Below are 56274 nucleotides of genomic sequence, written 5' to 3'. Positions count from 1 at the left end.
CATACGCACCAGCGCATTGTCCTTCACGAGATAGTGATGGAACAGCGCCGCTGCGGCATGCAGCCCAATCAGCCAATAGCCGAAGGCTGCCAGCGTCTTGTGCCAGCCGATAATCATCCGCGCCTGTGGCCGGTCGGCGACTTCGGCAAAGGGCATCGGCAGGCCAAACAGAAACCACTCTTTACCACCCAGATAGCGGGAATAAACGCCCAGCACCGGCAGCGTCAGCAGCAGCAGATAAATCAGGCTGTGCACCAGATGGGCCGCGCCGGTTTGCCATTTAGCCGGTTTCGGGTTGATGGCAGGGCTGGTGTGGCGCCAGCGCAGCAACAGACGGGCGATCATCAATACAAATACTGTCACGCCACAGCTGAAGTGGGTCACCACCAGCACGTACCACAGCGGGGTGCCTGGCACGCTAAAGCCTCTCAGCTCAATCGTCGTACAGGTTACGACCAACAGGATCGCCACCAGCCAGTGCAGGCGGATCTGCATCGGCATATAAGAGTTCTGCACCGGGTTGCCTTTGGATGTTAAATCACAGTGCTGATGAGAGTAACCAAATGTTACAAGAGAGGAAAGCGCCGGATGTGAATATCATCCGGCGCTTGGTGTTACTCAGTCGACTTTGGCTTTGGCGAAGTCACTGCCGTTAACGTCAACCACATAGCCACTGACGTTGCTGCGGGTGGCGTAGAACACCTTGCCGTTAGCCAATGGCAGCAGTGGCACCTGTTTGGCAAAGATCACCTGCGCCTGCTGGTAAAGCTTGGCGCGTTCGGCCGGGGCACTGACCAAAATTGCCTGATGGATCAGTTTGTCATAGCTGCTGTCGCACCAGCGGGACACGTTGGCACCGGTCTGTACGCCGGCGCAGTTGAGCAGCGTGGCGAAGTTGTCCGGGTCGCCGTTATCCGACATCCAGCCATACAGCGCGCTTTGCTGTTCCCCTTTACGCAGCCCGGCCAGGTACTGGCCCCATTCCCAGGTGACGATTTTGGCCTTCACGCCCACTTTCGCCCAATCGCTCTGGATCATCTCGGCGATGCGCCGTGAGTTAGGGTTGTAAGGTCGCGCCACCGGCATTGACCAGATGTCGGTCTCAAAGCCTTTTTCCAGCCCGGCCTGCTTGAGCAGTTCACGCGCTTTCTCCGGGTTGTAAGCGTATTCCGGCAGCTTGTCGTTGTAGCCCAGCATGCCCGGCGGCAGGATCGAGTTGGCCGTGGTGCCACTTTCCTTGAACACCGCCGCGACGATGGCCTTTTTATCCACCGCATAGCTCAGTGCCTGACGCACCAGCACATTATCAAACGGCTTCTTCTGGGTATTGAACGCCAGATAGCCGACGTTTAGGCCATTGATATCGTGCAGTTGCAGGTTTTTGTCGCTCTTGATGGCGTCAAACTGCTCGGCCAGCGGGGCAGGGATGATCTGGCACTCGTTGGTTTTCAGCTTGGCCAGCCGGGTTTGCGGGTTCGGCGTGATGGAGAAGATAAGGTGCTTGCTGGCCACCTCGCCCTGCCAGTAATGCGGGTTGGCGATGTAGCGGATCAGTGAATCCTGTTTGTACTGTTGCAGCGCGAATGGACCGGTACCGATCGGCCAGTTATCGACGTTCTCCGGCGTGCCTTTTTTCAGCATGGCATCAGCATATTCGGCAGAAAGGATCGAAGCGAAGTCCATGGTCCAGTCCGCCAGGAACGCGGCGTTAGGCTGGCTGAGGGTAAAGCGCACGTGGTCGTTATCGACCGCTTCCACTTTGGTGATCAGCTTGTCCAGCCCGGTATCGGTAAAGTACTCGTAGTTGCCGCCGGACACCTTGTGATACGGATTATTGGCATCTTTTTGACGCATCACGGTGAACACCACGTCCTCGGCGTTAAAGTCACGCGTTGGGGTGAAGTACTTGTTGCTGTTGAATTTCACGCCCTTGCGCAGCGTAAAAGTGTAGGTCTTGCCGTCCGGGCTGATGGTCCACTCGGTCGCCAGTGAGGGAGCAGGGGTTTTATCGCTTTCACGCAGCGTCAACAGGCGGTTATACAGCACCTGCGAGGTGGCGATAAAGGTGGTGCCGGAGCTGGAAAGCTGCGGGTTGAAAGACTCCGGTGAGGCCACGGTGCAGTAGACCAGGGTATCGCTGGCGGCCAGGGCATTGCCCGCCGTCAACAGGCCGGTTCCCGCCAATAACAGACCCACAGTGCTTGGTTTTAAACGCATAAAATGGATGGCTCCCTCAGGTTGAATGAGGACACTGCCGCCGCTGTGGCATTCAGGCAGCCCTCAGTTTAAATATAAGTGATTGATAGAGGATATGGGAACTGGTGCTTGATGCTTGATCGAGTCGTCAGGTTAACACCGCCGTCAGTTTAGCCAGGGAAATTGTATGCTTAGGTAAATAACCCCGGTTTTTCGGCTGTCTGACAAAAATGTTATCAGCGGGTCATTTTGGGGTCAGTAACCCCCATTTAGAATCACCTCACCAGGCAGAATCGGGTCTGGTCAATCCAACGAGGTGGTTATTATGAAAGCAACTAAATATGTTATGGCGGCTTTACTCCTGGCTGTGGCTTCAACCAGCAGCTTTGCGGCCAGCAGCGTCAGCTCTGAGCAGGGGCTGACCAAAATCGGTGTGGTATCCGCCAGCGGCGCGCTGACACTCTCCGGTCTGGAGAACAAATTAGCGAAAAAAGCCGACGAAGCCGGGGCCAGTTCCTACCGCATTATTGCTGCCAGCGGGGGCAACAAACTGCACGGCGTGGCGGTGATTTACCAATAATGGTCGCGACATTGCGTTCAATCGGGGCGGTACTCGCCACTACCGCCCCAGTCACCCCGGTTTTAAGCTATTTTCCATCCCCTTAACGGCGTTATTGCTGCCACGCTCCTCTTCTTGTTCGTTCCTCCCTTGCGGTATGAGCAGGTTATTCTATATTCATGAAAATGATAATAAGTGTTATTATCATTTTCATTTGTAACTGAATCGAAACATCTTCAGTGCGCTGCGGTGGCCGTTTGAATAGGCGATGCCGTCCAGTCACTACGTGCGCCAGGGGGGCAAGCACGCCAACCACAATAAGAAGGATCACGCCGGGCTGCCGCGAGCTGGCCGTCCAGCCGTGTCCGGCATTCACCCCGTTTTGGCCGCTATCAGATGCACTTTGCGGCGGCGGGGTTTTAGCTTCCGTTGTTTCAACATTTGTTTATGGCTTATCAAAGGTAGGTAACATGTCGGGAACTGTTTTGGCTACTGAATGGCTGCCGCTAACACCGGCGCAGTTAGACTTCTGGGAAGAATTTACTCTGCACCCTGAGCAGCCGTTTTCCACCGTCGCCCACGTCACTGAATTACGCGGCGCAGTGGACGAGGCGGCGCTGTCTCGTGCAATTACGCTCACCATGGCGGAAACGCAGGCGTTTGCCCTGCGCTTTGGTGCCGACGCGGAGGCGCACCCACCGCTCCAGCGTTACGATCCCCAGTGGGTGCCCGAGTTGCATCGTATTGATCTGCAAGCACAGGCCGATCCTTATCAGGCCGCGATGCGGCTGATGCAGGCGGATGTCGAACAGCCGATGGACTTGTGCAGTCAACCGGTGGCGGCAGTGTGGTTACTCAAACTGGGGCCAGCGCGCTTTATCTGGTACCTGCGCGCTCACCATATTGTGATTGATGGGTTCGGGATGGCGCTGGTTGAACACCGCTGCGCCACGCTATACGCGCACTTTCTTGGCAGCGGCACGGCGGGGCAGGCGCTGGGCTCCTTCAGCGCTTTCCAGCATCATGAATTGGCCTATGCCGCCTCTGAACGCTGCTCAAAGGATCGGCATTTTTGGCAGCGCTATCTGCCGCCGTCGCAGACCTTGCCGACGGTGCGCAAGGGCGGTCGGCAATACGGCGTGAAATGCCTGAGCACCAGCACCGCACTGCCGGAAGAGATCTCGCAGCGGCTGCGTGAGCTGTCGGAGCGTAGCGGTATCGGCTGGCCCGATCTGCTGTTGGCGCTGTCCGCCGCCTGGTTGTTCTTTACCTTACCGCCGTTGCCGCATGATAAAGGCGATACGCGCACCCTATGGATGCCGGTGATGAACCGCCGCAGTAGCCAGGCGACCAATACCCCGGCGCTGGCGGTGAATACCTTGCCGTTTTTGGTATCACTGCGCGGGGAGGAGACGCTGGGGCGTTTTCTGTCTGAGATGGCACAAACACTGCGCGAGCTGCGCAGCCATGCCGCTTATCGGCTGCGGCAGATAGCCGCCGATCGTGGTGTGACGCCCGCGTCTCGTTTATTTATCTCCCCGTTTATTAACGTCCAGCCGTTTGATCCGGCCGGTTTCAGCGGTTGCACCAGCACGCGTCGGGTACTGGCCGGTGGTTCTGGCGACGGCGCAAATCTGACCTTTCGTGGCCGCACCGATGCCGGTGATCTGTATCTGGACATTGATATTTACGTGCAGCAGTTCCCCACGGCAGGGGTTGCCGACTACGGCAATGCCTTGCAGGAATTTTTACTGCGTGCGTTGCGGGAAGAGGCGTTGGAAACGGCGGTCGGTGAACTGATGGCGATCCGGTAGGGGGCGAACATGTTCGCCCCGATTAATAACCGTTAACGCGCCAGCAGCGCTGCAACCTCCCGGGCATTTTTACAGGGGATCAGCAGCGTGGGCGGCAGACGGGTGCCGAAGGCGTCGTTGAGCTGTGCAGCCACCTGTCGAATGTGCGGCAGTTTCAACCCCATGCTGATAAAGGCAGTTTCTTCCCCCCACTCCGGGCGCGGCGTAGTGCCGATCGCCTGCCAATAGATAGCCAAAATCTTGCCGCTGTTGGCCGGTGGTGCGCTTGGCAACGGCGCTGCACAGGCGTTGAGTCCCGGCGCTGCCCGATCGGCGCTGAAGGCTGCACGAATGCGGTGGCGGTCTGTCTTGCCATTGCCCGAAAGCGGCAGCGCTTCGGCGTGGATAAAGCGCGTCGGGATATGGGTACAAGGCAAGTAGCCGGTTGAGAAGGCGCGGATCGCCGCCAGCGACAGCGGTTTACCGTCGTGGGTGAGGTACATCGCCCCCAGCGTGGCCTCGGCGTTATCACCACCGGGGTAATCCACCACCACGATATCGAGGATCGCCTCGTGTCCTCGCAGTACATCTTCAATCTCCGGCAGCGAAACGCGCACACCACGGATTTTCACGTAGCCGTTCACCCGGCTGGCGAACAGAATGTTGCCGTCCGGACGATAGTAACCCTGGTCGCCGGTACGGAAGGCGCGCAGCGGTTGCCCGTCGGGGCCGTCCAGCGTGACGAAATCATGCTGTTTTAAATCGCCGTCTTCCAGATAACCCAATGCCAGATTCACCCCCGCAGTGTGGATGCGGCCAACCACGCCGACCGGGCAGTGGCTGCCGTCGTCATGGCAAATAAAGTATTGGTTGGCCGGCAGTGGCTGACCATAGGGCACGGTTCCGGTGTCCTGCGGCGCAATCGGGTGCCAGATACTCCAGATGGTGGTTTCGGTTGGGCCGCCGAGCGAGAACAGGCTGATATCCGGGCGCAGGCGGCGTAGTTGCTGCACCGTGGCCGGTTTGATGTAGTCGCCGCCCTGAGCCACCAGCCGCAGTGAGCGCAGGCTGTCGTCGGTTTTGCAGGTGAGCAGCATCTCCAGAATGGCGGGAACCGAACACCACAGGCTGACGCGATGGCGCTCCACCAACTGGTTCCAGCTGATGGCGTCTTTTTCCTGATGCGCTGCCGGTAACACCAGTGTCGCACCGGCGCTGAGTGAGCCGAACAGATCAAACATCGACATGTCATGGTGCGGTGGGGTGACCGAGATCATCACGTCATCGGCGGTGACTGCCCAGCGTTGCAGAGTCTGGCCGATAACGTTAGCGGTGGCGCGGTTGTTGAGTACCACGCATTTTGGCTTGCCGGTGGTACCGGAGGTATACAGGTAATAGCTGGCCTCGGTGCTGGCGCTGCGCTCGGTCAGCGTCTGGCTGTCCGGGAGTGCCGCATTGTCCGCCGTCGGGGCGAGCAGTTCCGCAGGCGTGACCCCGTGCGGCGTATCCAGCTCGCCGTGATGCACCACCAGATCCGGCCGACAGTTGGTCAGCAGATAAGCGGTGCGCTCCGGCGGCGAGTTGATGTCGATCGGTACCCAGATAACGCCCAGCAGCGCACAGGCTAAGGAGATAGTGACATGTTCCGGGCTACGCGCCAGATACAGCGCCAGCACCCTGCCGGGCCCCAGACCGCGCTGTTGCAGATTGGCCATTACCGCGCCGACCTGTTGACCAAGCTGCGGATAAGTCAGGCTCTGCTGATCGCAGATTAACGCCGGTCGTGGCTGTGGATTGTTAAACAAGCGCTCAGCCAGTTGCGTCAGGTACGGATAGGCGGTAAATGCCGCCTCGCTGTGGTTATGCCGGTAGTGCTGGTAATCGATAAATTGTGCCGGAGCAATTTCCAACTCACCCTCTTGGCACATTAGCGTCACCCGGCGTTGCAGCGCGTCCAGCATCGCCTGTACCTGTTCGCCGTCCAGCGCCTGCTCGGCGTAGTCAACGCACAGCAGCAGATTTTTGTCGGCATCCTGCGTCAGCCGAATATCTATCGCCACCTGCGGCGTCTGGGTCACGCCGTCATGGTAATGCACCGGCGCGTTAGCTGGCAGCGTCTCCCAGCCCAGGCAGTTGGTGAGGATCACCGGCAGCGCAGGGGATCCCTGGCTGTGGTTTAGTAGCTGTCGTGCCAGGTCAACGCCGGAAAATTTCAGGTGATCGAGCGCGCCCAACACATCGTCTTGCAGCGCCTGCGCACGGCTGACAAAGGTGCCGCCCAGGCGGCTATAGCGCACCGCCACAAAGGTGGAGGCGTTACTGAGTGAGCCATCCGCCGCCGGAAATGCCACGGGTACGCCGACGCACAGTTCGCCGTCGGTGGTCCATTGCGCCAGCGTATCGAGGATCAACGCCGAAAGGCTGCTGTTGCGCAGCAGGGCATGGGCAGAGCCCAGGCGTGAAAATTGTTTCAGCACTTCGCGCGGCAGGGTCAGGTTGGCGCGACGGTAGCGCGAAGATTTGATGTTGGCCAGCGGAGTGATCCATGGCAAGGCCGACGGGGTGGTGATGTCCTGTAGCTTGGCCTGCCAATAGGCGGCATCGGCCTGGCGTTGTTCCGCCGTGGCGGCGACCGGTGGGCCTGACGGGGCAATTGGCGGCAGTGGGGCATCGTCAAACAGCCGGGCGATCACGGTGGAGATGCCCTGACCGTCGAGGATCAGCGCGTCGAAGCTGGTGAAAATCACGGTGTCGTAGTTATTGCCTGTTGCATCCGGCGTTACAGGTAACTGAATGGCGGCAATGCGCCACAGCGGCTGCGCGGGATCGTGGCGCTGGTGCGAATACTGTTCTCGCAGGATCGTCAGACGTTGTTGCGCGGCCTGAGGAGCGAGTGTCCGCAGATCGTGCCGATCCAGATTCAAAGTGGCTTCTGATCGTACCCGCTGAGTAAAACGCTGGGGATCGATGCAGGTGCGAAGCGCCGCGTAATGTTGCACCAGTTCGCTCAGTCGGGCTTCCAGCCGGGCCAAATCCAGCTTCAGACCGTGATATTCGCGAAAGTCGTGCATTGCCACGCCGCCGAGCGGCCATTGTTCGCTGCGGCCGAGCAGATAAGCCTGCTGCAGCGCGGTTAATGGTGTCTCCATGGTATTTCCCTATTGTCGCTAACCAACGAAAAAGAAAGCAGGGCGCATGAGGTTATACGCGCCCGGAACCGATATCAGGCTTTGGGGGCCAGCACCTTCAGCAACATTTGCACCGCCTCTTCGGCGTTGGGTGCTCGCTCGCAGATCAGGGCGGCAAGGGCGGCCGGGGTAGGGTGGGTCGCCACGTCTGCCGGGGCCAGCGCCACCGGCAGATATTTGTTAACCACCGCCAGCAAGGCCAGCAGACCGGCTTGCGGCAGTTGCAGGGCGTTAATGTCATCGTCGTCGCCGAGCCGGGCATCCGGTGCGACACGCGCCAGCAGCCGGTGCAGTAATTGACGCACCGGTATTTGGCGGGCCAGCGCGGCTGCAGAGCATTGTTCCAGCCACTGCGCCAGCGGCTGCCTGAAGCTGTCCGGCCGATTGGCGGCCCGTTTCAGCAAGGCGCCGTAGGTGGCGAACAACTGTGGCAGCAGCCGATCCGGAAAGGCGTCCAGGCGCACGTCCCAGTTGATCAAAATGCCGCCGTTGGCGTGTGCCACCTGAGCATCCAGCGCCACCTGTGGCCCCTGGGAGATCACCCATTCCAGCGGGCCAAAGGTATGGGTGACGTTGTCGGAGAACAGCGCCTTGCCGTGAATACCGAAACCGGCGGTAAACACCACCGGTGAAGGCTGCATGCTGCCCTGCAGGCGCGACAGATCGCGCATCACGCTGACGCCAGGGTAGTCGGCATGGGCAATCAACTCCGCCAGTTGCGCCATCAGGCGTTGGCAGAAGGCAGCCAGGTTTTCAGCCGGATCCAGCTCCACGCCGAGCAGCACCAAATTGGAGAAATCGCCAATGATATTGCCGACGTTCTCCTCGGCCCGATGGAATAACGGCACGTTCAGCCGAAAGCGCGACAGGTTCCAGCCGTGGCCGACGGTGACGGCGAACAGCGCTAAAAACAACGATGAAAGCGTGATGCGGTGCGCTTTGGCCGCATCTTCCAGTGCTTTGGTTTCTTTGGCGTTCAGTTGCAGCGCCAGCCGATCGCTACGGCAGCGGTCCGGCGTTCGCAACAGGTGCGGGGCGGGTGGCAATTGAGCCAGGCGTTCCCGCCACCAACCCTGAGCGTGGGTGCGGCGTGCCTGCAGCGTCGTATCGGCATGCTGCCGGTCGAGATAGTCAAAGTAGGCCACGCCGTTGTCGTTGGGAGCGGCAGGGCACTGATGATAAAAGCGCGCCAAATCTTCCATTAGCACGCGGAAACCCATGGCATCTCCGGCGATCATGTCCAGATCGACATGCAACCGGCTGTGGCCACCCGGCAACAGGCTGAGGCTGATATCACAGGGGATACCCTGTTCCAGCGGCAACTTTTGGCTGCTTTTTGCCAGACGTTTTTCGGCAAGCCGGTGGGTGACATCGGCAGTATTCGCCTGGCTAAAATCGTCCAGCTGCAGGCGATGCTGCGGGCCGCTGGGGGCAATGGTCTGCTGGCCATCGGCGGTGATCTGCAGGCGCAGCATCGGGTGATGCTGGTAAAGAGTGGCAACGGCCTGTCTCAGTCGTTCGACGTCCAGGTCGCAGCAGTTAAATTCCGCATACAGGTGGGCGGACACGCCCCCCAGCGGCGCTTCGGATTGCCGGCCCACCCAGTAGGCGGCCTGCATCGTGGTCAACGCTTTCATTGGGTTTCCATCAGTATTGAGAGACTGTAAGAATATATTGCAATGTTAATGGGAATGAAAATTATTACTATTTTTATTTGTTGATATAAGCCGCGGGAGTCATGAGGTTAATCGCGGTATTTCCTCAGGGCGAGAAAATAGTAATATTGATATAGTTATGTTTTATATTTATTTTAAATGAAATCATTGGCTTTTTTGCTGATTTTAAAATTTCGCTTTACTGCTTTCCCTGCTGATTGTTTTTTAACGCATTCATTTGCTTAAGTGATAATGATTTGCATTAAAATATGTAAAATATTATCATTATTAACATTTCTTTACGTTTCCAGACAAAAAAACCGCTTCCGCCCGCTGTATCTCGGGGGTGGGGCAGTTGTCTGCGGCAGGGATATGCATAGCAAGGTCAGGAAGGCCGCAATGCCATTGTCAGTGTGAGAATCAGCGTCGTTACCTATGTGAAAACAATTAAATTTTTGTGCATCTGGGATGAAAGGAGAATACATCTATGAGCAAGCATTCAGCGGCTCAAAGGCATAAAATCGTAGGAAACAAGGAAAAAGCAGGCTTACAGGCCATTGGGGCATTTTCCTCACTCTTTCTGGGTCTTTGTTCTTTGTCGGTGGGCAGCGTTAACGCCGCCGTCGTGGACGAGAAGGTTCAGGAAGCCGCCGACAGCAAACGTAACGATAATTGGCAGGACTCGGAGAGCCTGTTGGTTACCGGCGAAAAAATTAAACGCAGCATTTTTGATACCGGCTCCAGCGTGCAAGTGTTCGACAGTGAACGTATTGCATCCATGCCCAATGCATTGCAGATCCCTGATTTGCTACGTATGACCACCAACGTGGTGGATTTGGGCATTGGCAACAATTTGCCCACTGTGCGCGGTATCGATGGCTCCGGTCCTAACACCGGTGCCAATGCCTTCCTCAGCGGCACCCGTCCGCGCCTCAATCTGTCACTGGATGGCCGCTCGCTAACCTATAACGAGCAAGCCTACGGCCCTCAGTCGCTGTGGGATCTGGATCGTGTTGAAGTGTTCCTCGGCCCACAGAGCTATATCCAGGGGCGTAACGCCATTGCCGGTGCCATCGTGATGACCAGTAAGGATCCTACTTTCGACTGGGAAAGCGCCTTTAAGGGCGGGGTTGGCAATCAGCATTCTTCGCAGTTGTCCGCCATGGCCTCCGGCCCATTGGTGGAGGATCAGTTGGCGTTCCGCGTCAGCGTTGATCGTCAGCGTCGCCGCAGCGATGCCGACCTGCCTGCTTATGAACCGGTGGGCGATCCGCGCGAGGTAGAAGCTACCACCGCCCGCGCCAAGCTGTTGTTCAACCCGGCAGGTATGCGCGAACTGACCACCAAGCTGACCTTTAACCATTTTGGCAGCACCTCACCGCAAAACGAGAGCCTCAACCCACTGGTTCACCCTACTAACCCACGCCACGATCCCCGTCGCGCGGTGTTTAAAAGCAACAACAACAGCGGTGTTTGGGATATCGCCTGGGAACAGTCCGACAGCCTGACGCTGGAAAACCGGGTGATCTACACCGACTTTAATATCAACCGTCCTACTGCTTACAACATTCAATATGCTGAAGTTAACGGTAAAGAGGTGCATGTGGAGCCGGTGGCACGCTTTGGCGGGCCGGATAGCCGTCTGCATGGGTTGGCGGGGTTGCGCTATTTCCACGCCAAGCAGGATGAATTCGTCAATATTTTCGGTGGTTCCAGTTTCAAGGATAAAACCGATACTAATTCAGCCTTTGCCGAACTGACCTTTGCCATCACGCCAAAAGTTGATCTTACCGCTGCCAGCCGCCTGGAGCACGAACATCGCCGCCGTACCGGCGGTAGCAACACCGCGCGTATCGACTTCGACGAGACCTACGACGTGTTCCTGCCGAAGCTCGATCTGGCCTGGAAACCGACGGATACCCAGACCTACGGTGCCAAGGTGGCGCGCGGCTATAACGCCGGCGGCGCAGGCATCACTATCGGCACGCCGGTGGTCAACTACACCTATGGCTCCGAGTATGTCTGGAACTATGAGCTGTATTCCCGTCATCACTTGAAAGATGCCAACGTCATCCTGACCAGCAACGTTTTCTATAACGACTACAAGGATATGCAACTGCCTTATTCTTTGGGCGAGAACTCGAGTGTGATACGCAATGCCGACAAGGTGGAAACCTACGGTGCGGAAATGGGTGCTACCTGGCAGCCGCGCTGGGACTTCGAGCTGTTCACCAACGTTGGCCTGTTGAAGACCAAGATCAAGAAGTTCTCGGGTAGCGGCGTAGAAGGGCATGAGTTGGCGCGCGCACCGGCCTATACGGCCAACATGGGTGCCAAGTACCAGTTGATGGCCGGGCTGGAATTGAGCGGCAACGTGGCGTTCTCAGACTCTTACTACTCACAGTACGACAACGACTCACGCGGGCATATCGGTTCCTACTGGTCGGCAAATACTCAGTTGGCGTACACCTTCGCCTATGGCCGCGCCACTCTGTATGCACAGAACCTGTTTGATTCGGAACGTCGCGTGATGGTGACCGGCAATGATGTGTATACGGCGTCTCAACAGCGTCCGCGTATGATCGGTGCGGCACTTGAACTGACCTTCTGATGCGTTAGCAGCCAGTCTGCACCAGGGGCGTATCAACGCCCCTTCTTATCATCAGCGTTCCCCGATGTTCCGGCGTGGCCGGGCACAAGGAGATAGAGCAGTGAGCGGTTATTTTGACAATATTCTTAGCGATGACGAGGCCCAGCGTCTGGATCTGGCGTTTGAGACGCTGGGCGCGCGGGCAGCAGAGGCCTCTCAGCCATTAAGCGAAGCGGAAGAACTGGCGTGGTTTATGCACCAGCAGCGGGGTGATGGTGGCAGCCAGCAGGCGATGGCCTGGCGATTAGGCGGTGAGCCGGATATCGGCCGGTTGGTCAGTGCACTGGAAGCTCTGACGCGGCTGATGCCAGAGCTGGACGTGCGTTATGACTTTGATGACGAGCAGGGTCTATGCAAGCTGCGCGGTAACGCGACGCTAAACCCAGTGAGCATTCAGGCCGTGGCAGACGAACGACAGGCGGTTAGCCGTGTGTTGCAGGCGCAGGCCACGCCTCTCGAGTTGGCACGTGAAGCGCCGCTACGTTTTCTGCTGTTCACCGGTGCCAGTGCGGTGCTGGGCGTGGTGGCACACGATATTTTGGCTCCAACGCTCTCCTGTCGGCAATTATTGACCACGCTGTCGGCGCTGTATAACGGAATTGAGCCAACGCAGAGCTTTGCCACGATCCCTGCGGTGGCCCCGCAGCCGGAAGCGGCCGATCTGGTGCTGCCGTGGCCACGCCAGGCGACGGCTCTGCGGGATTACCAGACATCCGTCCCCCAGGATGCGCTTCTGGCACAGGCCGGGGTGCGTATAGCGACCCGCGTAGCGCGCAAAATCTTGCCGGTCGCAGACAACCCGGCGACGCTGCTGGCGGCGATTGCCGTGCGCTTTGGTCGCTTTATCTCAGCCCAGTCCGGCGGGCTGCCGGTGCAACTGAGTGTGCCGCAGGACGACGCGCAGCAGGCGAGTGGTCTGGATGCCTGGATGAGCACGGCACGATTGAAACGTCTGACCCTGCAGCCTACGGATCCTGAGGCGGAAAGCCGACTACTGGCACAGCAAACGGCAGAGGTGGTCAATCCTCAGTGGGCCCAACTGCTGGTGACCTGGCTGGCGGACCCGTCGGTGGCGCTGCAACTTGACGTTGTCAGTGCCGAACGGTTATTGCTGCCACCGCTACACACGCCTTTTGAATTGGTGCTGGCGTTGAGCCTGCCGGATCCGGATTCGGTGGTGTTGGAACTGGTGGCCGATCCCCGCTTAACCCCACATGCAGCCCCTTTCCTGCTGGAGCAGTTTGTCGCTTTCCTCGCCGGAAGGACGATAACCCCGGCGCTGCTTGCCGCTGCTGAACACCCCTCAACGCTGGCCGAGGGCGTTTTGGCCGTTGAGGACACGCAGGAAGAAAATGCCGAGATCGCCCAACTGATCCTGGCGGAATTCCGCGATGCGCTGGTCGCACCGGAGATGACCGCCGATGAAGATTTCTTCGACCGTGGCGGACACTCGCTGGTGGCCACCCGCGTCATCGGTCGTTTGCTCAGCCTGCATCGCATCGAACTCAACATTAACGATCTGTTCAGTCACGCCACCGCCCGAGGATTGTCGGCTTACGCCAAACGTCAGGCAGTGGCGCTACCGGTCGCGCAGGAACTCGCCACGCAACAACAGGGCGAAGCCGTCCAGGCGCCGTTGTCGCTGGCGCAGCATTCCCTGTGGAAAGTTTACGAGGCGTTTGGTCACGACGAGATCTTCAACCTGCCCTTTGCCATCAGCTTCCTCGATCCGGTAGACGAAACGGTACTGCGTCAGGCGTTTATCGACGTGATGACGCGCCACAGCGTATTGCGCTCGCTGTTTATCCAACGTCAGGGAGAGGTGTATCAACAGGTGGTGCCGGCCGCTGAGCTGCTGGACTACGCCTGGTTCTCTTTCTCCGATGACACACCGGCCGGTAACGCCAGCGAGTTGCTGGCCAGGGCGGGGGATCACCGCTTTGACCTGACTGCCGAACTGCCGTTGCGCGCCACCTTCTTGCGTGATGCGGCAACCGGTCAGCAATTGCTTTCGCTGTTGTTCCATCATGTGGTGATCGACGAGTGGTCGCTGAACCTGATGATGGACGAACTGGGCATGGCTTACCGTGACCGCATGGCGGGGCAGCTGCCGCAGTGGAGCAGTGAAGTACCGCAGTTTTATACCTTTGCCCGACAGCAGCAGGCGGGCGGCGTCGTCCAGCAGCACCTGGATTATTGGCTTGATAACCTGCGCGATGCGCCGGTCGGACAGCCATTGTTCCAGCAGGAACCCTCGCACCATCCTGCGGTACCGGCTGAGGCCGACGTTAACGGTGGCTGGCTGGAGTTCGACGTCGACCCGGCGGTGGCCGATGGGCTGTACGCGCAGGCCAGAAAGAACAACGCCTCACTGTTCAACGTGGTCTACGCCGGTATTACCACGGCTCTGCGCCTGCTCGGTGGCCCGGCGGATCTGCTGGTGGGCACCTCTACCTCAGGCCGTAACGACGCCGAGTTCTTCGACACCATCGGCTACTTTACTACCGTGGTGGTGCACCGGGTGCGCTTTGGCGAACAGCTGACGGTGGCGGGGCTGATCGACCAGGTTAAAAACACCATTAACGGTTCGATGCCCTACACCGATATTCCCATCGATCTGGTGGAGGAAGGGTTGTTTGGTGTAGATGCCGATCGCAAGAACCACATGTTCGAAGTGTTCATTCAGATCCACAGCCGCATCAAGCTGAACGGCGCATTCACCCTGCAGGACGGCAGCACGGTGGCCTACCGTCAGGTGGAGCCGGAGAAAACCGAATCCTTGCTCGGCCTGCAGTTTGAAGTGATGGAAGAAAACCTCGATGGCGTGAAATCCCTGCGCGTGATGATGACCTACCGCACCGATCACTACACCGCGCAACAGGCGGGGCTGATCGCCGGCACCATTGAGCAGGTGTTTTCGCATTTTTCTCAGCAGGCAGGTGGGGAGATGCGGCTTGCAGCCCTGCCACCGGCACCGCAGCAATGACGTTGTTCACCCTAACTGACTTTATTACTTTCATGGAGATAAACGGATGTCTGGAACACCAGGAACACCTCGCGCTTTATTGTCACTGTTGATCGCCACGTCGTTGGTGGTAGCGGGTGCGGCACAGGCCCGTGATAGCGGGATCAAGCCAGAGGATATCAAGCGTCAGCCGTTGTCGTCGGCGGTGGTGGAGATGGCCTATAGCCCAAGCCAGCAGTCGCTGTTTGTCAGCGCACCGGACTGGAAGGAAGAGGCGAAATCTCGCGTGCTGCGTCTGGATCCGGCCACGCTGGCGGTGCAGGCGGAAATCCCTCTGCAGGTAAAAGGTTTTGGCGTGGCGCTGGATGACGCCGGTCATCGCTTGTATCTGACGCAGGGCTTCAACGGCTCGGTCGGCGTGGTGGATACCGCCACCAACCGTGCTCTGGACAGCATTCCCGTGACCGAAAAATCGATGCTGGCAAAGACCTACAAAGATGCCGGCATCAGCGGAAAGCGGCTGGAGTTCCTGCTCGAGGAGCTTAAGCGCTTCAAGATCACCGAGGATTATCAGTACCGCATCCGCGAGGCAAAATATGATGCGCAGACCGGCCGCCTGTTCCTGCCGGGACTGGGGTTCGGGGTCGACAGCGTGCTGTTTGTGGTGGACACCAAAACCAAAAAACTGGAGAAAACCATCCCCGGTTTCGGTTACAACGCGGTGGGGATCACTATCGATGAAAAAGGGCGGCGGGTCTTCGTCTCCAACATGCAGGGGCAGTTGATCACCCTGAATGCCGATACGCTGGCGATCGCCTCTACCCAGGAGATCCAGGCGGATCAGTTGCTGAACCTGGTGTATGACGGCAAGAACAACCGCTTGTTAGGCGTGGATCAGGGGATCGATCGCGATAACTACCGTAACACTCATTTGGGGCATGACTACGCGAAGCGCAGCAGTGGCCATCGGGTGTTTGCACTGGATGCGGACAGCGGCAAGGTGTTGGCCAGCGAATTGACCGACGAAGTGCCGATCGGCCTGCTGCTGGACGATCGTAACCAGCGGATCTACGTCGCTAACCGTAAAGGGATCCGTGTCGATCACGGTGCAGGGACCTTGACGGTGTTTGATGCGAAGACCCTCAAACGCCAGCAAAAGGTAGAGCTGCCACCGCACCCTAACAGCCTGGCGCTGGACACCCGCAACAACGTGCTGTTCGTGACGGTGAAAAATGACGGTGCCAGCACCAAGGCCGGTAAACCGGAAAGCGTCGTGCGCATTCAACTGCCAAAAAACTAGTTTTACCCTGCTGCGTCAGTGAACGCTGACGCAGCGTATTCCCTTATTTAATAGTGATTAGCGGAGCGGCTCTCTGGCGTTTGCTTATTCTGTTGTTTTAAAAGGGCGGGTTAATATCCCGCCCTGAGCATTTCATCGCGTAATAAATCGATAATGGCCGGCTCTATATGGGGGAACTTGCGTTTAATTTCTGCGATGGCTTCTGCCACGGAAGGGGCGGCAAAGGTCCCGGAGAATGGCAGCAGGGGAAGGCTGGCATCGCTGTCCGGGAATTCACCGCTGATGGTGCCGGTGATCATGTCCGCTCTCTTTTGCGCGGTGAAGTCGTATTCGCCAATATTCTTATTAATCGATGTCATTTTAACCTCGGTATCGGATTTCCTGGTGCCGCTACGCACCGGTCAACGCCTTCCTTTAAGCATAGTCCCTGAGTCGCTGAGCACCACCGACTCTCAGCCCGACACCTTTGATATGGGTCAATCCCACATAAACATAAGGTAATAAAGCCTGGCCTTGAACCGATAATTTGATTATAAACAACGGCGTTAGGGACAATGTTCTCATCTGAATTGGAGTATTTAAGTTGGCTAAAGTGAATCGACTGTTTGCCGGTGCGTTACTGGCGTTATTGCTTCCTGCTGTCGCTGCGGCGGCGGATTACCGCGCGGGTGAACAATATACCCGCCTGGATAAGCCGGTGGCCTCTGCCCCTGCGGTGATGGAGTTTTTCTCCTTCTATTGCGGCCCCTGCTATCAGTTTGCCGATACCTACCATGTGGGCAGCACCGTCAGCCAGGCATTGCCTGCGGGCACCAAACTGACCAAATACCACGTTGGCCTGATGGGCAAACTGGGTAATGAGCTGACCGAAGCCTGGTCGGTGGCGATGGTGATGGGCATTGAGGACAAAATTGAAGGCTTGCTGTTCGACGAGCTGCAAAAGAAGCGCGCCATCAACAGTGAACAAGATATCCAGCGGGTGTTTGCCGCTGCCGGTGTGGATGCTGCTACCTATGAAAATGCGCGCCACAGCCTGCTGGTGAAGGGCATGATTGCCAAACAGAATGAGGCAGTGAAGGCGCTGGACGTGCGTGCAACGCCATCGTTTTATGTCTCCGGCAAGTACAAAATCGACAATGCCGGTATGGCGAGCCAAAGCGTTGACGGTTACGCCAAAGAGTACGCCGCCGTGGTTCGCTATTTATTGGATACTCAGCCCTAAGCGTTATTTTCCGGCTGGCAGATCCAGTGCGTGACGCAGTTCATCGCGCGCCTGCTGGTATTGCTGCTGGAAATCTTGCTGCTGCGAGAGCTGTTGGCTGATCACGCTGCCGGAGATTCGGCCCATCTCAATATCTGACGGGTAGTGAATACCGGCGACTACGCGGTTATCACCGTATTGCCAGGCGCGCGCCATGATCTCGGCGCGCTTTTCCGGCACCATATTAGCCAGCGTAATGCCCATTAGCGTGCCCAGCGTGGTATGGCCGGAGGGCCAGGAGCCGGAAGTGGAGCGTTTCACGATCGGTTCTATACGGCTATCCAGCATGTGTGGGCGTGGACGCTTCCAAAAGTCTTTGGCAGGGTCGACCACGGCGGCTTCGGTGGCGACAATGCGCTCAAAGAAGGCGCTCAGCACCGGCAGGGCCTGAGCATTGAATTTCGGCCCCATCACGTTGCTGTACACCCAAACATTCTCTTCTGCATCCGCCTTGGCCTGAGTGGCCATTTCCGTTGTCCGTTTCTGCTGCATATCCACCACTTCCTGCAATTCCCGTTTGGTTTGTACCGAGTCATTGGCCGGTGGCGGTGGCAGGATCTTGGTCAGATCAACCTGCTTGGCGGTGGTGAAGGGCTGTGCTTCTTCGGCAGCGTAAGCGCTGAACGCAGGCAGGGCGGCAGCCGTGAACAAGCACAGTGCCAGCGCAGATTTTTGTAATATTTTCATTAGGAATACCCATGGTGTGAAGTTGGTTGTCATCAAACTGGGCTCTATATTTGGTGCGTAATGTGATGGTTACATGACGGATGCGTGTCTATTTGATGACGTGGGTTCTGTTGCCGGCGCAATCTGTGATCCCAGCGCCAAATCCCGTCCCCGACATTGCTTGTATGTTACCGGGTTGTTATGTTGATTTTCTGTTCGACGCCGTTCGCGTTTCATCGCTGATGTTTTGAGGGGTAAGCCATGGCAATTTCCGTACAGGTCAGGGAGGTCGGCTTCGAGGAATGGCTGGCGAAAATCAATTCCGCCTGTGGCCGGTTTTGCGCCAAGACGCTGGGGCCTGGCTTTAGCGGCGCGATGCAGGAGTTCCGCGCCCACGCGTTGCGTCTGAGCGTGGTTGATGCTGCCCAGACCCGGCTGTACCGTACCCAACAGGAGATTGCCCGTAGCGACGGCTCGCACTTTTTCACGGTGTTTCAACTGCGTGGCAGCTCATTGATGGAGCAGGGCGATCGGCAGGCGGTATTGTCCGCCGGTGACGTCACGCTGATTGACGCCTCACGCACCAGCAGCTTTACCTTCCAACAGAATTCCCGCCAAATCTCATTACTGATGCCGCGCAGCTATCTCGAGCAGTCTGCGTCCGAAGTACAGTACGCCCGGCGGCTCGATGCGCAAAGCAGCGTGGTGCGCCTTAGTCGGCAACTGGTGTTGGGTTGCATGCAGGACTCGCAGATGAGCGCTCCGGAAAGTGAAGCGATACTGAACGCGGTGGCGACGCTGTTGCGTCCGGCGCTGGTCGAGCGCGTGGTTGAGGAAGACCGTCATCCGCGCAGCTTTAATCGAACGCTGGCGTTTATCGATACGCATATTCAGTCGCCGCAGTTGCGGCCGGAGTGGATTGCCGGCGAGCTTGGCGTTTCGGTACGCAGTTTGTATCGGATGTTTGCTCGTCAGGGACTGGTGGTGGCGCAATATATCAAGCACCGCCGTCTGGATTTGTGCGCGCAGGCATTACGCAGCGCACCGGAGCGACAGAAACTGGCCACTATCGGCTATGACTGGGGCTTTAGCGATCACAGCCACTTTTCCACCGCCTTCAAAAGCCGTTTTGGCGTTTCGCCGAGCGAATACCGTAAACAGCATCAATAGCGCCACAGGTGGCGCTATTGATGATTAAGTCGCTGTTTAGTAACGGATACACACCGATTTGGATTCGGTATAGGCATCCAGCCAGTCCGGGCCGAAGTCGCGGCCACTGCCCGATTGTTTAAAGCCGCCGAAAGGCATGTTGGCGTCGATCAACGTATGGGTATTGACCCAGACCGTACCGGTCTGAATGCGTGGCGTGTACGCCATTGCAGCCTGCAGACTGGTGGTCCACAGACTGGCGGTCAGGCCGTAGTCGGTGTCATTGGCTTTGCGCAGCGCCTCTTCGGCGTCCGCCACGCGGATCAGATTCACCACCGGACCAAACACTTCTTCGCGCGTCAGGTTCAGCTTATCGTCTGGGTTAATCACCAGTGTCGGCGGAATATAAAACCCCTGCGAATCCGGCCCGCTCGCGCCGCTGATCAGCTCCGCATGCTTGGATCTGGCATCGTCCAGATAGGCTGCCACTTTATTACGGTGATCGCTGGATACCAACGGGTTGATCTGCGCATTGGCATCCATGCCCGGCCCGACGGTCAGGGATTTCACCGCCTGCTCGAACCCGGCCACCAGGGTGTCGTAGATCGGTGCTTCAATATAAATCCGCGAACTGGCGGCGCACACTTGGCCCTGATTGAGGAAGCTGCCCGCCATCAGGCCTTCGATGACCTGCTGGGGATCGGCGTCTTTCAGCACGATGGCCGGGTTTTTACCGCCCAGTTCCAGCGTGACGCGGGTCAGGCGATCTGCCGCTGCGCGCGCGATACCTTTGCCGACCGGCGTGGAGCCGGTAAAGCTCACTTTGGCGACCAGCGGGTGTTCGGTCAGTGCCTTGCCGCAGCCGGTGCCTTTGCCGGTTACCACGTTGAATACGCCCGGCGGAATACCGGCCTCGGTGGCCAGTTCGGCCATGCGCAGCACGGTGAGCGGGGTGGTTTCCGAGGGTTTGATGACGATAGAGCAACCCGCCGCCAGCGCCGGCATCACTTTCCACATGGCGATCATCAGCGGGAAGTTCCACGGCACGATACCGGCCACTACGCCAATCGGTTCTTTGCGGGTATATACCTGATATTTGGCACCCGGTGGTATCGGGATCGACACGTCCAGCGTTTGGCCGGTGATCTTGGTGGTCAGCCCGGCGGTGTAGCGCATCCAGTTCACCGTGCTGCCGACTTCAAACATGCGGGCGATATTGATCGACTTGCCCTGTTCCAGCGTTTCCAACTGGGCCAGCTCTTCGCTGTGTTGCTCAAGGAGATCGGCATAGCGCAGTAAAATGCGTTCGCGCTCGGCGGGTAAACGCTGTGCCCAGATCCCGGCGGTAAAAGCCTGATGGGCCGATTGCACGGCACGCGCGACGTCCTGTGCGTTGGCATCGGCGGTAGAAGAGATTTGCTGTCCGTCGGCGGGGTTATACACCGCCAGCCGGCCTTCGGCGCTGGCTTCGCACCATTGGCCGTCGATATATAGCCCATGATGACGATCGAGAAAACGCGAAACGCTGTCCATCATTGCTAGGGTATTGTCAGGCATACGCCCTCCTGTCAGACAAAAAAGGTCGCTATCGTTAACCTTAAAAGCTTACAGCAGGTGGAGAGGATCGACTTTTGTCTGCCTGACAATCGGTTTGCCCTGCGTGACATGATGGGGGAGATGCTAACGGCTGAACGGGTCAGCCGTTAGGGAACCGGATCAGGAACTGAGGGTCGCCAGACGGGTGGCGAAGCCGAGGAACAGCAGGCCAATCAGACCATTGCCCAGTTTTGCCAGGCCTTTCTTGTGGTTGAAGAAGTGCGCCAGCATCGCGCCGGAGAAGATCAGCGTGGTCATATAGAGAAAACTGACCGACTCGAGGATCAACGCCAGAATGGTGAACGACAGGCCGGTGTGGGCATAGTCGAAGTCGATAAACTGCACAAAGAACGACACATAGAACAGGATCGCTTTCGGGTTGGTCAGGCTGAGCGTCAGTGATTTGCGCAGAATACTGTGGCTGCCTTCAATCTGTTGATGCTGTGCCGCATTTTTCTGGATAAAGGTGGCATAGAGAATTTTTGCACCCAGAAACAGCAGGTAAATCGCGCCGAGAAAACGCACCAGGGTAAACAGAAATGGTGTGGTGCGGATCAGCGAAGCCACGCCGATATAGGCGCAGAAAATCAGAATTGCATCACCGATAAACACGCCCAGTGCGGCGGTATAGCCAGCTCGCACACCGCGTGTCACGCCGGTTTTCAGCACGTACAACGTATTCGGGCCCGGCAGGATGATGATAAAAATCACCCCGGCCAGATAGGTCCAAAGATTCAGGACGCCAAAACTCTCTAACACAATAACCTCTCCATGCGCGGAACTGACAGCCAATAACACTGGCTACACCCGTAGCCGGGCGTGATCCTAACGCCGCAGCGGCGGGTTGGCAACGTAATAAACTTCATGTTGTTTGCCGTATTTCGTCGCCCGTTACACAGGGGTTAAAAAGGGGTTATGGCTTGCGTGCCAGCAGCGTGGCGAAACGCAGCGAAATGCGGTTACCGGCGGCGTCGGTCTTGTGCAGTTGGCCAACCTCTTCGTTGTACTTAAGCACTTCCCAACCGGCGTAATACTCTTTCAGCTCACCCGGTTTAAAGGTGAACGGGAAAGGCAGGCTACAAGGATAATCCGGTGTATCCATCGCCGCGACAATCAGGTTGTAACCGCCGTTGACGGTACTGTCCTGCATGTTTTTCACCAGCGAGGGGATCTGCGCCGGGTTGAGGAACATCAACACCACGGTAGAAAGGATAAAGTCGTATTCGCCGCTGAAGCTGTGGGTGTTGAGGTCTTGCACACTGGCGCGAATGTGCGACAAGCCTTCGCTATCGATGATGCCATTGAGATTATCAATCGATGGGCCGTGTTTGTCCCAGGCGGTGACGTCAAAGCCTTTCAGGTTGAGATAAAGCGAGTTGCGCCCGCCGCCGCAGCCCAAATCCAGCGTCTTGCCGGGCGCGATCTGCTGGACGGCCTCAATCACTTCGGAGTGGGTACGGGTCAGTTGGTATTTCTTGTGATAGTAATCTTCCGGCGAACAATAGAAAGCCAGTTGGCAGGTCATATCATCGGAGAACGAAACGATGCGGTGCCATTGCTGCGGCTCGATAAACGGCGGTTGGCTCTCGGGGCTGAACTGCCAGGTTTCGGTAGTCTCGCCCTGTTCGTTCATCAGTGCGAAGGTCAATGTCCCGCTCAGTAGCCTGAGTTTGGCCCAGGTGCCGCTTTGGGTGTTGTGCTTTTGCTGGAAACTTTCCGGCAGCGTGGTGCTGTTCCATTCTGGCAGGGTTTTATAACAAAGCAGTTCGTTCATGTATCACTCCTTGGGTTCTGCGTTGCCGCATGTGGCGGGCGAACAGAATGATTTTATATGTTGCATATAAAATACATGTTTATGGGGCCATTGAAAATGCCCAGTAGCATGAAAGGCGTGATTTAGAGCTTACGGTGCATTCGGGTATTGACCGCCCTGAAGCCGAGCCGGGTATATAGTCTGGCCGCCGTCGGATTGTCGTCGAAGACCGCCAGTTCGGCATATTCGGCACCGGCATCCCGTCCGGCATCCAGCACCGCGCTGAGGATCTTCTCACCGTAACCTTTGCCCCGCCAGGCACTATCCACTTCAAAATCATAGATAAACAACTGCTTACCGTAGGTGCGTTGTTTGATGTTGTACCAGACGATGGCGATATTCTCTTCTGCTCCCACCAGCCGGGCACAAACCAACCTGTGGTTGGGCGTCGCCAACCCCTGGGGCAACGAGTCGTTATAGGTGGCTGCGGCTTCCACCTGCGCTTGCTCCTGACTCAGCAGCAGAGAACGCTGCAGATCCCTGGCATATTCTTCGATTGCGTGAGTGCAGTAACGCTCGAATTCCTGCTGGTTCATGTCTCTGAGTTCAATCATTGGGTTGTTCCTTGACGGTTATTTTCCTTTCATGGCCCGGTATTAACGACCGAAACGGCATATTTAAACTGGATCAGGGTCTGCGACTGGGCTAACGTCAGTGCAGTTTAAGCTAAAACGATCAGGGAAAAGATGCTAATTCGCCGTTTTATCAACCCGATGACCTTACGTCCGTTGAGTCTGCTCGCGCTGCTGGTGCTGGCTGGCTGTACCACTAAAACGCCTACTGCGCCGGTGCAACGTCCGGCAGACGTCAAAGCCCAGTTGGTGCGGTTAATGCCGGCCAATACCGCCGATCGCCAGGGCTGGGCCACCGATATTACCGCCGCCTTTGCCGCGCAGGGTATTGAACCCAGCGACCAAAACCTGTGTTCGGTGCTGGCTGTCACCGAGCAAGAGTCGACCTTCCAGGCCAACCCGCCGGTGCCGGGGCTGCCAAAAATCGCCTGGAAAGAGATCGACCGCCGCGCCGACCAACTGCATATTCCCAATTTCCTGGTGCACACCGCCCTGCTGATTAAATCGTCGAATGGCAAGAGCTACAGCGAGCGGTTGGACAAGGTGCGCACAGAGAAAGACCTGAGCGATATTTTTGATGACATGATCGATTCGGTGCCGATGGGGCAGAAGCTGTTTGGCAGCCTGAATCCGGTGCATACCGCCGGGCCAATGCAGGTGAGTATTGCCTTCGCCGAAGCCCATGCCAAAGGTTATCCGTACCCGATTGACGGCTCAATCCGCCGCGAAGTATTCAGCCGCCGTGGTGGCATGTATTTCGGTATCGCCCACCTGCTGGGGTATCCGGCCAACTACAGCCAACCGATTTACCGCTTTGCCGACTTCAATGCCGGTTGGTACGCCAGCCGCAACGCGGCTTTCCAAAGTGCAGTCAGCCGGACGACGGGTATTCCGCTGGCACTGGACGGCGATTTGATTAACTACGGCACCGACAAGCCGGGCACTACCGAACTGGCCGTGCGTACCCTCGGCAAGCGCCTGGATATGAGCAACTCGTCGATTCGCCGGGCGCTGGAGAAGGGCGATTTGCTGGAGTTTGCCGACACCGACCTGTATGAGCGAGTCTATGCTCTGGCGGAGAAATCCACCGGCAAGAAACTGCCACGGGAAATGCTGCCGGGCATTCAACTGGAAAGCCCGAAAATTACCCGTAAGCTGACCACCGCCTGGTTTGCCAAGCGGGTGGACGAGCGGCGCCAACGTTGTATGACGCGCGCCTCGGCGGGTTAAACCTGTGGGGTACTGATAAACGCAGGATGCCGCTCGGCCTGGGCGGCAAATGCCGCCAGCGTCGGGTGGTTATCGGCGCTAATCAGCCCGGGGAGCATGAGTTGAGTGAAGCTCCAGGCCACCGCCACGCTGACCTCAGCAACGTAATTGGTTATGTTAGTGTTTTTTTAATCCGACGGAGGTATAAATATGTCTGAATAGATGGCGGGGAGAGCAATGGTCGTGTCCAGATTGCCAGTAATAGAACCTTGATCAACTAGCGACGGATATCACTGCATCAACGCGTGACGGGCGCTTAGGGGCAGCCAATTAATCTAGTTGGTTTCGAGAAAGCCTATTTTCACCCGGTACAACTAGTTATTTCCGCCCACTTCGGTCACACTGCAGACGCTGATAAAACGTATGATTTAGGTGATATGAGCGTTCATTAACTAATTCTTAATTAGGCTCCATGAACGCGAACAGGGTGGGAATGGGGAGTAAAAATAAAATCAGAGTTGCAAGTATCCTTTTGTAGCTACAATATTTTCAATGTCATTTTTATACATTCCCATTAAAGTCATAACTTTTTCAGTTAGTTGTTCGAATTGAACTTCATCAATCATCAACCTTTCGCCATGGGCTATATCATTTCTTGCATTTACTATCGACTCATCAATGTAAGGGTAGTATGTTTTGTAATCAACTGTATTTATTCCTATTGACTTTGCTATGTTGTCAAATACTATAGAGCTTAAGTTTGATTGAGTGTCGACGTAATTCTCATGTTTTATAACTGCAATATTAGAACTTTTTTCTATCATCGCGCTTAGAAAACGTAGGCATGTATCTACGTCTTTTGTTTCAGAGAATCCATGAATTTCCTTTTTTAATACATGTGTTGTGTAAACTAATTTCAAAGAATTCATAGTTAGTTTTTGATAATGCAAATAATTTAAAAATAACTCAGTGGAATTTTTAATGAAACCTTCCCAATGAGAATAAGATATTGCTACACCAGAACGTATTATGGTTTTCTTGAGTGCACCATTCTTGCCTTTAGCCTCCATTCGCAGATGTATTATCTCTTTTTTTCGCCAAGATAGTTCATTGGTTAACTCTCGAAATAAAATGCTTACGGTTCTGATTTCCATATCAATCAAACCATACTTTTGCTTTTGGTAAGGTTTTTATTAATCGGCTCGGTGCACTGACACCTGCACGTGCATAGTTTGTAAAGTCGGGATCAAGCCACATGGCTTTAATCTTTCCTTCAAGGTAAGCTGCTGGCTCAGCTTCATATTTTTCAATGTTAGCTGCAATACCTTGTGTTATCACTTCATATGCGGAAATCAAAAACCCTCTTGAAAATGTAGTGCCGTCATATTTCTTAAATGTATTCTGTCCCATCTTTGAATTCAAAACATCAAAAGTTCTTATGAATATTTCAGTCTCACCATCTATATTGTATTTTTTATCCGAGGAAATAGTTCTTGAAATTGTATTTAACCATTCATTGATATCAACGCTTTTATCGAAAGCTGCATATCTATAGGCTAAGAAACGTAATATTAAGTCCATTGGCTTCTGCTCTGAAATTGATTTTTCAGTTTGAAGTGTTATTTCCGAGAACTTATCGTATTGGCTAAGTTTAGATAGTTTTTCATACAGATCTTTATTAAGCATAACCATAATGCAATTTCTGACTTCTTGATCTGTTAGGCTAGAACCACCTGTATTCAATCGTTCAAAAAGTTCGTATTTTGTTTTTTCATCACTTTCTTTTTTTAGTATCTCAACTCGTAGACGTGTTCTTTCAAAGTCTAAGCGTATAGATAAGGGGATAACTGTTTCATCTTCGTCATTTTCTGCGTTCCATTTCATACTATCAAGAGAAGGTAACAATCTGGTTCCAGATGGAATGAATTGTGGGTATAAACCTTCATCTGCTTTTTTTAACACTCCAGAAAACTCAAAGATAGTCGAAAGTCTTTGTAATCCATCTATTACTTCCCAACGCCCATTTTCGTCAGTAAAAACAAAAATTGGTGGGATGGGAATGCCTAATAATAAAGATTCTATAAATCTGGTTTTTTGAGAGCTATCCCACCGAAATAATCTTTGATAATTAGGATTGATAATCATCTCTGAGCGCTCATAGATACGAGTTAATTCACCGATAGACATATCAAAGCTATCTTTAGCTATTTCTTTTTTTGCACTTCTCAACTCATCTTGCAAGTTCATCTCATGAATCCTTAGTTTTATTGACCTACATAATCTAACATAAAAATTTTTACTATTTCTACCGGATTTTTGGCATGACTCACAGTTCCTGCTTTATGTATTTTTATAGGGCTATTCTTACTGATTTTATCGTGCAAACCGTAGTGCCGTAGTCTTGAATACAGACGTTGATTAGTGACTAACTGTCAAATTGCACACTGGATGAATCAGGGCTGGTAGTTGTTTGTGATGCGCGCAGCTTTGTGAACATTAGTCTCCTGAAACGCTGGTAGCTATCACATCATCTGCTTGCATTCTATAGGCAAGCCAGAGCCATCAATTGTTCATCAACTTGTTGCTGCTCATCTAAGGTTTACCGTCCGGTTTTTGAGTGACATTGACACTAAACACCTTAGGGGTCAGAGTTGAGCGGTATGGGCTTTCTAAGTTGTAGGTCCACGCTAATATGTTAGATGTTATTTTCAAAAAATATCCATCTTAAAATAAAATATACTTTTCGGATTGTTTTTCAATGTGTAAGTTTTATTTCCACATCTTTAAATTTGAACTAATAGCAGAGGAAATCATGCCGCCATTTAAGGCGGCATAAATTAATTTTTATTCTGTATCGCATCAGAGCGGAGCCTAGCACCAACTGTAGATTCTATAATGTTATCCCTAATTTTTTCAACTTTATCACTTTTCACTACGGCAACCTCAACATGACGGGCAAAGTTTTCATACTCTGATTTATTTTTAAGTTCATGACTTAAAACAGCAACACCTTCCTCTCTTGAACTACACTTGCTAAGTAAATCCATCAATTTCTCAAACCCTTTATAATTTCCGGGTAAGCTTTTATTAGTAATAAAATTTGTTTTCTTTACTAGTTTCAGAGTGAACTGATAATCACCTGACATGATTTTTTCAATATCATTATTACTTAACTCGAGAACAGCATCTTGCAGCTCTCGAAAGATCGAAGCCAACGTTCTGGAGTCGCTCATTATCACTCCTCAATCTTTTTAAGAAATTCATCAACAAACTCTTCAATTTCTGCAACTATAGCAGCATGAGTTGTGTTTGAGTATCGGTTTAATGTTACGGGAATTCCATCTCGAGGTGCATCGGAAAAAATTGTTTTATTTTCTCTAAATATAGAGTTAAATACAGGGACTCGTAATCTTTTCGTTTGGGCGATATACTGTCTTTGAGCTGCAATAGGTTGTTCAGAATGAATCTGAATCATCGTGAAAACAACCCCTAGAATTTCAGGGGACACTCTTTCGTAATCTTCATCTTTGTCCGCGTAAAAATTATAGTCTTTCACTAGGGAATCGACACTGCGTTTTAGATAGTCAATTCCAAGTGTGGATAGGTAATCTGGTTTTGCAGGAATAAGTATTTTATCTGATGCAATTAACGCATTTTTTGTCACTATATTAAAATTAGGAGGGCAATCAATCAATGCAATGTCATAATTCATTTCGTCGCCAAGTTTTTGTAGCTCCTCTCTCAGTTTTCCATGAACTTTTAAATATTTTTTTTGCGTTTGACTTGGGCTTGCTCCACCAAGAAGAGTTGCTAACTCAAGATCGACATTAATTAAGCCAAGATGAGATGATATTAAATCAATACATCCACCTCTAGCTCTAGAATTAAATCTATTATTAACTTGCTCCGGTTTGACTCTTAGGTCGGCTAGTGGCATTGTTTGCTCACCTTGGCTTATGCAATCAAACCAATTTTTTATTGTTTTTTCGTTTTTAAGGTTTTTGTCCCAAAAGTCGGGTGTTAAAAGAGAAAAAGTTAAACTTGCCTGAGCATCCATATCTAAAACCAAAACATTTTTTCCTCTCCATGCTAACTCGGCAGCTAAGTTAGAGGTAACAGTTGTTTTACCAACTCCACCTTTATAGTTAATAATTGAAACTATTTGCATGTTAATTAATTCCTTTTGTTTAATTGCATGTTCGACGTTAATTCCACTGTGATAAAATACATCTAATTTAATTTAACTCAATAATTTTTATCTCGCACTCGTTTACCAAAGTCACTGCAGTTATCCTGTAAGTTATACCCATTCGTATTCATTTCCGCCTGCTGATTTTGTCAATGAAAGAGATCGAAATGTGAAAAGTATAATTTACGGGGCACCAGATCACTGTTGTACTGAAGTCTGTTGAAGGTGGACGTAGGTTAAGGGTGTCCGCCAAGAGGCCGCTATTCTAGAAATATCATGCAATAAATAGAAGGTGAAGTTCGGTGATGTGAGAATTTTATTGAAATTACATGTGGTTATGATTTTTTTGCATAAGTAAGTTTGGATGAATAGGCTCTGAAACGTCTCATCGTAAAAAATATTAAAACTAGATTCTTATCGTGAGTTGGCTACGCATTTAACAGTGCTTATTCTCCTCAGGGTATGTCGGGCCTGCGAAATACTGAAACTGAGTAAAACTGTTTACTGTTATCGACCGAGATGAACTAATGAAAGTTGCACTTCCAGAGGTAGCTAAATTATAACGAGCTGTACAGTTTTTTCTCAAGCGGCCAGCACCAGCGTCGGGGCTTTCACCACCGGATTAATGGCTTTGAATTGTTCAAAACCGCGGAACACCGAAATGGCGTGGTGCTCAAACTCGATCTCCAATAATTTCAAACAAATTGCCACCCGGCGCACATAGGGTGAATCCAGCATGCCAATCAATTGCATCATGTTTTCCTGGGCCTATTCGCCCGATTTAAGTGAATGAATAAACGTCACCAACCACTTGGCTACCGTTTCCGGCGTGTCTTCCATTAAAAAATGTCCTGCTTGTGGGATCACCTGCAGCCTGGCACCGGGAATGTCGCCCTGCAAACGGTAGGCGTAACTTACCGGCTGCCACTCATCGTTCTCACCCCAGAGGATTTACATCGGCAGGCGGAGCTCTGGCAGGCGCTGGGCGAAGTCTTCAGTATCGCGGGCGTCGTAATGGGCGATTTGATGTTGATAAAATGCCGGTTGGCAGACAGTGTGCCACCGGGGTGGCGCTATCAGTCAGGAGACAGGGTGAAGCTGGTCAGCTATGGGCCGGACTGTTTTTACCGCCGCCTGGCGGAAGAGCGACTGAGCGCCGCGGGTATTGCCTGCCAGGTGTCGGTGGAATGTCCGTCGGTGGCGGGGATGTTGGCGGCCATTGCTGCCGGGATGGGCATTGGCCTGCTCAATCAGCAGTCTATCGATCGACGGGTGCAGATCGAGACCCGCTTAGAGCGCCTGCTGCCCTTACCGAACGTGGCGCATGCGTTACGTCTGGGGGCCAAGCGGCACCACCCACTACTGCAAACCTTGCAACAGCAGGTGGTGCAGGCTCTGGGGCCAGCCGCCTTTCCCTGAGCAACGGCGGATGGATGCTGATGGGGTTAAGCGCGACGCGGGTTGGTCAGGCCGAAGTTAAAGTGATTACAGCGATTGCAGAACTCCTTCATCACCGGCGGGGTGTCCATCATCGGTACCTTCACTTCGATAAAGGCCAGCCGATCCTGCCGCGAGGCGTGCTCCAGCGCAATTTCCAACTGTTGAGTGGTTTCTACCGCCACGCTGAACGGCGTCGCCTGGGTGTTGAGTACCGCCGGCAGTTTGGCGTAGTCCCACGGCCCAATATCGTTGTATGACGAGTTCTCCCCGAGAATGTAGCGCTCGATGGTGTAGCCGTCGTTATTAATCAGGAAGATAATCGGCTTCTGATCGTAACGCAGCAGGGTGGAAACTTCCTGCGCGGTCAGTTGGAAGGAGCCATCGCCGATAAACAGCAGATGACGGCGATCCGGTGCGGCCATCATGGTGCCCAACAGCGCCGGTAAGGTATAACCGATCGAGCCCCAGATCGGCTGATTGACCACCTGGACGCCGTCCGGCATCCGCATGCCGCCAATCGCTGCGCCCGAAGTGCCATTCTCTACCACCAGGACATCATCGGCCCGAATAAAGCGTTGCAGGCGCTGCCATAAATAGGCCTGGTCGATCGGGGTTTCGCTCGGCGTCGCCAGCCGATGGCGCGCTTCAGGCAGTGGAGCCGGGTGATAATTTGCCACGCCTTCGCCCAGCGCCAGCAGTGCCTGCAACAGGTCTGCCGTTGCCACTGCCGGGTAAGAAGTGTCACCCAGCTTCACTGAAAACGGTTGAATATCAATTTGCGCGTCGGACGGGATGCGATGCGAGAAATAGCCGGTGGTGGAGTCCACCAGCCGTACCCCAAAGCTCAGCACGCAGTCGGCGTGCGCCATGTGTTCATACAGTTCGGGGCGTGACAGATTGCCGCTGTAACCGCCCATCCAACCCGGTGTGGTTTCCGGAATAATGCATTTGGCCGTCGGCATGTTGGTGAGTGGGATAGCGAATTTATGCGCCACGTCGATCACTAACTGCTGTAGCTGAAAGCGATCCACCATTTGGTCGACCAGAATAATCGGTTTTTTCGCCTGTTTGATCCGCGCCAGCAATGCCATCGCCGCCAGTTGAACATTATATTTGTCGCTGGCCGGCAATTGCGGCGGGGTGATCACCTGAGTAATTTCAATTTCCACATCGCAAATATCGGAAGGTAATTGTAAATAAACCGGTTTCTTTTCCGTCCAGGCACGGGAAATAACCCGGGGGATTTCCACCGCCGCATTTTCCGGTGTAATTAATGCCTGGGCGACGGTGAATTGTTTAAAGCAGTTCATCACGTTATCAAAGTTACCGTCTGCCAGCGTGTGGTGCAGCAGAAGATGGTTTTTCATTGCGTGCAGCGGCGGGGTGCCGGACAGGCAGACCACCGGGGCAGATTCGGCGTAGGCACCGGCAATACCGGACAGCGCGGCCAGATCGCCGACACCGTAGGTGGTGATCAGTGCCCCGGCACCTTTTAGCCGTGCATAGCCGTCGGCCGCATAGGATGCATTCAGTTCATTGCAGTTGCCGATGAACTCAAGGTTATCCTCCTGTTCAATCAATTCCAGCAGCGCCAAATTATAGTCGCCGGGTACGCCATAAATACGATCGATGTTCAGGGTGCGGAGCTGCTGCAGGATGAAAGCTCCAATAGTGATTTTCATGTAATTCTCCGGATTTTTTATCTTTCTTTTATCAGGCAGAGAACAGCAAGTTAATTGCCGACGATGTTGTGTAGAGAACCTTAAAATAACGCTGGACCCGTACAGTCAGGGGGCGCTGGTTAGCTTTAACAATTATTTAAACTATCGGCTTGTTCAAGTTGAGGCGGCTGTCGCGGGGGCGGATGATTTGTATTCCCGGGTTTACGTTGTGACTAATCGGTATTAAAGGTGGGGTTGTCGGCGGTGGTATTTTTCATTGAATGTAATAGAGATGTAAAATCTGGCTTGTGTCGCCAGTTCATAGCGTGCTGAGTGAGTGCCCGGTACTTTTGCCCGCGGATTAAATGGCTACCGGTCATCTGCCCGTTTTTGATGGCACCGACCTCTACGGCAGTGATGTAACTGCATATTTACAGCAGTGCCAGGCGACAGAACCCTTAGCGTGGCAGGAGCGCCGGTAAAACGGCTTTTCAGTCCCGATTAAAAACGTGATCGCCGTTACATTAGCTTGCCGGGCGGCAGTAAAGATTCCGCTACACCTGGCGAAGGAAAGAAGTTTTACCGCATGCCAGCTAACCGCTAGCGCCCTCTGCGCTGACGGCACGATTGCGGAGTTTTCTGACAGACGCTGCACTGAGGGAAGAGTAGCCTGTGCGCCGCAAACCGCCTTTCCGCCTGACGGCAGCTAAACTTAACCAAGTGACAACGAGTAAGAAAAACTGGCTGGATAAATAAGATACAGCTTGATCTTGAGTAGGTGATAGGTAAGAATCCCCGGCCTTATTTTTTACAGGAGTTTGATAATGCTTTTTAAACGGACCGTTTTGGCTTGCACAGTGGCGCTGCTATTTCCTGCACTACCTTCTTACGCTGAGGTTGGTGCCGAAAATAGCAATGCCGTGCAGGCTGAAAAACCGGGCCTGTGGCAGCGTTTCACCCGTAACGTGGCGGAAACCTGGAACAATTCACCAAATAAAGATCTCTATGTGCCGGCGATTACCTGGCATAACCGCTGGACCTACGATCAGGAAAAAATCGACTCCTACAACGAGCGCCCCTGGGGCGGTGGTTATGGCATCTCGCGCTACGACAGCGACGGTGACTGGCATGGTCTCTATCTGATGGTATTCAAGGATTCGTTCAATAAGTGGGAACCGATCGGCGGTTACGCTTATGAGAAGATCTGGCGGCCGCTGGAGGACAAGGATTTCCGTTTGGGTCTGGGCTTTACCGCCAGTATTACCGCGCGCGATAACTGGAATTACATTCCTATCCCGGCGCCGTTGCCTCTGGCCTCTATCGGCTACAAACAACTGACCTTTCAGGCCACCTATATTCCCGGTACCTACAATAACGGTAACGTGTTCTTTGGCTGGTTCCGTTGGCAGTTCTGATCGCCGTCGGGTCGTTCATTCTGCCACCCCCAATTCTCCCTGTCGTGCGTTTCCCAGCCAGAAAATTACCTGAATTCTGAAAAAATCGCTGCATTGTCAGATAAAAGGAACTTGTCGCGGGTGGTGGCGTCCGAAGAGGTGACCCAGCGCATTGCGCTTATTGCACACGATATGCCCACCTGATTTCTCCCGCCGCAGAGCCAGGGGAAACAGGCAGGGATGGCGAGATAAACAGGAGTTTTACCCCATGAACACCAAGCATCGTTTACTGTTGGCGCTGACATTGACCACCGCTATGACCTGTGGGGCGGCTCAGGCTGCCGGATTGATGGATTCCCTGAGCAGCGCAGCCGGTGAGCTGAGCAAGTCAGGCGACAGCACGGGCGGCACTTCACTGTCCTCGCTGACCGGCTTGCTGAACGGTGGCGATAAAGCGCTGAGCTCCAGCAGCATGACTAATGCCGCCGGTATCCTGCAGTACTGTGTGAAAAACAACGTACTGTCAGCCAATGGCGTTCAAGGCGTGCAAGACAAACTGTTGGGCAAATTGGGCATCAGCAGCACTGAGAACGCCAAGAGCCAGGACTACCAGCAAGGGCTGGGCGGTCTGCTGCAAACCGGCGAAGGCAAGAGCCTGGATTTGAACAGCCTGGGCACTTCGCAAATCACCGAAAAAGTGAAGCAAAAAGCCTGTGATCTGGTCCTGAAGCAGGGCGCGTCCTTCATTTCCTGATAACGTAAACGGCGGTTGCTTATGCACCGCCGTTTTTAATTTGTATAAGCTGAAAAAATGAAAAAAATTCTGATGGTCTCCCTGCTTGCAGGGATGGCGATGCTACAGGGCTGCACCATGAAATCCAACGATGCGCCACCTCCACCGCAGATGAAACCGATCGGCATGGCCAACCCGGCAGACGTTTATTGCACCGAGATCGGCGGCAAATTGAATGCCAAACAAAATGCCAACGGCCAGTATTCCACCTGCACCTTGCCTAATGGCCAGGAAATTGAAAGCTGGGAACTGTTCCGTCGTGACCACCCGGTGAAGAAATAAGCGCTCGGGTTAAAACTCACGATCGCTGATCGGCTGGAGCCGCACGCTGCCGTCCGTTTGCGTATTGAGCGGCAGCCGCCAGTCCAGATGGCTGCTGAGGGTGAAGGGCCTGGAACGGAAGTTACAGCCGCTTTTGATGTTTCTGATCTTCATGATGTATTCGCCGGCCGGATTGGTTTTGATATTGAAACTGCCAGCAGCGGGAATAAACACTTCAGCCAGCTGTTGTGGCTGGCCGGGCGTTTCCAGTTTGACCAGCACCGGAAAATCGTTGTTTTGATTGTCCAGTGTCAGCTGCTGCAAGCGACCGCTGTTTTTGTGCTCTGGTTGATGCAGGTAACCGGCCGACGCGGGCCAGGGTTGTCCGGCATTGTCATGCAGCGGGCCTCCGCACTGTTCGCGAGCCTCGCGCAGCGGCATTTCACGCTGGATGGCCCGGTTGTAATCCGTGGGGGTGATCGAGACAAACTCATCGTCATTTTGATGGGCACGCAGATAGCGTTTGGTGCTGAACACCCCAACGGCAATCAGCATAAAGAAGATAAAAATCGTCAGGCGACTCCTGAAAATCCCGCCAAACAGCCTGCCCGGCAATTGAAACAGCCACTTCACTATTTTTGACAGCATCTTTTTCCCTTAGCGCCCAAGCCGTTACGTTCTGCGGTAACGTTGCCTGCCTCAGTATAGCCAAATCGTTCGCCAAGAGGTGAGCGTCTCATGAAATTCCCGTGTTTACCCGCTTCCTTCTCCCAGCAACAGCAGCAGTAAATGCCCACAACGACGGCAACCGCAAAACTCAGCAGCCCAGCCCTGTTCTCGAATTATTTGTACGTTTTTGCACGTTTGTGTACATTGATGATCACTTGTTCGCCAGCGAGAGGCAAAATGTCCAAACTGTTACCCAACCAACGTCATGAGGCGATCCTCACCACGCTGCAGCAGCAGGGGCGAGTGCTGGCGGTTGAAATGGCGGAACGTCTGAATACCACCGAAGCGACCATTCGGCGCGATCTGCGTCAGTTGGCGGCACAAAACCTGTGTAAACGCATCTATGGCGGAGCACTGGCCCCCACACCGGCAACCGGGCCGATCGGGGATCGACTGCATTTGAGCGGTGATGAGAAACAGGCTTTGGCGCTGGCCGCACTGGCGCTAATCGAGGAAGGGCAGGTGATTTTCCTCGATGCCGGTAGCACCCATCTTTATCTGGCCGATCTGTTGCCCCCTGACCAGCGGCTGACGGTGGTGACTAACGCGCTGAGTATCGCCGCTAAAATGCTGGAACGGCCGGGGATCCGCACTATTTTAATTGGCGGTGAGCTGGATGCCGACATCGGCGGCTGTGTCGATGCCAAAGCGGTGCAGGAAATTGACGGTTTTCATTTCGACATCGCTTTCACCGGCATCTGCGCTTACGACCCGGCCAGCGGTTTCTCGGCGTTGAATTATCAGGATGCCCAGTTCAAGAAACGCCTGTTGACGCGTTCCGGTAACGTAGCGGTGCTCTGTACCGGCGACAAATTGAATACCTACGCCCCCTACAGTTTCCTGCCTGCCAACCGCGTCGATTATTTGGTGACGCCGCCTGGCCGACATCCACAGCTCGAACAGCAGGTGACCCACAGCGGTGGCAAGGTGCTGTACAGCGACTCATCAATTGGAGAGTGAAATGAAAATAGCCCATGTTGCCCTGTGGACCCGCGATATTGATGCCCAGGTGGCGTTCTGGCAGCGTTACTTTAACGGCGTTGCCGGAGAATTGTACGTTAGCAAAAACCGCCCGGGTTTTGTTTCCCGTTTTGTCAGCCTGGCTAGCGGTCCGACGCTGGAGATCATGGGTTTACCGGCGTTGCTACCGGCGGATCAGGCCGAGGAACGTGTGGGTTGGGCGCACATTGCGCTGTCGTTAGGCGACGAGGACCTTGTCGACCAGTTAGCGCAGCGTGCGCAGCAGGAGGGGATCCTGCAGGCGCCGCCGCGCTGGACCGGCGATGGTTTTTACGAAGCGATCATCCGCGATCCGGACGGTAACGCCATTGAAATCACCGGCTGATCACTCTTCTTCAATGATGGCGAACTGCTGCGCCAGATAGTCGAGCAGCAGCCGCACCGCCGGCAGTAACCCACGGCGTGACGGGTAAACCGCGTGCACCACGCCGCCCTGTGGCTGCCAGCCGGGTAACAGTTGCACCAGTTCCCCACGCAGGATGTTATCGCGCATCATCATCGAGGGCAGTTGCACAATACCGGCACCGGCAATCGCGGCAGTACGCAGCATCAGCATATCGTCAGTCACCAGCCGTGGCGTGTGTTCCCACTCCACTTTTTCACCGTCCGGCCCGGTCAATTGCCACAGGTGCTGCGCGCGTGCGGGACCAAGATCGAGCGTGGGATATTTATGCAGATCCTCTGGCCGTTGTACCGGGCCGAGGGTGCGCACCAGTGCCGGGCTGGCAGCGACGCACCAGGTACGCTGCGCCAGGATCTTCAGCACCAGATCGCTGTCTTCCAGCGGCGGCGGCCGCACGCGGATCGCCAGATCCAACCCTTCTCCCACCACATCTACCCGGCGGTTGGTGGCATCCAGATGCACCGTGACTTTCGGGTAATCGGCCATAAAGGCCGCCACCATACTGCCGACCCGGGTATGCAAGATCGCCACCGGACAGGACATACGCACCGTACCGCAGGGTTCGGCGCGGGTTTGTTCGATCGCCTGCTGTGCCGCATCGGCTTCTACCAGCATCGCCTTACAGTGGGCATAGTAGTTCTGACCGACCTCAGTGACGGAGAAACGTCGCGTAGAGCGCTGGATCAGGCGAACACCCAGACGTTCTTCCAGCAGCGCCACGCGGCGGCTCAGTTTGGACTTCGGGATGCCCAGCGCACGACTGGCGGGGGCGAATCCCTGATGGTCGACCACGCTGGCGAAATAAAACAGATCGTTCAAGTCGGTGAACATCGCCTGTCCTTATCGTTCTATAAATAGAACGCTGAGTGTACATCTTGCCTACTACTGCAGCAAATGGCGTTGGATTAAACTTCTGGCATCAACCTAAGGTCGTGAGACCTGAAACAGGAGTTCAAGATGAAAAAGATCCTCGGTATTTACAACAGCCCTGAAGCCCACTGGGTCGGCAACGGCTTCCTGGTGAATTCGCTGTTCTCCTATAACGATCTGGGGGCGGAAATGAGCCCGTTCCTGCTGTTGGATCATGCGGCGCCAACCAAGTTCCGCTCTGCTTCCGGCACCCGTGGCGTTGGCCAGCACCCGCATCGCGGGTTTGAAACGGTGACCATCGTCTACCAAGGGGAAGTCGAGCACCGCGATTCCACCGGCAGCGGCGGGGTGATTGGCCCTGGTGATGTGCAGTGGATGACCGCCGCCTCAGGTATTTTGCACGAAGAGTTCCATTCCCGGGATTTCTCGCGCAATGGCGGCACCATGGAAATGGTCCAGCTGTGGGTGAACCTGCCGGCCAAGGACAAAATGGCTGAGCCGGGTTACCAGACGCTGTTGAATGCGGATATCCCGGTGGTTCCACTGGCAGACGGCGCAGGGCAGGTTCGGGTGATCGCCGGTAGCTTCGGCGATGCAGCCGGCCCGGCACGCACCTTCAGCCCGCTCAATGTCTGGGACATGAAGCTGAACGCCGGTCATACCACCACGTTGACAGTGCAAGAAGGCCATACGCTGGCGCTGGTAATGCTGCACGGGGCTATTCATGTTAACGGCGAGGAAGTGGTGCGTGAAACCCAAATGGTCAGGTTTGACCGGGCGGGGGATTCAATCACCATCGAAGCCAACAACGACGTCAGTTTGTTGGTACTGAGCGGCGAGCCGATCGACGAGCCTATCGTTGGTCATGGTCCGTTCGTGATGAACAGCAACGCGGAAATCCAGCAGGCTTTCCATGACTTCAACGGTGGCAAATTCGGCAGCATGGCGACAGAGCATGACGTCGGCTAAACCCATCCACACCCGAGAACCGATCCGGTAAAACAATGCCGGATCCGGTTCTACACTTTAAGACAACCTCTGCGCTCTGGCCTAACGGCCAAGGGCACTTTTAACCCCAATAATCAAAACCCCACAGGAGTAAACCATGACTGCAAATTACAAACGCCTCGACAAGGATCAGGCCGCCGTATTGCTGGTGGATCATCAGGCAGGGCTGCTTTCACTGGTACGAGATATCGATCCCGATCGTTTCAAAAATAACGTACTGGCACTGGGGGATTTAGCGAAGTATTTCAACCTGCCGACCATTCTGACCACCAGTTTTGAAGACGGCCCCAACGGCCCGCTGGTACCGGAGCTAAAAGCTCAATTCCCCGATGCGCCCTTTATTCCTCGCCCTGGACAGATTAATGCCTGGGACAACGATGACTTCGTCAAGGCAGTGAAAGCGACCGGGCGTAAGCAGTTGATTATTGCCGGGGTAGTTACCGAGGTGTGCGTGGCCTTCCCGGCGCTGTCTGCCCTCAGCGAAGGTTTTGAGGTGTTTGTAGTCACCGACGCCTCCGGCACCTTTAATGAACTGACGCGCCAATCCGCCTGGAGCCGCATGGAAGCCGAAGGCGCACAGCTGATGACCTGGTTCGGCGTCGCCTGCGAACTGCATCGCGACTGGCGCAATGATGTCGAAGGGCTGGGTGCACTGTTTGCCAACCATATCCCCGACTACCGCAACCTGATGACCAGCTACAGCACGCTGACCAGCGGTAAGTAATGCGATACAGGAAATACACGCCGATGAGTCTTTATATAATCCTTAATTTTTCATCACGTTAGCGGTGGGGTGTAAGCAAAGAGTATCGGGGTGAAAAGGTCGTGAAAAGCGACTTTCTCATGTGCCGGGGGCGGGGTAGGTTAAGCCCAATCCCGGCCAGTGCGGCCAAGCATTATGAAGTCCGCGTTTCGGTGGTGGCATTGCCGGATAAACCCCTGGCTCCTTCGGTGCCTTAAACGGGTCTGCTGGCTCTGAGGGGGAATGCGCGTTAGTCTGGAGGCATTCCCTCAGGAGGCCAAATGAATCGGTCAACGCTCCCCCCTTATCTGCGGCCTGGTGATCGGGTGTTGTTATTCGATGGAGAATGCAACCTGTGTCACGGGCTGGTGCGATTTTTGATCCGTGCCGATCGGCAGGGCAAGATCCTGCTGGCCACGGTGCAATCCGAGGAAGGGCAGGCGATCCTGCGTTGGCTGGCGTTACCCACCGACCGTTTTGACTCCATTGTTTACCTGCAACAAGACCAGCACTGGTTACGTTCAGCCGCATTTTTTCAGGCACTGCGCCAGCTTGGCTGGCCATTTCGCCTGCTGGCATGGGCCCGCTTTCTGCCGCAGCGGCTGGCGGACGCGCTTTACAATGCGGTTGCGAGCAACCGCTACCGATTGTTTGGCCGCAATCAGGGCACCGCCTTGCCCGGTGAGCATTTACCAGGGCGTTATTTGCATCATCGCAGTGAGTAAATCTGCTGAGCTTTACGCTTCTTTACCCTTTAATCGATTGAAATATCAGCACTCCGGCCCCATATAATGGAACGTTCAGTCAATCAGGAGAGGGTATGGGAATCAGTGAAGAAGAGCACATTCGCCGTTTAAGCCAGGAAAAGAATGCGGTGGGAAATACGGCGAAATGGGTGGCGATGGTCTCTGCCATTTACTTCGCCATGATGGTGTTTTATGGCCATCCGATTGGCGTACTGACTATGTCCGGGCTGATTTTTATCGTCGCCACCACCACCTGGCTGAAGAAGCGCCAAAAGGTGAGGTCCTATCGCCGGGAACTGGCGAAAATCAATGATGATCCGCCGTCTCAGCAGCTCTGATACTCGCTGCGCAGCAGGCTGTAAACCAGGCTTGGCCTATCGCCGGGCACGTCATCCAGGGTATCTACCAAACGTAAACCCGCTTTTTCCAGCACGCGGCACGAGGCCAGATTTTTTTCACGTACAATCGCGGAAATTTCTGCCAGCCGTAGCTGTTCAAAACCATATTCCAGTGAAGCTTGCGCCAGTTCGGTCGCCAATCCACGGCCCCAAACCTGCGTATCAAAGCGATAGCCCAGATTTACCGTGCGCTGTGCCCCCAGTGGCCGCCAGGAAATCCCGCCAAATCCAATAATCCACTCCGGCCGTTCATGTAATGCAATCGCCCAGGAACCATAGCCGTGCTGCTGCCAGTTTTCGATCCGTTCAGTCAGTGCCTGTCGTGCCAACTGTTCACTGGCGACAGGTCCGGCGGGGTTAAAGCGTTGAGTTTCCGGATCGCCAAAAATGGCGTAAAAGCGGGCAACATCGTCGGCCACCGGCGGACGCATCAGCATACGGACGCTAACAAAAAGGGGCGTAGGGGGCATTTGCGGCATGGCTTCTTGTCACCTGTGGTCATTGGGCAGGGTTAACTGTAGACCAGGATGCGGGGAACAAGAAACACTAAACCCCTCCCCGGACGGAGAGGGGGGCTGCATCAGATAAACGAATCGTCGTCGTTGTAGTCGTCATCCGAGAAGTCGGTGTTATCGTCGTTTTGATAATCCGCGTTCTGGAAGCCGTTGTCCTGATTGAGGAAGCGACTATCGCCACCGTTGAAGGTGTCGAGGTTGTTGGAGGCGTCGAAATTATTCATCGCGCTGTCATCTACCGGTGTCACCGGTGCTGCTGGGGTCTCGTCGATGATGTTCACAATCTCTTGCGGCTGCGAATGGCGGAACATGCCGGTCAGCATATCGGCCAGCACCACACCGCCCGCCACGCCGGCTGCGGTCTGTAATGCCCCTCCGAGGAACCCGCCGGCGCGTGAAGGTGCTGCCTGCTGAGGTTGACTGTAGGTCGGCTGCTGCTGTTGCTGTTGCGGAGCATAGCCCGGCTGCGGCTGATTGTTCCAGGCCGCGTTATTCTGCTGTTGTGCCTGATACTGCTCGCGCGGGCTTGGCGTACTGCGGTTACCGCCGCCGAACAGCCCGGCCAGAAAACCGCCGCTGCTTGGCGGGTTGGCACTATTTTGCTGCTGTTGGGCAATCTGGCTTTCCAGATCTTTCACCCGTTGGTCCAACTGCTTCAGTGCCGCTTCCTGAATGATCATCGCCTGCGCCATGTAATAGGGGGCGGAAGGTTGTTCACGAATGTGCTGATTGATTTGCTGTTCTGCCTGGAGATCCCTCTGGCCCGTCTTGGTCTCGGCTTCTTTCAAGCGGCCAAACAGACCATCGATAAGACGTTGTTCTTCGGATTGCATAGGATTACCTCAAGGAGATTAATAACGTTACTGGATGATGACTATCATCGGTAGCTATCACCCTAGCGCGTTTATATGAACCAATAAATAAATGGCAGGTAAACCTGTTCATGAATTTGTTACCAGTTACGGCAAAGGGATCAGCATCACCAGCTTCAGCCCGCTATTTTCCGCCGGATTAAACGTCAGTTGCCGATAGCGCAACGCCCCCTGCTGCAAATGGGTGAATGCTCGCTCGCCTCCCTCCCGCGCCAGCACGTCCTGCTGTTTCCACCAGTGGTGAAAGGCCTCGCTGTTGTGCGTCATGTTGCGCACGAAAGCGCGTATCTCTTCGGTGTTCTGGTGGTGGCTGGTTTCGGCACGGAACTCGGCGACCACGCGCCGTGCACGATCGTCCCAGTCGCTGACCAACGTTTTTGCCAACGGGTGGAAAAACATAAAGTGCAGCAGATTGGGGCTGCCGGCCTGATCCAGCCAGCCGCTGAACAGGCTCTCCGCCTGTGGGTTCCAGGCGACGACATTCCAGGTGATATCCAGCAGGTAGCAAGGCACGGTCACCTGGTGAACACTTTGCAAAACGGCACTGTTGGCCGTTTCCTGATGATGCTCCTGCTCGGGATCGGCTACGCGCGCCAGGGTAAACAGGTAGTGGCGTTCGGCTGGCCCCAGCCGCAGTGCTTTGGCAATGCGTGCCAGCGTATGGGGTGATATGGAAACCTCGCGCCCCTGTTCTATCCAGGTATACCAGGTGGCGCTGATGCCGCTGATTTGAGCCAGCTCTTCACGACGCAGGCCGCTGGTGCGACGGCGCGGGGCGCTGGGTAACCCCAGCATTTCCGGTGTGATACGTTCACGGTGCGCACGCAGGAAGGCACCCAGGGCTTTAGGGCCGGACAAGGCTTCTGATTGCATAGACTGGTACCTTCTGATACTAGGATAACTGCTTATATTGTACCCGTATAATAAGGCGATTATAGTCATTAAAAGCCATCCGGCACAGGCGAAAGCCATACAATAATAAGGGAGCACCTATGAGCATCAGCAATAGCCATAAAAATGCGGTTGACCGTCAGTTTGGTGAGCAAGCCAGCGCCTATCTGACTAGCGCAGTGCATGCACAGGGAAAGGATTTACAGCGGCTGGCACGATTGTTGGAACCTCACACCAACGCCAGATTACTGGATCTGGGTTGCGGCGCTGGGCACGCCAGCTTTACTGCAGCAGCCAAAGTGGCGCAGGTGGTAGCCTATGATTTGTCGGCGCAGATGCTGGCAGTGGTAAGCCAGGCGGCGATAGATAAAGGTTTCAACAACATTAAGGTACAGCAGGGCGTGGCGGAATCCTTGCCGTTTGACGATGCGAGCTTTGATCTGGTGATCAGCCGCTACTCGGCACACCATTGGCATGACGTCGGCCAGGCATTGCGCGAAGTTCGACGGGTGCTGAAACCGGGTGGCAGAGCGATCTTTATGGATGTGGTTTCACCGGGGCATCCGCTGCTGGATATCTATCTGCAAACCGTTGAGGTGCTGCGCGATACATCACATGTGCGCAATTATGCCCCAGGCGAATGGTTGGGCTTGCTGACAGAGTCTGGATTGTTGGTACAGGAAGTGACGTCGGACCGGCTGCATCTGGAGTTCAGCAGTTGGGTAGAGCGGATGCGTACGCCGGAGCATTTCGTTACCGCGATCCGTGCTTATCAGCAGGGGGTTTCTGAAGAGGTGATGCGGCATTTTGCCATCGAACCGGACGGAACATTCACCAGCGATATTATGATGTTTGAGGTAGTCAGAGGATAAATAACATCAGGGCAGCTAATAGACCCTTTATTTTTCCGATTGCAGCGGGTTGGCTGCAATCGGAAATTCATGGGATATAGTGACTGCCCTGACCGATCATTACCGGATAGAAATTACTTCTTGTCTTCCAGCAGGCAGCGATAAATCAGGCCGCCGATAACACCGCCCACTAATGGCACCAGCCAGAATACCCAAAGCTGTTGCAATGCCCAGGTTCCCTGGAATATTGCCACGCCGGTACTGCGCGCCGGGTTAACGGAAGTATTGGTTACCGGAATACTGATCAGGTGGATCAGGGTTAACGTCAAACCAATGGCCAGCGGAGCAAAGCCCGCAGGCGCACGTTTATCGGTCACACCATGAATAACGATCAGGAAGAATGCGGTCAGCACCAGTTCAATTACGATAGCCGACTGCAGAGAATAGCCACCCGGCGAGTGCTCGCCGTAACCGTTGGAGGCAAAGCCGCCGCCGGTAGCGTCAAAACCTGCTTTACCGCTGGCGATCAAATACAACACCGCTGCTGCAGCGATCCCGCCAATAACCTGAGCAATCACATAGGGAATCACGTCTTTGGCAGCGAAACGGCCACCGGCAAATAATCCTACGGTAATGGCCGGGTTAAAGTGCCCGCCAGAAATATGGCCAACGGCATAAGCCATGGTGACCACGGTCAGACCAAAAGCGAGTGCCACACCAAGAAAACCAATACCCAGCTGTGGAAATGCTGCTGCTAATACTGCGCTACCACAACCACCAAACACCAACCAAAATGTGCCAAAAAATTCGGCAAAAAGTCGCTTTGACATAGACTCCATCCTACGGAAAATACTAACGGGCGTTAGCACTAAAAACTATAGAACACCTTTTTCATTTAATGCAGGTTTCTATCAGGATTATTCTTAATGCAGCTTGAATAACAGCAGATATTAAATCCCCGTCAATTAACTTTGTCTATGCGAATACGGCTATATTTGGGGCGTTGCGGTGTGTTTGCTGGTTTTTTTATCGCTGTTATAAGAATTTACCCTAAGCTTAGCGGTATAAGTATTTCTGGCGGGAAATAGCTACGGTTAAATTCAAATTTTCATATGATTTTCCCATTCGATTTGTCCGTGTTAATTGTTAATTCCTATTTGCCATATTTAATTTTCACGAAAATTCAGAGTATTAGACCGGTTTGTCATCAAACTGTCATGCCGGGCTAATACCTTAGCAAGCTGCCAACTTCACACCCTTAACTCTGAGCCATAATCATGAAAATAAAATCGGTTTCGCTGTTAATCAGTTCGTTGTTTCCTCTGTTCTCCTATGCTGCCACTGACGTTGAGGTGGCGCGCTATGTGGTCAGCTTTCCCGGCGGCGAACATGTAAGTTATCAGGGCGCTTTTGCCAAGAATTTCCCACAGGGGTTGCCGGTGGGTATTGGTTCTGGCCTGGTATTCAATGGCCGTGAAGGCAATGATCTGCTGTTGACTACCCTGACCGATCGCGGCCCCAATGCCGATGCGCCAGCGGTCGGTGAACAGGAAGCGAAAATCTTCGCCAACCCTGAGTTTGTTCCGCTGTTGATGGATATTCGCGTCGGCGGTGGCAAAGCGGTCGCCAGCAATTCACGCCCGCTGCATGACCAGCAAGGGCCGATCAGCGGGTTGCCGTTGCCGGCAGGCCTGATTGGTTCAACCAACGAAGTGGCGCTGAGCGATACGCTGAAAACGTTACAGGGCGATCGCCGTGGGTTGGATACCGAAGGCATTACGGCGGATGGTAAGGGAGGCTACTGGTTGTGTGACGAATACGGCCCGTTCCTGATCCACATCGACAGCCAGGGCAAGATCCTCGCCAAATACGGCCCAACGCCGGAGCAGGGTGAGCAGGCGGTGGCCGGTGGGTTGCCGAATATAATCAAGTGGCGTCAGCCGAATCGCGGTTTTGAAGGCATCACCCGTTTGCCGGACGGACGCATTCTGGCAGCGGTGCAGAGCACGCTCGACGTTGAGGGTAAAAGCAAGAACAAGGCGCAGTTCACCCGTCTGGTCAGTTTTGATCCGGCCAGCGGAAAAACGGCAATGTACGGTTATCCGATCGATATCGACAGCTATAAAAAGGCTAAAGACGCCAAGGTGGGCGACATCGTGGCGGTGGACAATCAACACATCCTGCTGGTCGAACAGGGTAGCGATAAAGACAAGCAGATGATCAACAAGATCTACCTGGTTGATCTCAGCCAGGCGACCGATCTGACGGCCTTTGACGGTAAGGGAAAAGCGCTGGAGTTTGATGATGCAAAAGATCTCGCTAAACGCGGCGTGAAGCTGGCGCAGAAGCGGGAAGTGGTGGATCTGCGTAAATTAGGCTGGCAGCAGGAGAAGGTCGAAGGTCTGTCGCTGATTGACGATCGCACGTTGGCGGTGATTAACGATAACGATTTTGGTCTGCAGGCCAAGCTGGTGGACGCACAACCGAAGGCGAAGAAAGTCGGCGATTACCAGTTGGATCAACAGGGTAACCTGAGCCTGGAGGGCAAAGCCGTATCGACTCGTATCGAACTGCGCCCGCTGGATAAACCGGAATCGCTCAGCGAGCTGTGGGTACTGACGCTGCCACAACCGCTGAAGTAAGCATCACGGCCGGGGGCGTGGCCCCCGGTCTCCCTTCTTTATTTATTAGATGGCCTCACTGTTGGCTTGCGGCGCTCTGCCGCGCGAAATGCTCTCCCACACGGCCACTGCCACCATAATCAGGGTGGTCAGGGCATTTACCATCAGCAAATCGGTGAGAAAAGCGATCGGTGCCAGCACCGCCAGCGCGATCAGCCCCAATAAATGCGACAGCGGGAAACGGCGATATACCAGCCGCTTGTACAGCGCATTGGCGAGCAGATAAATCGCCGGTCCGAGCAGCAGCACCGCCGCTGTCACGTTGTTGATATGGCCGTCAGGGTGGGCAATCACCAGCTCATTGGCGACGGCGCAGACGATGATCGCGCCAACCAGTACCACATGAACATAATGGAAGTTGGCACCCAGTTGGCCGGGGTTTTCCGCCTGGCTGATGGCGTGGCTACCGGCTTTGCTGCTGGTATCGAAATAGACCCACCACATCGCCAGGCTGCCGAGAAAGGCCACCAAAGACGCAATCAGTACCGGCGCGCTCCAGGACTCCATTTCGCTGAGGGTGGAGCCGGTGATCAGAATGGTTTCCCCCAATGCCACTATCACGAACAGTTGGCAGCGTTCCGCCAGATGATGGCCTTCGATGGTCCATTCACTGCTGCTGTCGGAGCGACCAAGCACCGGCAGGCGGAAACCGAACATCGGTGAAACATATTCGCACAGCACCGCGATGGCCCACAGCAACAGCCGGTGATGGCCTTCCGCCAGCCCGCCGAGGATCCAGAACACCGCCGAAATGCACATCCAGCCGAGAATGCGCCGAAAGTTTTGTTTCAGTGGATGGTGGGCGGGGAGCAGCTTCAGCACCACCAGCGAGCGGCCAACCTGAATAGCCACGTAGAACAGCGCGAACATCAGCCCGCGTTCACCAAACGCCTGGGGTAGCGCGGAGGAGGCGAACAGCCCCAGCAGCATGATGGCGAACAGCAGGATACGGATGGGCCGGGTATCCGGGTTAAACCAGTTGGTGACCCAGGCGGTGTATTGCCACGCCAGCCAGACGGCAAACCACAACAGCAGGGTTTCCAGCGCACCGGTCAGCGTCAGATGGTGCAGCAGATAGTGGGAAAGTTGGGTCACGGCAAAAACGTAGATTAGGTCGAATAACAGTTCCGAGAACGAAACCGAGGCGCCACGACCATCACGCACACGAAGCAAGGTTTGCGACATAGGGGATCCTTCCAAAATGATAACCTTCAGCAATAGCGTAGTTCAGCCACCTGTGGGTGGGAGAGAAATCTTAAAAGTGAGGTTTTTTATCTTTCCCTGACCAAACGGACTTTTAATTGTCATCTGCCGGGAGTAGAGTCGCTGTGTAGTCCGCTATTATTCCCTGTAAGACATATCTGCATGCACCTCCTCCTTATTTTCATCACAATGATTGATGTTCTTTACATTGGATTACGTCTATTTTCATTGCCTGGCGGATAATTAACTCCATTGATACGAGAAAATAAACAAAAACACCTGGAGTTAATCATGAAACTATTACCTGGCATCGCAGCAGTTCTATTGGCAGCCGCTTCGTTCTCTTCCTTTGCAGCGCCGCTGTCGTCGGTAAAACAGGTCAGCACAGAGCAGGCCAGCGGCCTACAGAGCCTTGGCGTAGTATCGGTTTCCGGCGTCAGTGGTTCACCGGGTGATGCGGTTCACGCGCTGAAAGAAAAAGCTCAGGCCGATGGTGCCAGCCACCTGCGTATTATCGGGCTGGACACCCCAGGAGATTCCAGCAACTGGCGTGGTAATGCGGAAATATACCGCTAATAATCCGGCAATAAATACAATTCGGCCACTGTAACAGGTGGCCGATAAAATAAACGGTTGTGGATAATAATCTGACCGGTAATGCCATTCCTGGCTTACCCGATGATGATGACCACAACCTTTTTTTTGCCTGTGGTCAGTCGCATTTTATTACAACTGTGTCGGTGGTTTTAGGAAACATGTTAATGAATACTTAAGGAATTGAGTTCAGATTGGTGGCTACTCAACCTAAGGAGGCCCCAATGTTAAATGCGACACGGCTGCAACTGAAGAACCACTTTTTCTACCTCCAGCAGTTTATGGCTTCGCCGCGCACCATTGGCACACTGGCGCCTTCTTCCCCCTGGCTGTGCCAGGCGATGCTCAATCAGATTGAATGGACCGGCGCGCTGTCGATCGCGGAGCTGGGTGCGGCGGACGGCGTGTTGACCAAGCGGATACTGGGGCGCATGCGTGCCGATGCTTCGCTTGAGGCCTTCGAAATCCAATCTCATTTTGTCCATCAGCTGCGGAAAATTGACGATCGTCGCCTGCAGGTGATGGACCGTTCGGCGGAACAGATGGCCCGTGATTACGACGTGGTATTCTCCTGCCTGCCGCTGCTGTCGATCCCGCTTAAAATCAGCATGCGTATTTTGCAGCAGGCACAGCAATGCTTGCGTGCACGCAACGGGACCCTGGTGTTGTTCCAGTACAGCCATCTGTCGGAAAAGCTGCTGTCCCGCTATTTCCACTGGAAACGGCTGCGGGTGGTGCGTAACTTCCCGCCGGCGCTGGTGTATGTCTGTACGCCCCGTTAGCTAAAGCCTTTTTTCCATCACCACCACCTGGTCATCATATTGCTGCCGACGTTCGATGGTTTGCCAGCCCCAGCCCGTATACAGCGCCTCGGATTGATCGGTGATCAGGTGTAATACCGGGTGGTTGCGTTGGCGCGCCAATTGTACGATGGCGGCCTCCAGGCGCTGTGCAATGCCCTGACGACGATGGTCAGGATGAACAAACACCCCCGCCAGCCAGGGGGAAAGGTCCATCCGGTGATGATCATCGCTCGGCCACAGGCTGGCCATTCCCAGTGGGCGCTCACCCTCAAGCATCAACAACGTGGTGTAGTCTTCACTCGGCTGGGTACACAGCGCAAAGCGCTGACGCGTGCGTTCCAGCGAACCACCGCGTTGCGAGCCCCATTGCCCAAATGCCCATGCGGCACAGACGTCGCTGAACTCTGGGCACTCCGTCAGGGGAATAATGCGTTGGGTCATCTCTGTACCTCCTGAATCTTCAGCCAATCGGGCTGTTCCATAATCGGGTTATCGACCAAATTTTTAACTTTATAAAACCGTATTTACAGCGGTTTTGCACGCATCAGCGTCGAAATAGCGCAATTCAGCGGATTTGACCCGCTCCGAGCGTGTTGGGATTGAAAGTGTTAATGAGAGTGATTATCATACGCGCATAATTTAGCTAATCCGGCTTACTGATGCGCAATTCCCTCATTTTTCTGCTGCTTTCCCTGCTACTCGGCGCTTTTGGCGTTCAGGCTAAAATGGTCACCGACATCATTGGCCGTCAGGTGAAAGTGCCAGACAACCCACAGCGCATCGTGCTGGGCGAGAGCCGAATGTTGTATACCCTGGCGCTGCTGGAGTCGGGTAACCCTGCCCAACGTATCGTCGGCTGGCCGGAAGACATGGCGCGTTTCGATGCGCAAAGCTGGCAGCTCTATACGCAGAAATTCCCACAGATCACAGCGATACCTTCTATCAGCAAGGGCAATTTTCGCCAGGTTAATATTGAAAACCTGATCCGGTTGAAGCCGGATCTGGTGATCCTTGCGCGCTATGCACGGGAAGAGGGCGACAGCGATCTGGTGCTGAGCACGTTGAGCAAGGCCGGCATTGCGGTGATCTACGTCGATTTGCGGGTCGATTTGCTGAATAACACCGTGCCGAGCGTCCGCCTGTTGGGTGAGGTGCTTAACCGTCAGCAGCGTGCAGAGCAATTCATCAGCTTCTATCAGCAGCATATGACGGTGATCCAGCAGCGGCTGGCTGGCTACCAGGGGCCGAAACCCAAGGTGATGCTGCACCTGCACCTCGGGCGGCGCGAAACCTGCTGCACCACGGCGGCCCATGGCAACCTCGGCGACCTGCTGGCCTTTGCCGGCGGCGACAATATTGCCAGCGCCAGCATCAAGGGTGTCTACGGTGAGCTGAACCCGGAAACCATCCTGACCGCCAATCCTGACATCTACATTGCCACCGGCATGGCCGGGCCGCAGGGCAAGCATTTCTCCGATCTACGCCTTGGGCCACTGGTCACCCAGCAGGAAGCCGATGAGAGCTTCCGCAGGGTTATGCAAAAACAGCCGAGGCTCGCCAACCTGAAAGCAATAAAAAACCACCAGGCCTGGAGCATCTGGCACAACTTCTATCTCAGCCCTTACCACGTGGTGGCGGTTGAGATGTTCGCCAAAGCCTTCTATCCGGATCTGTTTGCAGACATCAACCCGCAGCAGACCTTTAAGCAGTTATATCAACAATTTTTGCCGTTACCTTTTTCAGGGACCTATTGGAGTCAGTTAAATAATGAATAACACTCAGCGTGGCTGGTGGTGTGCACTGCCTTTGGCAGCCTGTGCTTCTGCACCGGCGATCGGTGCCGACAAAACCGCACAGAAGGGCGAGACCCTGGTGGTGGTCGGCCAGGTGCAGACCGATGGCGTGCAAAGCTATCAGCCGCTGACCAGCGTGACCGGCACCCGTACAGAAACCAGTTTGCTGAACGTGCCGCAGGCTATCGACATAGTGCCACAGCAGGTGATTACCGATCAGGCGGTCAGCAGCCTGGATGAGGCTTTGTATAACGTCAGCGGTATCACCCAGGCGAATACCTTGGGCGGAACTCAGGACGCGGTGATGAAGCGTGGCTTTGGCGATAACCGCGACGGCTCAATTCTGCGTGACGGTGTGCGCTCGGTGCAGGCACGCAACTTTACCCCCACCACCGAACGGGTTGAGGTGCTGAAAGGCCCGGCCTCGATGTTGTACGGCATGGGTGAGCCGGGCGGGATGATCAATATGATCACCAAGAAGCCGCAGTTGCAGCAACACACCCATGTGGAAGGCTGGGGCAGCAGTTTCAAGGGCGGTGGCGGCCAGTTGGACGTTACCGGGCCGTTGGGGACTTCCGGATTCGCCTATCGGATGATTGTCGATCATGACGAAACCGACTACTGGCGCAACTTCGGGCGTAATCGCCAGACGGTGATCGCGCCGTCGTTGATGTGGTACGGCGAGAGCACCACGGTGCGCGTTGCCTACGAGCATATGGAATATCTGGTGCCGTTCGATCGCGGCACCATCATCGATTCGCGTACCGGCAAGCCGGTGAATACGCCGCGCGACCGCCGCTTCGACGAAGGTTATAACGCCACGCGTGGCGATCAGGATAGTGTTACTTTACAGGTCGATCAGGTGCTGAATGAGAGCTGGAAAAGCTCGCTGACTTACGCCTACAGCCGCAACAGCTACAGTGACAATCAGGCGCGTGCGCTGGCTTTGGATCCTGAAACCGGCGTGCTGTCGCGGCAGGCCGACTCCACCGCCCACGCGGTTAGCCATGCCAATGCGGTGCAGCTGACGCTCAACGGTGACGTCGACTGGGGCAGTATCAACCACCAGATGCTGTTCGGCTTTGATTTTGAAGATAACCGCACCTACCGCGGCGATATGATCCGCGGTAAAAAGAACAGCGATTTCAATATCTACAATCCGGTGTACGGCCAGATGCCCACCTCGAACGCCGTCAGTGCCAAAGACAGCGATCAGCGTGAAAACCTCACCAGCTACGGCTGGTTTATGCAGGACTCCGTGCAACTGACCGATAAATGGCTGGTGATGGGCGGATTGCGCTACGACGCCTTTGACGTGTTTGCCGGCAAGGGGCGCCCGTTTGTCACTAATACCGACAGTTCCGACGGCAAACTGGTACCGCGTGCCGGGGTGGTTTACAAGCTGACGCCGTATGTGTCGCTGTACAGCAGCTACACCGAGTCTTTCAAGCCGAACTCTTCCATCGCCAGCCAGATTGGTTCGTTGCCGCCGGAACAGGGCAAGGCCTGGGAAGTGGGCAGCAAGCTTGAGTTGCCGAATGGCATTACCGGTACGTTGGCGCTGTTTGACATCACCAAACGCAACGTGATGGTCAGCGAGTTGGTGAATGGGGAAACCGTCACCCGCACCGCTGGGCGTGTGCGCTCGCAGGGTGTGGAGCTGGATGTCGCCGGAAATCTTACCGACTCCCTGAGCCTGATCGGGTCTTATGCCTATACCGATGCGCGGGTGGTGGATGATCCTGACAACAAAGGCAAAGAAATGACCAACGTAGCGCGTCATACTGCCTCATTGTTCCTGACGCAGGATCTGGGTTCCCCAGGATTGTACAGCGGGGACAACGTGCGAATGGGGGCCGGTGCGCGTTACGTAGGGCGCCGTCCGGGTGATGCTGCCAACAGCTTTAATCTTGATAACTACACCGTCGCCGACGCCTTTGCCGCTTACACCATGCCGGTGAATGGTTACCGGGTGAAATGGCAGTTGAATGTAAAAAACCTGTTCGACAAAACCTATTACCCCTCCAGCGGCGGCAATTTACGCGTGGCGGTGGGGGAACCGCGGGAAGTGGTGCTGCGTGCCAGCGTTGATTTCTGATTTGGCGGTTAAAAAGCAGGCCCGGTGGCAGGTATCTGCCGCCGGGGAAATTTGGTTAAATACCCGGCCCTGTTGTTGAGGAGAGCCCGATGAGCCTGAAGATCCGTCTGGCGCAGCCGCAGGATATTGCTCAGTTGATTGCCGTTGAACGATCGGCGGCGCAACTGTTCCATCAATATCCGGCCTGGCGTTATATCGCTGAAGGTCCGGTGATGAGCTCAGAGCAACATGCCGATTTTATTCAGCGGCAGGGAGAATGGCTGGCGGAGAGCGCCGCGGGTGAGGTGGCCGGATTTATCGCCGTGGTGCCGCAACCGCAGGATTGGCATATCGCCGAACTGTCGGTTGCTGCCGACTGGCAACGCCTGGGGATTGGGCGTCGATTGATCGCCGAAGTGGCCGCTCAGGCCCGATTGCAAGGGGCGCAGCGCCTGACGCTGACCACCTTTATTGATGTGCCCTGGAATGCACCTTATTACCAACGGCTGGGGTTCCGGCCGGTAGCCGTCGAACGGCTCAGTGCGTCACTGAGCCATCACCTGGCGGAAGAGCGGGCACAGGGCTTTGCCGCAGGCAGTCGCTGTGCAATGGAATTTACACTATCGTAAATATTGAAATACAGGCGGATGGCGGTATGATGCAGCAACCACGCCATCGCAGGATCTGCACGCCGGTTTCTGGCGGGCAAAAATGTATTCAAGTCACCGTATAAGGGACAACCCGTAATGACACAAACCATTTTCATGGTAGGCGCGCGCGGAGCCGGTAAAACCACGGTGGGTAGCGCACTGGCGTTGGCGCTGGGCTATCAATTTATCGATACCGATCTGTTTATGCAGCAGACTACGCAGATGAGCGTGGCGGAAATGGTCGAAAAAGAAGGCTGGCTGGGATTCCGCCGCCGTGAAAGCATTGCGCTGCAAACGGTGACTCAACCGTCAACTGTAGTTGCCACCGGTGGTGGCGCGATCCTGGCGGAAGAGAACCGCCGTTTTATGCGTCAGCACGGCACCGTTATTTATCTGCGCTCCCCGGCCGAAGTGTTGGCACAGCGGCTGGAAGAGTACCCACAAGACACGCAGCGTCCCACGTTGACCGGCCGTCCGATTACCGAAGAGATGCTGGAAGTGCTGGCGGCGCGCGAAGCCTTGTATCAGGAGGCCGCACACTACGTGATGGACGGCACCGGCAACCCGCAGCAGGTGATAGAGCAGATCCTGGCCGCCCTGCAGTTGGAAACGGTAAAGTAACCCACCTTTCGCTTTTCCTTCGGGCACCGCCACTGGTGCCCGAATCTCTGCTATTCCTCTCTTTTTTCCTCACTCTCGATAGATTGCCCCGTAGCCGTGCTGCCTCTCGGTGATTTTTTGGATGAAGGTCATCATCTATTGAGCGCCGTTCGGGGATGGCCTAAGATGGTGCCAGATTGATAAGGGGAAACGCCATGGCACGGGTATCAAAGCAACAGATGGAGCGCAATCGCGAGGCGATTGAGCAGGTGTCCTCACAACTGTTTCGCGAACGCGGCCTGAATGGCGTCAGCGTCAACGATCTGATGGCGGCTGTGGGGCTGACACACGGTGGTTTCTATGGCCATTTTGCCTCCAAGGACGAATTGGCCGCGGTAGCCAGTCGCAGGGCGGCAGAAGAGTCCGCTCAGCGCTGGGAAGCGATGAGTCGTCAACCTGGTCAACACAATTTGCAGGCCCTGATTGACGGCTATCTGAATGTTAAGCATCGCGACTGCCCGGCCGAAGGCTGTGTGGTGACTGCCCTGGCCAGCGATGTGGCGCGAGAGGGGGGGGATAAACCGGTACATCAGGCTTACCTGAATGGCGTGAAATCCATGCTGGCGCGGCTGGAGTCACTGTCCGCGGTGGAAGATGAGCAACAACGGCAGCAGCAGGCACTGGCGCAGATGGCGATGCTGGTGGGCGCGCTAACGCTGGCGAGGGCAACCCAGGGTGATGCTGTGTCGGAACAGTTTCTTAACGCGGCGCGTCAGGCATTGCTGCCGGCGGACGCTGAGTAAAATACAGCGCTGGGGTAGTGCCAAAGCGTTGGCGGAAAGCGGCAATATAGGCGCTGACATTGTCATAACCACAGTCGCCGGCAATCTGATTGACGGCTTCACCGCGTGATAGCGGCTCCAGCGAGCGGATCACCCGGGCTTGCTGACGCCAGCGGGCGAAAGTCACGCCGGTTTCGCTGAGAAAATGCCGGCTCAGGGTGCGGACGCTCAACCCGGCCCAGGCGGCCCATTCACTCTGGCTGCGTTTGCTGGCCGGCTCATTGAGTAGCGCCCGGGCGATTTTCAGCAGTCGGGCATCCTGCGGCAACGGCAGTTGCAACGGCGTGTTTTCCTGCGCGCGCATCTCATCCAACAATACTTGCAGTAGTCGCCGTTGCGGCGCGTTCAGCCTTTGGCCTGCGAATTGTGCAATGCGTTCCATTAACGCCAGAATCAACCCGGATGCGCTGCTCAGATGCGGCTGTTCCGGCAGTGCTGCACATTGGGATCCGGGCAGATACAGGCTCCAGCCGGCGACGTTGCCACAGGCCAATGCCTGGTGCGCGCAGTTCGGTGGCAGCCAGCCGATGCTACCGGCGGTCATAGCCCATTGCTGCTCCTGGGTTTCCAGCGCGATCATGCCGTGGGTTAATAAATAGACCTGTCCGCTGGCGTGTTGATGCCAGGGCGTTAAGTGTTTTTTCTCATGCCAAAGTCGCTCGCTTTGCAGGATCATGATGATTGGCCGATTTTCCGTATAGAAAGTCCAGTTGCGGTTATTATGCCACCTTCTGCCTGATCTATGATCTCCACATCATTCAATTTTGGAGATAAATGATGAGCCTGAAAACCCCAACCACCCTCGTGCTCGAGGCCTTGCAACGGGTCGTCGCGGCACCTCAACACCAGCCGGTGCTGATCGCTGAGTTTTTCAGTGAGGATTACCATCAGCAGGTGGACGGTAACACGCTGGATTACGTCCATTTTATCCAGCATATGGCGTTACTGAAACAACTCACCCGCAGCATGACGCTGGAGATCGTCGCCGTGGCCGGGCAGGGAGATTCGGTACTGACCCACCACCGGGTACGAGTGGAAAAGCGCGATGGCGGCCGCAGCCTGGTCAAGGTGTTGGCGCATTTCACCGTGCGCGACGGCAAGATCTGCGCCTGCGATGAGCTGACGCAACTGCTGGAAGGTGAACACAAAGATCGCGATTTGGGGTCGCGCGTGTCGGTATAAATACCGCTGCTATACTTAACTCTGTGTAAACGACAGGGGAGATCAGCATGCGCGAAAATAATCGGCCTGGCTATCCGAGAACTGCCCGAGTGGTCGCCGTTGACCGGGGCGACCCGAGCTTGAATATGCACCGTTTTGAGGTGCGCACAGATGACATTGAGCCCAATACGCTACTCAGTGAACACCCTACCGAGCAGGAAGCGCTCGATGCCAAGCACCGCTATGAAGATCCGGCGCTGGAAGATTAATTAGCTCGCCTCAGAAACCGGCGTCAGGTCGGTTTCTTTATTTATTCCGCTTACCACTTTCACTAATTACCTCGCAACGCCGTGCCAAATTAGCATGACATGCTAGTTTATAACGGTACAGTCGAATAACCACGCGGTAATTGACCTGTTTTATCAGCGTTCTCTGTTGTATTTAATTTAGCGAAGCATCATCCGCTGCTATTAACCTACAGGATAGAAAATAAACGGCTTTGTTGAATAAATCGA

54 protein-coding genes and 2 pseudogenes (1 of these 56 only partly in view) are annotated in these 56274 nt (G+C 54.8%); 29 read left to right on the top strand and 27 right to left on the bottom strand.

Annotated elements, in window-relative coordinates; all coding sequences use genetic code 11:
* Positions 1-501 carry the 5' portion of a cytochrome b561 gene (gene cybB, locus BEI65_RS20670; RefSeq protein ID WP_085115534.1) on the bottom strand. 24 nt of this gene lie to the left of the window's left edge, so 501 of the gene's 525 nt are visible here — the first part of the coding sequence; it begins with the start codon at positions 499-501; its stop codon lies beyond the left edge, outside the window.
* A 117-nt stretch (positions 502-618) separates the two neighbouring features.
* Positions 619-2217 carry an ABC transporter substrate-binding protein gene (locus BEI65_RS20665; RefSeq protein ID WP_099064911.1) on the bottom strand — a complete coding sequence of 533 codons (1599 nt, stop codon included), beginning with the start codon at positions 2215-2217 and terminating at the stop codon, positions 619-621.
* A gap of 304 nt (positions 2218-2521) precedes the next feature.
* Between BEI65_RS20665 and BEI65_RS20660 the strand changes: the two genes are divergently transcribed.
* Entirely contained in the window at positions 2522-2776 is a 255-nt protein-coding gene (locus BEI65_RS20660; protein ID WP_099064910.1) for a DUF1471 domain-containing protein, read from the top strand.
* 449 nt (positions 2777-3225) lie between these two features.
* Positions 3226-4569 carry a condensation domain-containing protein gene (locus BEI65_RS20655; RefSeq protein WP_099064909.1) on the top strand — a complete coding sequence of 448 codons (1344 nt, stop codon included), beginning with the start codon at positions 3226-3228 and terminating at the stop codon, positions 4567-4569.
* 32 nt (positions 4570-4601) lie between these two features.
* Here the strand turns inward: BEI65_RS20655 and BEI65_RS20650 are convergent, their stop codons facing one another.
* Together BEI65_RS20650 and BEI65_RS20645 are read right to left on the bottom strand one after the other, a co-directional pair.
* Positions 4602-7697: an amino acid adenylation domain-containing protein gene (locus BEI65_RS20650; protein WP_099064908.1), complete on the bottom strand. Its 3096-nt coding sequence runs from the start codon at positions 7695-7697 to the stop codon at positions 4602-4604.
* Between the two features lie 74 nt (positions 7698-7771).
* Positions 7772-9373: a condensation domain-containing protein gene (locus BEI65_RS20645; RefSeq protein WP_099064907.1), complete on the bottom strand. Its 1602-nt coding sequence runs from the start codon at positions 9371-9373 to the stop codon at positions 7772-7774.
* Between the two features lie 505 nt (positions 9374-9878).
* On the opposite strand from BEI65_RS20645, the gene BEI65_RS20640 reads away from it, so the two are divergent.
* The 3 genes from BEI65_RS20640 (at position 9879) to BEI65_RS20630 (ending at position 16306) form a co-directional block, all read left to right on the top strand.
* Positions 9879-12002, top strand: a complete 2124-nt coding sequence (locus tag BEI65_RS20640; protein WP_099064906.1) for a TonB-dependent receptor — start codon at positions 9879-9881, stop codon at positions 12000-12002.
* A 100-nt stretch (positions 12003-12102) separates the two neighbouring features.
* On the top strand, positions 12103-15027 hold the full coding sequence (locus BEI65_RS20635; protein WP_099064905.1) for a condensation domain-containing protein: 2925 nt from the start codon (positions 12103-12105) through the stop codon (positions 15025-15027).
* Positions 15028-15073: 46 nt separating this feature from the next.
* A complete protein-coding gene (locus tag BEI65_RS20630) occupies positions 15074-16306 on the top strand; it encodes a YncE family protein (protein ID WP_099064904.1) in 1233 nt (410 codons plus the stop codon).
* A gap of 110 nt (positions 16307-16416) precedes the next feature.
* Here BEI65_RS20630 and BEI65_RS20625 read toward each other — a convergent pair whose 3' ends face one another.
* The gene (locus tag BEI65_RS20625; protein ID WP_099064903.1) at positions 16417-16665 is read right to left on the bottom strand and encodes a hypothetical protein; all 249 of its coding nucleotides are present in this window, start codon (positions 16663-16665) and stop codon (positions 16417-16419) included.
* A gap of 224 nt (positions 16666-16889) precedes the next feature.
* Between BEI65_RS20625 and BEI65_RS20620 the strand changes: the two genes are divergently transcribed.
* Positions 16890-17528: a DsbA family protein gene (locus BEI65_RS20620; RefSeq protein WP_099064902.1), complete on the top strand. Its 639-nt coding sequence runs from the start codon at positions 16890-16892 to the stop codon at positions 17526-17528.
* 3 nt (positions 17529-17531) lie between these two features.
* Here BEI65_RS20620 and BEI65_RS20615 read toward each other — a convergent pair whose 3' ends face one another.
* Positions 17532-18254 carry a phosphatase PAP2 family protein gene (locus BEI65_RS20615; protein WP_099064901.1) on the bottom strand — a complete coding sequence of 241 codons (723 nt, stop codon included), beginning with the start codon at positions 18252-18254 and terminating at the stop codon, positions 17532-17534.
* A 240-nt stretch (positions 18255-18494) separates the two neighbouring features.
* Between BEI65_RS20615 and feaR the strand changes: the two genes are divergently transcribed.
* Entirely contained in the window at positions 18495-19403 is a 909-nt protein-coding gene (gene feaR, locus BEI65_RS20610; protein ID WP_099064900.1) for a transcriptional regulator FeaR, read from the top strand.
* A 36-nt stretch (positions 19404-19439) separates the two neighbouring features.
* Here feaR and BEI65_RS20605 read toward each other — a convergent pair whose 3' ends face one another.
* From BEI65_RS20605 to BEI65_RS20590, 4 genes are all read right to left on the bottom strand, one after another.
* A complete protein-coding gene (locus BEI65_RS20605; protein ID WP_099064899.1) occupies positions 19440-20939 on the bottom strand; it encodes an aldehyde dehydrogenase family protein in 1500 nt (499 codons plus the stop codon).
* A gap of 159 nt (positions 20940-21098) precedes the next feature.
* Entirely contained in the window at positions 21099-21737 is a 639-nt protein-coding gene (gene leuE / locus BEI65_RS20600) for a leucine efflux protein LeuE (protein WP_085115370.1), read from the bottom strand.
* Positions 21738-21891: 154 nt separating this feature from the next.
* Positions 21892-22752, bottom strand: coding sequence for an SAM-dependent methyltransferase TehB (gene tehB, locus BEI65_RS20595; RefSeq protein ID WP_099064898.1), 861 nt, complete (start codon positions 22750-22752; stop codon positions 21892-21894).
* Between the two features lie 122 nt (positions 22753-22874).
* Positions 22875-23345 carry an N-acetyltransferase gene (locus tag BEI65_RS20590; protein ID WP_099064897.1) on the bottom strand — a complete coding sequence of 157 codons (471 nt, stop codon included), beginning with the start codon at positions 23343-23345 and terminating at the stop codon, positions 22875-22877.
* Between the two features lie 132 nt (positions 23346-23477).
* Between BEI65_RS20590 and BEI65_RS20585 the strand changes: the two genes are divergently transcribed.
* Positions 23478-24593: a DUF1615 domain-containing protein gene (locus tag BEI65_RS20585; protein ID WP_099064896.1), complete on the top strand. Its 1116-nt coding sequence runs from the start codon at positions 23478-23480 to the stop codon at positions 24591-24593.
* Here BEI65_RS20585 and BEI65_RS27355 read toward each other — a convergent pair.
* The 7 genes and pseudogenes from BEI65_RS27355 to BEI65_RS27415 all read right to left on the bottom strand — a co-directional run.
* Positions 24590-24721, bottom strand: a complete 132-nt coding sequence (locus BEI65_RS27355) for a hypothetical protein (RefSeq protein ID WP_255409032.1) — start codon at positions 24719-24721, stop codon at positions 24590-24592. The genes BEI65_RS20585 and BEI65_RS27355 overlap by 4 nt on opposite strands.
* A gap of 363 nt (positions 24722-25084) precedes the next feature.
* Complete coding sequence (locus BEI65_RS20575) at positions 25085-25726, bottom strand: MAE_28990/MAE_18760 family HEPN-like nuclease (RefSeq protein ID WP_099064895.1); 642 nt, start codon at positions 25724-25726, stop codon at positions 25085-25087.
* Position 25727: 1 nt separating this feature from the next.
* On the bottom strand, positions 25728-26819 hold the full coding sequence (locus BEI65_RS20570; protein WP_099064894.1) for a DUF262 domain-containing protein: 1092 nt from the start codon (positions 26817-26819) through the stop codon (positions 25728-25730).
* Between the two features lie 590 nt (positions 26820-27409).
* A complete protein-coding gene (locus tag BEI65_RS20565) occupies positions 27410-27805 on the bottom strand; it encodes a hypothetical protein (RefSeq protein WP_099064893.1) in 396 nt (131 codons plus the stop codon).
* Between the two features lie 2 nt (positions 27806-27807).
* A complete protein-coding gene (locus tag BEI65_RS20560; RefSeq protein ID WP_099064892.1) occupies positions 27808-28740 on the bottom strand; it encodes a ParA family protein in 933 nt (310 codons plus the stop codon).
* A 612-nt stretch (positions 28741-29352) separates the two neighbouring features.
* Positions 29353-29514 (bottom strand): annotated as a pseudogene (locus tag BEI65_RS20555) (glutathione S-transferase N-terminal domain-containing protein); the annotation flags it as partial.
* 15 nt (positions 29515-29529) lie between these two features.
* Positions 29530-29814: pseudogene (locus BEI65_RS27415) on the bottom strand (alpha/beta fold hydrolase); the annotation flags it as partial.
* Between BEI65_RS27415 and BEI65_RS27240 the strand changes: the two are divergent.
* Positions 29776-30180, top strand: a complete 405-nt coding sequence (locus BEI65_RS27240) for a LysR substrate-binding domain-containing protein (protein WP_369804773.1) — start codon at positions 29776-29778, stop codon at positions 30178-30180. The pseudogene BEI65_RS27415 and the gene BEI65_RS27240 overlap by 39 nt on opposite strands.
* A gap of 26 nt (positions 30181-30206) precedes the next feature.
* Here BEI65_RS27240 and BEI65_RS20540 read toward each other — a convergent pair whose 3' ends face one another.
* Positions 30207-31883, bottom strand: coding sequence for an alpha-keto acid decarboxylase family protein (locus tag BEI65_RS20540; protein WP_099064891.1), 1677 nt, complete (start codon positions 31881-31883; stop codon positions 30207-30209).
* Between the two features lie 803 nt (positions 31884-32686).
* Here BEI65_RS20540 and pagP point away from each other — a divergent pair.
* The 3 genes from pagP (at position 32687) to BEI65_RS20525 (ending at position 34331) form a co-directional block, all read left to right on the top strand.
* A complete protein-coding gene (gene pagP, locus BEI65_RS20535; RefSeq protein WP_099064890.1) occupies positions 32687-33277 on the top strand; it encodes a lipid IV(A) palmitoyltransferase PagP in 591 nt (196 codons plus the stop codon).
* A 247-nt stretch (positions 33278-33524) separates the two neighbouring features.
* On the top strand, positions 33525-34010 hold the full coding sequence (locus tag BEI65_RS20530; protein WP_099064889.1) for a DUF2501 domain-containing protein: 486 nt from the start codon (positions 33525-33527) through the stop codon (positions 34008-34010).
* 57 nt (positions 34011-34067) lie between these two features.
* Positions 34068-34331: a DUF333 domain-containing protein gene (locus tag BEI65_RS20525; protein ID WP_085115377.1), complete on the top strand. Its 264-nt coding sequence runs from the start codon at positions 34068-34070 to the stop codon at positions 34329-34331.
* A gap of 9 nt (positions 34332-34340) precedes the next feature.
* On the opposite strand, the gene BEI65_RS20520 is transcribed toward BEI65_RS20525, so the two are convergent.
* A complete protein-coding gene (locus BEI65_RS20520) occupies positions 34341-34958 on the bottom strand; it encodes a hypothetical protein (protein WP_099064888.1) in 618 nt (205 codons plus the stop codon).
* A 258-nt stretch (positions 34959-35216) separates the two neighbouring features.
* Here BEI65_RS20520 and BEI65_RS20515 point away from each other — a divergent pair, with 258 nt between their 5' ends.
* A complete protein-coding gene (locus tag BEI65_RS20515; protein WP_099064887.1) occupies positions 35217-35999 on the top strand; it encodes a DeoR/GlpR family DNA-binding transcription regulator in 783 nt (260 codons plus the stop codon).
* A 1-nt stretch (position 36000) separates the two neighbouring features.
* A complete protein-coding gene (locus BEI65_RS20510) occupies positions 36001-36384 on the top strand; it encodes a VOC family protein (RefSeq protein WP_099064886.1) in 384 nt (127 codons plus the stop codon).
* Here the strand turns inward: BEI65_RS20510 and BEI65_RS20505 are convergent, their stop codons facing one another.
* On the bottom strand, positions 36385-37293 hold the full coding sequence (locus BEI65_RS20505; protein ID WP_099064885.1) for a LysR family transcriptional regulator: 909 nt from the start codon (positions 37291-37293) through the stop codon (positions 36385-36387).
* Between the two features lie 126 nt (positions 37294-37419).
* Between BEI65_RS20505 and BEI65_RS20500 the strand changes: the two genes are divergently transcribed.
* From BEI65_RS20500 to BEI65_RS20485, 4 genes are all read left to right on the top strand, one after another.
* On the top strand, positions 37420-38301 hold the full coding sequence (locus BEI65_RS20500; RefSeq protein ID WP_085115380.1) for a pirin family protein: 882 nt from the start codon (positions 37420-37422) through the stop codon (positions 38299-38301).
* A 136-nt stretch (positions 38302-38437) separates the two neighbouring features.
* Entirely contained in the window at positions 38438-39064 is a 627-nt protein-coding gene (gene ycaC / locus BEI65_RS20495; RefSeq protein ID WP_012005442.1) for an isochorismate family cysteine hydrolase YcaC, read from the top strand.
* Positions 39065-39363: 299 nt separating this feature from the next.
* Entirely contained in the window at positions 39364-39807 is a 444-nt protein-coding gene (locus BEI65_RS20490; RefSeq protein WP_099064884.1) for a thiol-disulfide oxidoreductase DCC family protein, read from the top strand.
* A 95-nt stretch (positions 39808-39902) separates the two neighbouring features.
* Positions 39903-40166, top strand: a complete 264-nt coding sequence (locus BEI65_RS20485; RefSeq protein WP_099064883.1) for a hypothetical protein — start codon at positions 39903-39905, stop codon at positions 40164-40166.
* Here the strand turns inward: BEI65_RS20485 and BEI65_RS20480 are convergent.
* The 3 genes from BEI65_RS20480 to BEI65_RS20470 all read right to left on the bottom strand — a co-directional run bounded on the left by BEI65_RS20480 (position 40154) and on the right by BEI65_RS20470 (position 42486).
* Positions 40154-40705, bottom strand: coding sequence for a GNAT family N-acetyltransferase (locus tag BEI65_RS20480; RefSeq protein WP_099064882.1), 552 nt, complete (start codon positions 40703-40705; stop codon positions 40154-40156). The two genes, BEI65_RS20485 and BEI65_RS20480, sit on opposite strands and share 13 nt — an antisense overlap.
* A gap of 101 nt (positions 40706-40806) precedes the next feature.
* Entirely contained in the window at positions 40807-41574 is a 768-nt protein-coding gene (locus BEI65_RS20475) for a DUF2076 domain-containing protein (RefSeq protein ID WP_099064881.1), read from the bottom strand.
* A 126-nt stretch (positions 41575-41700) separates the two neighbouring features.
* Complete coding sequence (locus tag BEI65_RS20470; protein WP_099064880.1) at positions 41701-42486, bottom strand: helix-turn-helix transcriptional regulator; 786 nt, start codon at positions 42484-42486, stop codon at positions 41701-41703.
* A 119-nt stretch (positions 42487-42605) separates the two neighbouring features.
* Here BEI65_RS20470 and BEI65_RS20465 point away from each other — a divergent pair, with 119 nt between their 5' ends.
* Complete coding sequence (locus tag BEI65_RS20465) at positions 42606-43376, top strand: class I SAM-dependent methyltransferase (protein WP_099064879.1); 771 nt, start codon at positions 42606-42608, stop codon at positions 43374-43376.
* A gap of 113 nt (positions 43377-43489) precedes the next feature.
* Here the strand turns inward: BEI65_RS20465 and aqpZ are convergent, their stop codons facing one another.
* On the bottom strand, positions 43490-44185 hold the full coding sequence (aqpZ, locus tag BEI65_RS20460) for an aquaporin Z (protein WP_012005450.1): 696 nt from the start codon (positions 44183-44185) through the stop codon (positions 43490-43492).
* A 447-nt stretch (positions 44186-44632) separates the two neighbouring features.
* Here aqpZ and BEI65_RS20455 point away from each other — a divergent pair, with 447 nt between their 5' ends.
* Entirely contained in the window at positions 44633-45997 is a 1365-nt protein-coding gene (locus BEI65_RS20455; protein ID WP_099064878.1) for an esterase-like activity of phytase family protein, read from the top strand.
* 45 nt (positions 45998-46042) lie between these two features.
* Here the strand turns inward: BEI65_RS20455 and BEI65_RS20450 are convergent, their stop codons facing one another.
* Positions 46043-47221: a low temperature requirement protein A gene (locus BEI65_RS20450; protein ID WP_099064877.1), complete on the bottom strand. Its 1179-nt coding sequence runs from the start codon at positions 47219-47221 to the stop codon at positions 46043-46045.
* A gap of 309 nt (positions 47222-47530) precedes the next feature.
* Here BEI65_RS20450 and BEI65_RS20445 point away from each other — a divergent pair, with 309 nt between their 5' ends.
* Positions 47531-47815 (top strand): DUF1471 domain-containing protein, encoded by a 285-nt coding sequence (locus BEI65_RS20445; protein ID WP_099064876.1) that lies wholly within the window; start codon positions 47531-47533, stop codon positions 47813-47815.
* 242 nt (positions 47816-48057) lie between these two features.
* Positions 48058-48615 (top strand): class I SAM-dependent methyltransferase, encoded by a 558-nt coding sequence (locus tag BEI65_RS20440; RefSeq protein ID WP_099064875.1) that lies wholly within the window; start codon positions 48058-48060, stop codon positions 48613-48615.
* Here the strand turns inward: BEI65_RS20440 and BEI65_RS20435 are convergent, their stop codons facing one another.
* Positions 48616-49077 (bottom strand): GNAT family N-acetyltransferase, encoded by a 462-nt coding sequence (locus BEI65_RS20435; protein ID WP_099064874.1) that lies wholly within the window; start codon positions 49075-49077, stop codon positions 48616-48618.
* 218 nt (positions 49078-49295) lie between these two features.
* On the opposite strand from BEI65_RS20435, the gene BEI65_RS20430 reads away from it, so the two are divergent.
* From BEI65_RS20430 to BEI65_RS20410, 5 genes are all read left to right on the top strand, one after another.
* On the top strand, positions 49296-50411 hold the full coding sequence (locus BEI65_RS20430; protein WP_099064873.1) for an ABC transporter substrate-binding protein: 1116 nt from the start codon (positions 49296-49298) through the stop codon (positions 50409-50411).
* Positions 50404-52527 carry a TonB-dependent siderophore receptor gene (locus tag BEI65_RS20425; RefSeq protein ID WP_099064872.1) on the top strand — a complete coding sequence of 708 codons (2124 nt, stop codon included), beginning with the start codon at positions 50404-50406 and terminating at the stop codon, positions 52525-52527. The genes BEI65_RS20430 and BEI65_RS20425 overlap by 8 nt, the downstream gene beginning before the upstream one ends.
* Positions 52528-52616: 89 nt before the next feature.
* The gene (locus BEI65_RS20420; RefSeq protein WP_099064871.1) at positions 52617-53135 is read left to right on the top strand and encodes a GNAT family N-acetyltransferase; all 519 of its coding nucleotides are present in this window, start codon (positions 52617-52619) and stop codon (positions 53133-53135) included.
* Positions 53136-53252: 117 nt separating this feature from the next.
* Entirely contained in the window at positions 53253-53777 is a 525-nt protein-coding gene (aroL, locus tag BEI65_RS20415; RefSeq protein ID WP_099064870.1) for a shikimate kinase AroL, read from the top strand.
* 194 nt (positions 53778-53971) lie between these two features.
* The gene (locus BEI65_RS20410) at positions 53972-54559 is read left to right on the top strand and encodes a TetR/AcrR family transcriptional regulator (RefSeq protein WP_099064869.1); all 588 of its coding nucleotides are present in this window, start codon (positions 53972-53974) and stop codon (positions 54557-54559) included.
* Here BEI65_RS20410 and BEI65_RS20405 read toward each other — a convergent pair.
* The gene (locus BEI65_RS20405; RefSeq protein WP_099064868.1) at positions 54516-55277 is read right to left on the bottom strand and encodes an AraC family transcriptional regulator; all 762 of its coding nucleotides are present in this window, start codon (positions 55275-55277) and stop codon (positions 54516-54518) included. The two genes, BEI65_RS20410 and BEI65_RS20405, sit on opposite strands and share 44 nt — an antisense overlap.
* Positions 55278-55375: 98 nt before the next feature.
* Between BEI65_RS20405 and BEI65_RS20400 the strand changes: the two genes are divergently transcribed.
* Both BEI65_RS20400 and BEI65_RS20395 read left to right on the top strand, forming a co-directional pair.
* On the top strand, positions 55376-55780 hold the full coding sequence (locus BEI65_RS20400; protein ID WP_099064867.1) for a nuclear transport factor 2 family protein: 405 nt from the start codon (positions 55376-55378) through the stop codon (positions 55778-55780).
* Positions 55781-55827: 47 nt separating this feature from the next.
* A complete protein-coding gene (locus BEI65_RS20395) occupies positions 55828-56028 on the top strand; it encodes a YaiA family protein (protein ID WP_099064866.1) in 201 nt (66 codons plus the stop codon).
* The last annotated feature ends 246 nt before the right edge of the window (positions 56029-56274 follow it).

The organism is Serratia sp. BW106, assembly GCF_002607755.1.
Lineage (GTDB): Bacteria > Pseudomonadota > Gammaproteobacteria > Enterobacterales > Enterobacteriaceae > Serratia > Serratia proteamaculans.
The sequence above is the reverse complement of the archived record's forward strand: the minus strand, read 5'-3'. Positions and strand labels throughout refer to the sequence as shown.

Coding starts and splice junctions, on each gene's coding strand:
- ycaC (WP_012005442.1), top strand. CDS start 38,438: ATGACTGCAAATTACAAACGCCTCGACAAGGATCAGGCCGCCGTATTG.
- BEI65_RS20400 (WP_099064867.1), top strand. CDS start 55,376: ATGAGCCTGAAAACCCCAACCACCCTCGTGCTCGAGGCCTTGCAACGG.
- BEI65_RS20435 (WP_099064874.1), bottom strand. CDS start 49,077: ATGACCCAACGCATTATTCCCCTGACGGAGTGCCCAGAGTTCAGCGAC.
- BEI65_RS20410 (WP_099064869.1), top strand. CDS start 53,972: ATGGCACGGGTATCAAAGCAACAGATGGAGCGCAATCGCGAGGCGATT.
- BEI65_RS20455 (WP_099064878.1), top strand. CDS start 44,633: ATGAAAATAAAATCGGTTTCGCTGTTAATCAGTTCGTTGTTTCCTCTG.
- BEI65_RS20465 (WP_099064879.1), top strand. CDS start 42,606: ATGAGCATCAGCAATAGCCATAAAAATGCGGTTGACCGTCAGTTTGGT.
- aqpZ (WP_012005450.1), bottom strand. CDS start 44,185: ATGTCAAAGCGACTTTTTGCCGAATTTTTTGGCACATTTTGGTTGGTG.
- BEI65_RS20515 (WP_099064887.1), top strand. CDS start 35,217: ATGTCCAAACTGTTACCCAACCAACGTCATGAGGCGATCCTCACCACG.
- feaR (WP_099064900.1), top strand. CDS start 18,495: ATGGCAATTTCCGTACAGGTCAGGGAGGTCGGCTTCGAGGAATGGCTG.
- BEI65_RS20490 (WP_099064884.1), top strand. CDS start 39,364: ATGAATCGGTCAACGCTCCCCCCTTATCTGCGGCCTGGTGATCGGGTG.
- BEI65_RS20450 (WP_099064877.1), bottom strand. CDS start 47,221: ATGTCGCAAACCTTGCTTCGTGTGCGTGATGGTCGTGGCGCCTCGGTT.
- BEI65_RS20480 (WP_099064882.1), bottom strand. CDS start 40,705: ATGCCGCAAATGCCCCCTACGCCCCTTTTTGTTAGCGTCCGTATGCTG.
- BEI65_RS20605 (WP_099064899.1), bottom strand. CDS start 20,939: ATGCCTGACAATACCCTAGCAATGATGGACAGCGTTTCGCGTTTTCTC.
- BEI65_RS20430 (WP_099064873.1), top strand. CDS start 49,296: ATGCGCAATTCCCTCATTTTTCTGCTGCTTTCCCTGCTACTCGGCGCT.
- BEI65_RS20420 (WP_099064871.1), top strand. CDS start 52,617: ATGAGCCTGAAGATCCGTCTGGCGCAGCCGCAGGATATTGCTCAGTTG.
- BEI65_RS20475 (WP_099064881.1), bottom strand. CDS start 41,574: ATGCAATCCGAAGAACAACGTCTTATCGATGGTCTGTTTGGCCGCTTG.
- BEI65_RS20560 (WP_099064892.1), bottom strand. CDS start 28,740: ATGCAAATAGTTTCAATTATTAACTATAAAGGTGGAGTTGGTAAAACA.
- tehB (WP_099064898.1), bottom strand. CDS start 22,752: ATGAACGAACTGCTTTGTTATAAAACCCTGCCAGAATGGAACAGCACC.
- BEI65_RS20520 (WP_099064888.1), bottom strand. CDS start 34,958: ATGCTGTCAAAAATAGTGAAGTGGCTGTTTCAATTGCCGGGCAGGCTG.
- BEI65_RS20585 (WP_099064896.1), top strand. CDS start 23,478: ATGCTAATTCGCCGTTTTATCAACCCGATGACCTTACGTCCGTTGAGT.
- BEI65_RS20645 (WP_099064907.1), bottom strand. CDS start 9,373: ATGAAAGCGTTGACCACGATGCAGGCCGCCTACTGGGTGGGCCGGCAA.
- BEI65_RS20650 (WP_099064908.1), bottom strand. CDS start 7,697: ATGGAGACACCATTAACCGCGCTGCAGCAGGCTTATCTGCTCGGCCGC.
- BEI65_RS20665 (WP_099064911.1), bottom strand. CDS start 2,217: ATGCGTTTAAAACCAAGCACTGTGGGTCTGTTATTGGCGGGAACCGGC.
- BEI65_RS20575 (WP_099064895.1), bottom strand. CDS start 25,726: ATGGAAATCAGAACCGTAAGCATTTTATTTCGAGAGTTAACCAATGAA.
- BEI65_RS20565 (WP_099064893.1), bottom strand. CDS start 27,805: ATGAGCGACTCCAGAACGTTGGCTTCGATCTTTCGAGAGCTGCAAGAT.
- BEI65_RS20630 (WP_099064904.1), top strand. CDS start 15,074: ATGTCTGGAACACCAGGAACACCTCGCGCTTTATTGTCACTGTTGATC.
- BEI65_RS20485 (WP_099064883.1), top strand. CDS start 39,903: ATGGGAATCAGTGAAGAAGAGCACATTCGCCGTTTAAGCCAGGAAAAG.
- BEI65_RS20510 (WP_099064886.1), top strand. CDS start 36,001: ATGAAAATAGCCCATGTTGCCCTGTGGACCCGCGATATTGATGCCCAG.
- BEI65_RS20470 (WP_099064880.1), bottom strand. CDS start 42,486: ATGCAATCAGAAGCCTTGTCCGGCCCTAAAGCCCTGGGTGCCTTCCTG.
- BEI65_RS20590 (WP_099064897.1), bottom strand. CDS start 23,345: ATGATTGAACTCAGAGACATGAACCAGCAGGAATTCGAGCGTTACTGC.
- BEI65_RS20660 (WP_099064910.1), top strand. CDS start 2,522: ATGAAAGCAACTAAATATGTTATGGCGGCTTTACTCCTGGCTGTGGCT.
- BEI65_RS20625 (WP_099064903.1), bottom strand. CDS start 16,665: ATGACATCGATTAATAAGAATATTGGCGAATACGACTTCACCGCGCAA.
- BEI65_RS20640 (WP_099064906.1), top strand. CDS start 9,879: ATGAGCAAGCATTCAGCGGCTCAAAGGCATAAAATCGTAGGAAACAAG.
- BEI65_RS20395 (WP_099064866.1), top strand. CDS start 55,828: ATGCGCGAAAATAATCGGCCTGGCTATCCGAGAACTGCCCGAGTGGTC.
- BEI65_RS20570 (WP_099064894.1), bottom strand. CDS start 26,819: ATGAACTTGCAAGATGAGTTGAGAAGTGCAAAAAAAGAAATAGCTAAA.
- BEI65_RS20425 (WP_099064872.1), top strand. CDS start 50,404: ATGAATAACACTCAGCGTGGCTGGTGGTGTGCACTGCCTTTGGCAGCC.
- BEI65_RS20525 (WP_085115377.1), top strand. CDS start 34,068: ATGAAAAAAATTCTGATGGTCTCCCTGCTTGCAGGGATGGCGATGCTA.
- BEI65_RS20530 (WP_099064889.1), top strand. CDS start 33,525: ATGAACACCAAGCATCGTTTACTGTTGGCGCTGACATTGACCACCGCT.
- aroL (WP_099064870.1), top strand. CDS start 53,253: ATGACACAAACCATTTTCATGGTAGGCGCGCGCGGAGCCGGTAAAACC.
- BEI65_RS20440 (WP_099064875.1), top strand. CDS start 48,058: ATGTTAAATGCGACACGGCTGCAACTGAAGAACCACTTTTTCTACCTC.
- BEI65_RS20615 (WP_099064901.1), bottom strand. CDS start 18,254: ATGAAAATATTACAAAAATCTGCGCTGGCACTGTGCTTGTTCACGGCT.
- BEI65_RS20505 (WP_099064885.1), bottom strand. CDS start 37,293: ATGTTCACCGACTTGAACGATCTGTTTTATTTCGCCAGCGTGGTCGAC.
- BEI65_RS27240 (WP_369804773.1), top strand. CDS start 29,776: ATGGGCGATTTGATGTTGATAAAATGCCGGTTGGCAGACAGTGTGCCA.
- BEI65_RS20445 (WP_099064876.1), top strand. CDS start 47,531: ATGAAACTATTACCTGGCATCGCAGCAGTTCTATTGGCAGCCGCTTCG.
- BEI65_RS20540 (WP_099064891.1), bottom strand. CDS start 31,883: ATGAAAATCACTATTGGAGCTTTCATCCTGCAGCAGCTCCGCACCCTG.
- BEI65_RS20655 (WP_099064909.1), top strand. CDS start 3,226: ATGTCGGGAACTGTTTTGGCTACTGAATGGCTGCCGCTAACACCGGCG.
- pagP (WP_099064890.1), top strand. CDS start 32,687: ATGCTTTTTAAACGGACCGTTTTGGCTTGCACAGTGGCGCTGCTATTT.
- BEI65_RS20500 (WP_085115380.1), top strand. CDS start 37,420: ATGAAAAAGATCCTCGGTATTTACAACAGCCCTGAAGCCCACTGGGTC.